This window comes from Streptomyces sp. NPDC059895 (assembly GCF_042731035.1).
In the GTDB taxonomy this organism is placed as follows: Bacteria; Actinomycetota; Actinomycetes; order Streptomycetales; family Streptomycetaceae; genus Streptomyces.
The window spans coordinates 72403-128878 of sequence record NZ_JBHWKO010000008.1 but is presented as its reverse complement, the minus strand read 5'-3'; the positions used below and the strand labels follow the sequence as shown (position 1 = coordinate 128878).

The window sequence follows — 56476 nt, the reverse complement described above, 5'->3', positions numbered from 1 at the left end:
GGGCCGCCCATCGGACCGCCCATGGGGCCGCCCATCGGACCGCCCATCTGCTGCTGCATGGGGGGCTGGCCACCCATCGGCCCCTGACCCATGGGACCCTGGCCCATCGGACCGGGGCCCTGCGGACCCTGGCCGCCGGGGCCGGCAGGCAGCTGCGGGGCACCGCTCGGCAGCTGGGGCGGGCCACCCATGGGGCCACCCATCTGCTGCTGCGGCGGGCCCGATATCCCGGCGGGCACCGGTGCGCCCGGACCTCGCATGCCCTGCTGCGGCATCCCCTGCTGCTGCGGCATGCCCTGCTGCTGCGGCATGCCCTGCTGCTGGGGCATCCCCTGCTGCGGCATGCCCTGCTGCTGCGGCATGCCCTGCTGCTGCTGCGGCATGCCGCCCTGCTGCTGGTCCTGCTGCTCCGGAGGCTTGCGCATGTTCTGCTGGTTCTGGGCAGCAGCACGCGTGGCCGCGGCCAGTTTGGCGCGCAGGTCCTCGTTCTCGCGCAGGAGACGGGTCAGCTCGGCTTCGACCTCGTCGAGGAAGGCATCGACCTCGTCCTCGTCATAGCCTTCTCGGAGACGGACGGTCGTGAACTGCTTGTTCCGCACGTCCTCGGGGGTCAACGGCATCTCTTCACCTCAACGTAGTCGTCGGCATTCGGCAAGACGGTAGGTCACATCGCTCACAGCCCGCTCACGATCGAGATCAGGATGTAGACGATGATCATCAGTACGAAGAAGGACAGGTCGAGCGCCACGCCCCCGAGACGCAGCGGCGGGATCACCCGCCGCAGAAGCTTGAGCGGTGGATCGGTGACAGTGTAGGTGGCCTCCAGAACGACCACCATCGCCTTGCCGGGCTGCCATGAGCGGGCGAACTGGAAGACGTAGTCCATGACCAACCGGAAGATGAGCACGATGAGGAAGACCATCAGCGCGATGTAGACGACATCAAGGACCACGCTCATGTTCGGTGCTTCCCTCTCCCCTGCTTGCGCGCTCTTCGTGTACTGCTGTTTTCCGGTGGTGCGTCTCAGCTCTGGTTGAAGAACCCGCCCTCTGCGATGCGGGCCTTGTCCTCCGCCGTGACATCGACGTTAGCAGGAGACAACAGGAACACCTTCTGCGTCACCCGCTCGATGCTGCCGTGGAGGCCGAACACCAGACCGGCGGCGAAGTCGACAAGTCGCTTCGCGTCCGTGTCGTCCATCTCGGTCAGATTCATGATCACCGGGGTTCCCTCACGGAAGTGTTCCCCGATGGTACGGGCCTCGTTGTAGGTCCGGGGGTGGAGCGTGGTGATCCGGTACGGCTCTCGTTCCGACACGACCTTGGGCATGATCACCGGTGCGTTCTTCTCCAGGGACTGACGTTCTTGTGTGATGGATGCCACGGGCGCGATGCGCGCCGGACGCCCGGATTCCGCGGTCGGCGAAGCGACTCGGGCGACCGGTTCGCGCGGCGCGGGCGGCTGCACGATACGCACCTCTTCGTCCCTTTGGGACTGATGTACGCCGTGTGACGGATGCGACGGCTCGTGCCGCCGGTGGTCACGCTCGGGCTCCGGATCGAGCTCGGGTTCGAAGTCGTCATCGGGGTCGAAGCCCCGGCCGTCGTACCCATCGTCCTCCACGAGGCCGAGGTAGACCGCCATCTTGCGCATCGCGCCGGCCATGCTCTGAGTCCTCCGCTCTGTGGTGGATCGACTTCCGACTGCCAAGTCCCGCGATCCACGTGGCCCTTGTGCCCGCCTTTCGGCGGTAATGACCATATTTTCTGCTGTGGTCCGACTTCTTGGCGACGTTACCCGAGCCTGGGGCGGACTCCGAGTACCGCGGTGCCGACGCGCACATGTGTCGCCCCGGCTGCCACGGCCTCCTCGAGGTCCGCACTCATCCCTGCCGAGACCATGTTCGCAGCCGGATGGGCTCGGCGCAGGTCAGTCGACAAATCCATCAACCGCTCGAACGCCGCCCGTTGCCGTCCGGCATACTCCCCGGTCAGGGGTGCGACGGTCATCAGTCCGTCGAGCCGCAGTCCGGGGGAGGCGGCGACGAGTCCGGCCAACTCCTCGATGCCGCCCGGGGCGACGCCGCCCCGCTCGCCGCGCGCGCTCTCGCCCGCGTCGAGCGCGACCTGGATGAGGCAGCCGAGCTCGCGTCCGGCCCGTACGGCCTCCTTCGACAGGGCGGTCACCAGCCGGGACCGGTCGACGGACTGCACGACAGCGGCGTAATCGACCACGGAGCGCACCTTGTTGGTCTGCAACTGGCCCACGAAGTGCCAGGAAAGAGGCAGATCCGAGCAGGCCGCGGCCTTGGGCGCCGCGTCCTGGTCACGGTTCTCGGCGACGTGGCGCACGCCGAGTTCCGACAGCATCCGCACGTCCTGCGCCGGGTAGGTCTTGGTGACCACGATCAGGGTCACCTCCTCCCGCTCACGGCCGGCGGCCGCGCACGCGGCGGCGATGCGCTCCTCCACCTGCGCCAGGTTGGCGGCGAGTTCGGTCTTACGGTCCGTCATCCCTCATCAGTCCAACCAGACATAACCCGCGAGTCGCCCCGTGGCGCGGTCGCGGCGGTACGAGAAGTGGTCCTGCGACTCCCGCGTGCACACCGGCGACCGCTCCCGGTCGTGCACACCGAGCCGCTCGAGCTGCGCGTGCACCCCGGCGGTCACGTCGACCGCCGGCGTACCCCAGCTCGTCTCGGCGTACGCCGCCGGCTCGACGGCGGCCACCTCGGCGCGCATCGCCTCCGGCACCTCGTAGCACCGGCCGCAGACGGCGGGCCCGGTGCGGGCGACGATCCGCGCCGGTTCGGCGCCGAGCTCGACCATGGCCCGTACGGCGGCGGGGACGACCCCGGCGACCATGCCGGGCCGGCCCGCGTGGGCCGCGGCGGCGACCCCGGCGACCGGGTCGGCGAGCAGGACGGGGGTGCAGTCGGCGGTCAGGACGGCGAGGGCGAGACCCCGCCGGGCCGTGACGAGCGCGTCGGCCTCGGGCACGGGGCGCTCGCCCCACGGCCCGTCGGCCTCGGCCACGTCCGTGCCGTGCACCTGGTTCATCCAGACGACGGAGGCGGGGTCAAGCCCGAGGGACTTCGCGGCCAGTTCGCGGTTGGTCCGGACGGCGCCGGGGTCGTCGCCGACCGCCCCGCCCAGGTTGAGCTGCTCATACGGAGCGGCGCTCACCCCGCCCCACCGGTCGGTGAAGGCGAAGTGCGCGCCGCTCACGTGTCCGCGCTGTCCTATCACTTCAGGAAGTCCGGCACGTCCAGTTCCTCGGCCGCGCTGTCCGAGTAGGTCCGCGACGGCGGGACCGGCGGGGAGACCGGGAGCTCGGGCACCGGCTCGGGCGCCGGCTCCGGCTCCTCCTTCGGCGTGACGCTGCCGAGCGAGCCGAAGGTGGGGCGGCTCTCCGGCTGCCGTACCGGGGCGGGCTCCTCGCGGCGGGCCGTGGAGGAGGCCGTGCCGAGGACGTTGTCCCGGCGGGCCGGGGGCTGGCCGCCGTCGAAGCCGGCCGCGATCACGGTGACGCGGACCTCGTCGCCGAGGGCGTCGTCGATGACCGCGCCGAAGATGATGTTGGCCTCGGGGTGGGCGGCCTCGCTGACCAGCTGGGCGGCCTCGTTGATCTCGAACAGGCCGAGGTCGGAGCCGCCGGAGATGGAGAGCAGCACACCGCGGGCGCCGTCGATGGAGGCCTCCAGGAGCGGCGAGGAGATCGCCATCTCGGCTGCGGCCACCGCGCGGTCGTCGCCGCGGGCCGAGCCGATGCCCATGAGCGCCGAGCCGGCCTCGGACATGACCGACTTGACGTCGGCGAAGTCGAGGTTGATCAGACCCGGGGTGGTGATCAGGTCGGTGATGCCCTGGACACCGGAGAGCAGGACCTGGTCGGCCGACTTGAAGGCGTCGAGGACCGAGACCTGGCGGTCCGAGATGGACAGCAGCCGGTCGTTCGGGATGACGATGAGGGTGTCGACCTCTTCGCGGAGCTCGGCGATGCCGTCCTCGGCCTGGTTCGCGCGGCGCCGCCCCTCGAAGGTGAACGGGCGGGTGACCACGCCGATGGTGAGGGCGCCCAGGGAGCGTGCGATGTTGGCCACGACGGGCGCGCCGCCGGTGCCGGTGCCGCCGCCTTCACCGGCCGTCACGAAGACCATGTCGGCCCCCTTGAGGACCTCCTCGATCTCCTCGCGGTGGTCCTCGGCGGCCTTGCGGCCGACGGCCGGGTTGGCTCCGGCGCCGAGTCCGCGGGTGAGTTCGCGGCCGACGTCGAGCTTGACGTCGGCGTCGCTCATCAACAGCGCCTGCGCGTCGGTGTTGATGGCGATGAACTCGACGCCCTTGAGACCGACCTCGATCATCCGGTTGATGGCATTGACACCACCGCCGCCGACACCGATGACTTTGATGACTGCGAGGTAGTTCTGCGGTGCTGCCACGTCGAAGGCCTCTCGCCTCGAGTTACGGGTCGCCGTCTCGCGGTGATCCGCGCTCCGGTGACTGATGCCGAATGGGACGGTCCGTTTCGCCGACCCGAACCCTAACCCTGAAGTTTAGGGTTACCAGTGTGTCTGTTCCATGAAGTCTTCTGAACAGGACACTAAGTCGACAAGTGGCGCCCGTTCAACGAACACGCCGAACCTCCCGTTTTTCTTTTCACCCTATGTGATCAGCCAAGTCGCTGCCCAACCAGGGTGCTGGCCTGCTCTGATGTGCGTCAACTCCCCGCTGACGCGGGGGCCGTGGGCACGCTGACGTCGAACTGCCCGGCGTCCGGGGAGGCTTTCATCAGGGCGATGAGGGTACGGGCCTTCGCGGCACCCTTCTCGGCACTGCCCCACACCACCGTGCGGTCACCGCTCAACTCCAGCGAGATGTCGTCGTAGGAACGCACCTTGACGGCCCGTGTGTCCCGCGCGACGGCGGCCGGGAGCGCGCCGGCGACCTTCACCGCCTCGCGCACCAGCCGGTCCACCCCGAAGCGGCGCAGACTCGCGGCGGCCGAACCCGACGTCGAGGTTTCCACGTCGAGCAGCGGCACATCCCGGGGGGCTTCGGAAACGGTGGCGAAGCGGACGCCTTTCTTATCCACTTCCACGAACTTCTTCCCCTTTTGAACCAGCAGGACCGGCTTGCGTTCGGTCACTTTCAGGCCGATTCCATGAGGCCAGGAGCGCTCCACCTCGACCGCGTCGATCCGCGGCAGTGCCGCGCGCAGCCGCGCCTCGATCGCGCCGGTGTCGACCGAGACCAGGGGGTCCCCGACCGGGACGTCGGCGGCCTCGCGCACCTGGTGCGGCGTCAGCACGCTCGTCCCCGAGACGGAGACGTGCTCCACGCGCAGCCACCGCGAGCCGTACAACGTCCAGACGACGCCCGCCCCGACGAGTACGACGGCCACCGCGAGGATGATGATCGTACGAAGTCGGCGCGGGCCCAGCCTGCGGGCCAGGGGCGGGCCGGACGTCTCCTGCTGGCGTGCACCGCGCTCGGCGGTGGTGGGTCCGGCCACGCTCCCTGCCCTTCGCTCCCAGAGCCTTGCCCGCCGCGCCTAACGGCGTGCGGCGATCGCCTCGTACACCATGCGGACGAGCAGGTCGTCCGCGTCCCGGCGGCCGAACTCGCCTGCGGCGCGGGACATTTCGTACAGCCGGTGCGGGTCGGCGAGCACCGGCAGGACGTTCTCCCGCACCCACTCCGGGGTCAGTTCCGCGTCGTCGACCAGCAGACCGCCGCCGGCCTTCACCACCGGCTGGGCGTTGAGCCGCTGTTCGCCGTTGCCGATGGGCAGCGGGACGTAGACGGCCGGGAGTCCGACGGCGGAGAGTTCGGCGACGGTCATCGCGCCCGCGCGGCAGAGCATCATGTCGGCCGCGGCGTACGCGAGATCCATCCGGTCCACATAACTTACCGGGATGTAGGGGGGCATTCCCGGCATCTGCTGGACCTGCGGCAGTTCGTTCTTCGGGCCGACCGCGTGCAGGATCTGGATGCCGGCCTGCTGGAGCCACGGGGCGACCTGCTGGACGACCTCGTTGAGGCGGCGGGCGCCCTGGGAGCCGCCGGAGACGAGCAGCGTCGGCAGGTTCGGGTCGAGGCCGAACATCGCGCGGGCCTCGGGGCGCACGGCGGCGCGGTCCAGGGTGGCGATGGAGCGGCGCAGCGGGATGCCGATGTACCGCGCGTTGCGGAGCTTGCTGTCCGGGGTGGAGACCGCGACCTGGGCGGCGTACCGGGAGCCGATCTTGTTGGCCAGGCCGGGGCGGGCGTTGGCCTCGTGGATGACGATCGGCACCCCCAGGCGCTTGGCGGCGAGGTAGCCGGGCAGGGCCACGTACCCGCCGAAGCCGACGACGGCGTCCGCCTTGGTGCGCTCCAGGATCTGCTCGGTCGCCTTGATCGTGCCGCGCAGCCGGCCCGGGACGGTGATCAGCTCCGGCGTGGGCTTGCGCGGCAGGGGCACCGCGGGGATCAGCGCGAGCTCGTAGCCCCGCTGGGGAACGAGCGTGGTCTCCAGGCCGCGCTCGGTGCCCAGGGCCGTGATGCCCACGGTCGGGTCCTGCCTGCGCAGGGCGTCCGCGAGGGCGAGCGCGGGCTCGATGTGGCCGGCGGTCCCCCCACCAGCGAGTACGACATGCACCGAAATTCACCGCTCTCCGGACGAACGCGCCGCCGAGGCACGCCGTCGCATCGTGTTCCATCTCCGGGGCCCCGTGAGACCCCCGGCCCCCCGCTTTCTACCAAAGCGGGGATGCCGCATCGCAAGCGCCGCCCGCGCAGCGGGCTCGTCGCGCGCGAACGCGATCAGCAGCCCGATGGCGAACATGGTCGGCAGCAGGGCGGAGCCCCCGTAGGAGAACAGCGGGAGGGGGACACCGGCGATCGGCAGCAGGCCGAGCACCGCACCGATGTTGATCACGGCCTGCGCCGTGATCCAGGTGGTCACACCTCCCGCGGCATACCTCACGAAGGGGTCCTCCGTGCGTCCGGCCACGCGGATACCCGCATAGCCTAGAGCCGCGAACAGGGCGAGTACCGACAGCGTCCCCGCGAGGCCCAGTTCCTCACCGGTGACGGCGAAGATGAAGTCGGTGTGTGCTTCGGGGAGTTGGCCCCATTTCTCCACGCTCGCACCGAGCCCGGAACCGAAGATCCCGCCGGAGGCGAGGGCGTAGATGCCGTGCACGGCCTGCCAGCAGTCGACGGGGCCGGACTGGGGTTCGGTGGCGCCGAGGCACTGCAGCCGGGCCATGCGGTTCGGGCTGGTCTTGATGAGGATCACACCGATCGCGGCGGCGATCGACAGCACGCCCACGAAGAGCCGGGTGGGGGCGCCCGCCAGCCACAGCAGGCCGAACAGGATCGCCGTCAGGATGATCGCCGTCCCCATGTCGCCGCCGAGCATGATCAGCCCCAGCAGCATGAACGCGACCGGCACGAGCGGCACCAGCATGTGCTTCCACTGCGCCAGCAGCTTCCTGTCCTGCTTGCGGGCGAGCAGGTCGGCACCCCACAGGACCAGTGCGAGCTTGCCGAACTCGCTGGGCTGGATCTGGAACGAGCCGCCGAGCGAGATCCAGTTCTGGTTGCCGTTGACCGCCCTCCCTATCCCCGGCACCTGCACCAGCACCATCAGGCAGACGGCGCCGGCGAGGATCGGGTAGGCCAGCGCCCGGTGCAGCTTGGCCGGCATCCGGGAGGCGACCAGCAGCAGCACCCCGCCGATGGCGGCCGCCAGGAACTGCTTGCGGAAGAAGAACGAGCCCGGCAGCGACATCTGCAAGGCGGTGATCTGCGAGGCCGAGTAGACCATCACCAGGCCCAGCACGGTGATCAGCAGACTGCCGCCGAGGATCAGGTAGTACGCGGTCAGCGGCCGGTCCCAGGCCTTGCGCGCCCGGGTGGCGAACCGCAGCACGGGGTTGTCGCGCGGGGGCCGGGCGGCGGGCCGCCGCGCGGCCCGCTGAACGGGCGGCCGGCCGCCGGTTCGGCTACCGGGCATCGGCGCTCACCGCCCCGCCGCCCGGCACGGCGCCGTGACCGGCGGTGCACCGCCGACGAGAACCCAGCCACATCCGAGTCACGCGTCCCTCCAAGGGTCCCGGAGCAACCGCCGCGGCCGGAACCCGCCGTCAGGCGCCCGCGCCGAGTCCGCGGACCGCTTCCGCGAACGCGTCACCGCGCTGGTTGTAGTTGGCGAACATGTCCATGGAGGCGCAGGCCGGGGCGAGCAGCACCGTGTCGCCTTCGACGGCGAGGCGCCGGGCCTCCTGGACAGCCGCGAGCATCGCCCCAGTGTCGGCCCGGTCGAGGTCGACGACGGGTACTTCCGGGGCGTGTCGCGCGAGGGCGTCGCGGATCAGCGCCCGATCGGCACCGATGAGGACGACCCCGCGCAGCCGCCCGGCGGACCGGGCGACCAGCTCGTCGAAGGCCGCGCCCTTGGCGAGTCCGCCCGCGATCCACACGATCGACCCGTACGCCGCCAACGAGGCTTCCGCCGCGTGGGTGTTGGTGGCCTTGGAGTCGTCGACGTAGGCGACGCCGTCCACGTCCGCCACGTGGGCGATGCGGTGGGCGTCCGGGGTGAAGGCCCGCAGGCCGTCCCGTACGGCCCTGGCGGGCACCCCGAAGGCGCGCGCGAGGGCCGCCGCGGCAAGGGCGTTGGCGATGTTGTGCGGGGCCGGCGGGTTCACGTCGGAGATCTCGGCGAGTTCCTGGGCGTTCTCCTGCCGGTTCTCGACGAAGGCGCGGTCGACCAGGATGCCGTCCACGACGCCGAGTTGGGACGGTCCGGGCGTGCCGAGCGTGAACCCGACGGCGCGGCAGCCCTCCTCGACGTCCGCCTCGCGCACCAGGTCCTCGGTGGCCTTGTCGGCGACGTTGTAGACGCAGGCGATCCGGTTGCCCTCGTAGACGCGGCCCTTGTCCTTGGCGTACGCCTCCATGGAGCCGTGCCAGTCGAGGTGGTCGGGGGCGAGGTTGAGGACGACGGCCGAGTGGGCGCGCAGGGAGGGCGCCCAGTGCAGCTGGTAGCTGGAGAGCTCCACGGCGAGGACGTCGTACTCCTCCTCGCCGAGGACCGCCTCCAGCAGCGAGACGCCGATGTTGCCGACGGCCGCCGTGCGCAGGCCCGCCGCCCGGAGGATGGAGGCGAGCATCTGGACGGTGGTGGTCTTGCCGTTGGTGCCGGTGACGGCGAGCCAGGGGGCCGCGTCCGGGCCGCGCAGGCGCCAGGCGAGTTCGACGTCGCCCCAGACCGGCACCCCGGCCTCGTGCGCCGCCGTGAAGAGCGGCTTGTCCGGCTTCCAGCCGGGGGCGGTGACGATCAGCTCGGTGCCCTCGGGCAGGGTCGCCCCGTCGCCGAGGCGCACGGTGACGCCGAGCGACTCCAGTTCGGCCGCCTGGGCACGCGCGCGTGCGTCGTCGCCGTCGTTGACGACGGTGACCCGCGCGCCGAGCCCGTGCAGCACCTTGGCCGCCGGGACGCCGGAGACGCCCAGCCCGGCGACGGTGACGTGCTTCCCCTGCCAGTCGGTCACTTTTCTGCTGCCCATCCCGCGTAGAAGAGACCCAGTCCGACGATGACGCAGATGCCCTGGATGATCCAGAAGCGGACCACGACGAGGACTTCGGACCAGCCCTTGAGTTCGAAGTGGTGCTGGAGCGGTGCCATGCGGAAGACGCGCTTGCCGGTCAGGCGGAACGAGCCGACCTGGATGACCACCGACATGGTGATGAGGACGAACAGGCCGCCCAGGATGGCGAGCAGCAGCTCGGTGCGGGAGCAGATCGCCAGGCCCGCGAGGACACCGCCGAGCGCCAGCGAACCGGTGTCGCCCATGAAGATCTTGGCCGGCGAGGTGTTCCACCACAGGAAGCCCAGGCAGGCGCCCATCAGCGCGGAGGAGACGACCGCGAGGTCCAGCGGGTCGCGCACCTCGAAGCACGCGTTGGGGTTGGTCAGGGTCTCGCCGTTGGCGCAGGACTCCTGGAACTGCCAGACGCCGATGAACGTGTAGGCGCCGAAGACGAGCACGGAGGCGCCGGTGGCGAGGCCGTCCAGACCGTCGGTGAGGTTCACGCCGTTGGACATGGCGAGGATCATGAACAGCGCCCAGACGACGAACAGCACCGGGCCGATCGTCCAGCCGAAGTCCGTGATGAACGACAGCTTGGTGGAGGCGGGGGTGATGTCGCGGGCGTCGGCGAACTGGAGCGAGAGCACTGCGAAGGCGATGCCGACGATCAGCTGGCCGGCCATCTTCGCCTTGGCCCGCAGACCCAGCGAGCGCCGCTTGACGATCTTGATGTAGTCGTCGAGGAAGCCGACCAGGCCCATGCCGACCATCAGGCCGAGCACCAGCAGACCCGAGTACGTGGGCGTCTGGCCGGTGATGACCTTGGACAGGAAGTACGCGGCCACGGTCGCCAGGATGAAGGCGATACCGCCCATGGTCGGCGTACCGCGCTTGCTGGCGTGCTCGCGCGGGCCGTCGTCACGGATGTACTGGCCGTATCCCTTGCGCGCGAGCAGCTTGATCAGCAGTGGCGTGCCGACCAGGGTCAGGAAGAGACCGATGACACCCGAGAACAGGATCTGCTTCATCATCGGGCAGCGACCTCACCCTCGGCACCGGTCGCGAGCAGCGCCTGCGCGACGCTCTCGAGGCCGACCGAACGGGACGCCTTCACGAGTACGACGTCTCCCGGGCGCAACTCGCTGCGCAACAGGTCGACCGCCGCCTGTGCGTCGGACACGTGCACCGACTCCTCACCCCACGAACCCTCGTTATATGCGCCCAGTTGCAGCCAGGCGGCTTCCCTGCCCCCGACCGCGACGAGCTTGCTGACGTTGAGCCGGACGGCAAGCCGTCCGACCGCGTCGTGCTCGGCGAGCGCCTCGTCCCCGAGCTCGGCCATCTTGCCGAGCACCGCCCACGTACGGCGCCCCGTGCCCATGGCCGCCAGCGCACGCAGGGCGGCCTTCATCGACTCGGGGTTCGCGTTGTAGGCGTCGTTGACGATCGTCACGCCGTCCGGGCGCTCGGTGACCTCCATCCGCCAGCGGGAGAGGGAGCCCGCCTCGGAGAGCGCGGTGGCGATCTCTTCCGCGGACATGCCCAGCTCATGGGCGACGGCGGCCGCGGCGAGCGCGTTCGACACGTGGTGCTCACCGTACAGGCGCATGGTCACATCGCTTGCACCGGAGGGTGTGTGAAGCCTGAAGCAGGGCTGTCCGCTGTCCGTGAGTCGTACGTTCTCGGCGCGTACGTCCGCTTCGTCGGACTCCCCGAACAGGATGATCCGCGCGGCCGTGCGGGAGGCCATGGCCCGGACCAGGGGGTCGTCCGCGTTGAGGACGGCGACGCCGCCGTCGCCCGCCGCGGGCAGGGACTCGACCAGTTCGCCCTTCGCCTGCGCGATCCGCTCGCGGCCGCCGAACTCGCCGATGTGGGCGCTGCCGACGTTGAGCACGAGCCCGATCCTCGGGGGCGTCAGGCCGGTGAGGTAGCGGATGTGGCCGATGCCGCGGGCGCCCATCTCCAGCACGAGGAACTTCGTCTCCTCGGTGGCGGACAGGGCGGTCAGCGGCAGCCCGATCTCGTTGTTGAGCGAGCCGGGCGTCCACACCGTCGGCGCCTTGCGCTGGAGCACCTGCGCGATGAGGTCCTTGGTGCTGGTCTTGCCGGCCGAGCCGGTGAGGGCGACGAGCGTCGTGCCGAGCGTGCGCACGACGTGCCGGGCGAGGGCGCCGAGCGCCGCCTGGACGTCGTCCACGACGATCGCGGGCACGCCGACGGGGCGCGAGGCCAGTACGGCCGCCGCGCCCGCCTCCACGACCGCGCGGGCGAAGTCGTGGCCGTCCACGCGTTCGCCGGCGAAGGCGACGAAGAGGCTGCCGGGCTCCACCTCGCGGGAGTCCCGGACGACCGGCCCGGTGACTCGCGCGGTCGGATCCGGTATGTCGTGCGTCTGCCCGCCGACGACTGCTGCGATCTCGGCGAGGGAGAGGGCGATCACAAGTTCATCCCTGGGTCTTCTGGATAGCTTCGCGAAGCACCTGGCGGTCGTCGAAGGGACGGACCACACCGGCGATGTCCTGGCCCTGCTCGTGGCCCTTGCCCGCGACCAGCACGGTGTCGCCGGGCCGCGCGCGGCCGACGGCGGCGGCGATCGCGGCGGCCCGGTCCTCGAAGAGCTGGACCTCGCCGCGCTCGTGGGCCGGCACGGAGGCGGCGCCCTGGAGCATGGTCGCGAGGATCGCGAGGGGGTCCTCGGAGCGGGGGTTGTCGGAGGTGAGTACGGCGGTGTCGGCGAGCCGGGCCGCGGCGGCGCCCATCGGCGCGCGCTTGGTGGTGTCGCGGTCGCCGCCGCAGCCGAGCACGATGTGCAGCCGGCCCTTGGTGACCTTGCGCAGCGCCCTGAGGACGGACTCGACGGCGTCCGTCTTGTGCGCGTAGTCGACGACCGCGAGGTAGGGCTGCCCGGCGTCCACCCGCTCCAGCCGGCCCGGCACGCCCGGTACGGCGGCGACGCCGTCGGCGGCGGCCTGCGGGTCGAGGCCGGCCACGGAGAGGGCGACGATCGCGGCGAGGGTGTTGGCCACGTTGAACGGGCCGGGCAGCGGCGACCTGGCGGCGACCCGCTCACCGCGCGGGCCGACGGCGGTGAACGTCGAGTCCAGCGGGCCGATCCGGACGTCCTCGGCGCGCCAGTCGGCGTCGGGGTGCCCCTCGGCGGAGAAGGTGACGACCGGGACCTCGGCCTCCCCGGCGGCGAGCCTGCGGCCGTACTCGTCGTCGAGGTTGACCACGCCGAGTCTGCTGCGTGCGCGCGTGAAGAGCTGCGCCTTGGCCCGGAAGTAGTCCTCCATGTCGGAGTGGAACTCCATGTGCTCCGGGCTGAGGTTGTTGAACACGGCGATGTCGAAGACGCAGCCGTCGACCCGGCCGAGGACCAGGGCGTGGCTGGAGACCTCCATCGCCACGGCGTCGACGCCGCGTTCGCGCATGACCGCGAAGAGGGCCTGGAGGTCGGTGGCCTCGGGGGTGGTGCGTTCGGACTTGATGCGCTCGTCGCCGATGCGCATCTCGACGGTGCCGATGAGTCCCACCCGGCGCCCGCCGCCGTCGTCCGTGGTGCGGGTGGCCTTCAGGCCGCCCTCGACGAGGTACGCGGTCGTGGTCTTGCCGGAGGTGCCGGTGATGCCGATCTGGAGCAGGTCGCGGCCGGGGTGGCCGTAGATCGCGGCCGCCAGTTCGCCCATGCGCCCGCGCGGGTCGTCGACGACCAGCACCGGCAGACCGGTCGCGGCGGCGCGCTCGGCGCCGGTCGGGTCGGTCAGGACGGCGACCGCGCCGAGGCCCGCGGCCTGGGTGACGAAGTCGGCGCCGTGCAGGCGGGCGCCCGGGAGGGCGGCGTACAGGTCGCCGGGGCGGACGGCGCGGGAGTCGTGGGTGATGCCCGTGACCTCGGCGGCGCCCTGCGGCGTGGCGGCACCCAGCTGATCGGCGAGCTCCGCGAGGGGGGTGGCGGAGACCTGAACCGGTCGCGGCGGCCCCGGATATGTCACGGAAGCGCCCTTCTGGGTGGTTTGGGACTGATCAGCGTGTGGCACGGCGGTGAGCGTACCGGGCGTACCCGCCTGCGGGCGAAGTGAGGGCCGGGGCGGGGTCCCGGTCGGGGCGTGGTTCCCGGGATCGGGGGTGATCATGGTCACGGGCTGGTTTCCTGGCTGGTTCGGCGCTGAACACGGGCGGGCGGACGGGCTGAGGGGCTCACGGGTCGGGGGCGGCCCGGGCGAGGGGCGCCCGGGAGGGCTCAGGGGGTGAAGGAGACCGGGAGGTTCGCGGCCTTCGCCCCGGTCGGGGGCACCTGGAGGGACTTCAGGGTGAACTCCATGACCTGCTTGAAGACGGGACCGCAGATCTGGCCGCCGAAGTAGCTGCCCTCGGTGGCGTTCTGGATCGCGCAGTAGACGGTGACGCGGGGGTTGTCGGCGGGCGCGAACCCGGCGAAGGACGAGGTGTAGCCGTTGTACTTGCCGGTGGCCGGATCCACGCGGTTGGCGGTGCCGGTCTTGCCCGCCACGCGGTAGCCGGGGATGCGCGCCTTGGTGCCGGTGCCCTCCTCGTCGTCCACGACCGACTCCAGCATCTGGGCGAGGGTCTTGGCCGTCTTCTGGCTGACCACCCGGGTCTTCTGCGGGGCCTCGGCCGCGGTGAAGCGTCCGTCGGGTCCCTTGGTGCCGCGCACCAGGGTCGGCTCGACACGGACCCCGCCGTTGGCGATCGTCGAGTAGACGGAGGCCGCCTGCACGGCGTTGATGGACACGCCCTGGCCGAAAGGAATCGTGTACTGCTGCGAGGTGGACCAGGCGTCGGGCGCCGCGAGGATGCCCTTGGTCTCACCGGGGAAGCCGAGCCCGGTGTAGCTGCCGATGCCGAACTTGCGCAGGTAGGAGTAGAGGACCTCGTTCGCCTCGGACTGCGTCTCGCCCAGCTGGCCGGTCGCCAGGATGGTGCCGATGTTGCTGGACTTCGCGAGCACGCCGTTGAGCGTGAGGTACCAGGTCGGGTGGTCGATGTCGTCCTGGAAGAGCCGGTCGCCGCGGTGCAGCCGGTTGGGCACGGTGACGTGGGTCAGGGGGGTGGCGGCGTTCTCCTCCAGCACCGCGGCCATCGACATGACCTTGGCGGTGGAGCCGGGCTCGTAGGCGTCCTGGAGGGCCGCGTTGCCGAGCGCCGCGGGGTCGGCGTCCGAGAGGTCGTTGGGGTCGAAGCCGGGCGAGTTGGCCATGGCGAGGATCTCGCCGGTGCGGGTGTCCTGGACGACGACGTAGCCGCGGTCCGCCTTGGACTCCTCCACCTGCTCGGTGATGGCGTTCTGCGCGGCCCACTGGATGTCCCGGTCGATCGTCAGCTCGACGTCGGAACCGGGCACGGCGGGCGTCTCGGTGGAGCCCGCGGTGGGCACCTGGCGGCCGCCGGACTGGGCGTAGCGGATCTTGCCGTCCTTGCCGGTCAGCGTCGCGTTCAGCTGCTGCTCGACGCCTCCGCCGCCCTTGCCGTCGGCGTTGACCCAGCCGAGTATCCCGGCGGCGATGTCACCGTTGGGGTACACGCGCTTGCTGCTGGGGACGGAGAAGACGCCGGCGAGGACGTTGACCGTGGAGCCGTCCGTCTCCGCCTTGGTGGCGAGCGCGGACTTCAGGTCCTTGATCTGCTTCCAGACCTGCGGGGTCTGGCGGCTGGCCAGCTTGGCGTAGCGGGCGTCCTCGTCCTCCGGCCGCAGCTTCGCGACGAGGTCGGACTGCTCCTGGCCGAGGATCGGCGCGAGGAGCGCGGCCGCCTGCTCGGGACCGTCGTCGATCTTCAGCTGCTTGCGCGCGAACATCGTCGGGTCGGCGGTGATGTCGTAGGCGTCCTCGCTGGTCGCCAGGGCCACGCCGGAGCGGTCGGTGATCTCGCCGCGCTCGGCGGCCAGCACCTGTCCGACGTACCGGTTCTGCTCCGCCGCGGCGGCGTACGTGCTCGCGTCGACGGCCTGCACCTGGAGCAGCCGCACGACGAAGGCGGCCAGCACCAGCGTCAGCGCGAGGCCCACCATCCGCCGGCGCGGCCGCGGGCTGCCGAGCCGGATGACACGGGGAGCGGCGGGCCGCGGCGCGGCCGGCCGGCGGGCCGGGCGGGCACCGGGCCCGGGGCGGCGCCGGGCCGCGGCGGGCCGCGGGGGCCGGGCGGGGCCGGGCACGCGCCGGCGCGGCGGTTGCCTGTCGGACACTTCCGTCACCTGCCGGGGGTCGGGGGAAGGACTGTGGTGGGCGCGGCCGCCGCCGGGTAGGGGTCGGCCGCGGCGGCCGGGGACGGGGCGTCGGACGCGGAGGTCACCGCGGACAGGTCGTCGGCGATCACCTCCGGGGGCCGTACGGCCATGGCGGGGTCCGCCGAGGACCGCGGGGCGGCGGAGGGGACGCCCTTCACGGTGCCGTCAGGGTCGAGGAAGGCCGGGTCTCCGCCGGGCACCATGCCCAGTTCACGGGCGCGGCGCTGGAGGGCGTCCGGGGCCGAGTAGGAGTCGATGTCCCGCTGGAGCGCCTGTTCCTCGTCGGTGAGGGCCTTGGTCTCCTTCTCCAGGTCGTCCATCCGGAACGACCCCTCGCTGAGCGCGGAGTTCAGCACCAGCAGACCGATGAGGCCGCCGCCGAGGAGCAGCACGACGAGCAGCACGAAGGGGGTGCGGGCGGCCTGGCGCGGGCCCGCCGGGAAGAGACGCGCGAGCCGGGCGGCCCTCCCCCTCAGTTCGGGTTTCCTGCTCACTCGCCCTCCCCTGGGTCGGAGTCACGAACCCACTCGGGCCGGGGTGTTCCCCGGCGTGCCCGCCTCACGCCCGTCACTCAACGGCCTCCCTGATGCGCTCGGCCCCGCGCAGCCGGGCCGGAGCCGCGCGCCGGTTCTCGGCGATCTCTTCCTCGGTGGGAAGTTCGGCACCGCGCGTGAGCAGCTTGAGCCGCGGCTGGTAGCGCTCGGGCACGACCGGCAGTCCGGGCGGCGCGGTGGAGGCGGCTCCGGCCGCGAACACCTGCTTGACCAGCCGGTCCTCCAGCGAGTGGTACGACAGCACGGCGATCCGCCCGCCGACGGCGAGGGCGCCGACCGCGGCCGGGATCGCGCGTTCCAGCACGGCGAGCTCACCGTTGACCTCGATGCGCAGGGCCTGGAAGGTGCGCTTGGCGGGGTTGCCGCCGGTCCGCTTGGCGGCCTGGGGCAGCGCGCCCCGGATCAGCTCGACGAGCCGGGCGCTGTGCGTGAACGGCTCCTTCTCCCGTTCCCGCACGATCGCCGAGACGATCCGCTTGGCCTGCTTCTCCTCGCCGTACGCCCGCAGGATGCGCACCAGTTCACCGGGCGGGTAGGTGTTGAGGACCTCGGCGGCGCTGATGCCGGTCGTCTGGTCCATGCGCATGTCGAGCGGGGCGTCCTGGGCGTAGGCGAAGCCCCGCTCGGCCTCGTCGAGTTGCATGGAGGAGACCCCGAGGTCGAACAGCACGCCCTGCACGCGCGGGCTGCCGAGGCGCTCCAGCACCTCGGGCAGTTCGTCGTACACGGCGTGCACGAGGGTGGCGCGGTCCCCGTAGGGCGCCAGCCGCTCGCCGGACAGGCGCAGCGCCTCGGTGTCGCGGTCGAGGGCGACGAGCCGGACGTCGGGGAACCGGGTGAGCAGGGCCTCGCTGTGCCCGCCGAGACCGAGGGTGCAGTCGACGACGACCGCTCCGGGCCGCTCCAGGGCGGGGGCCAGCAGATCCAGGCACCGCCGGAGCATCACCGGGACGTGCCGGGTCCGTCCCTCCGGTCGCGCGCCTTCGCCCTCGTTCGCATGCGCTTCGCGCCCCTCCACCTCTTGGGCCCTCTCAGATCCGGCGGGCCCGTCCGCACCGCCGGTTCCCCACGCTCCCCGGCGGACGCGGGGGTACCCCCGGTGACGGGAGGCCCGCCGGCGCCTCAGGCGTCAGCCGGCCGGGAGCGGGAGGAGGCCGAGCCGTACGTACGCGCCGCGCACGCGGGGAGATCTCCGGCTGCCGCGCCGGGGTCTCACGGGGAATTCACCAGCGGGAAGATCGTCGCCTCCCGCTTCGCGCCACTTTAGTCCACCCTGTCTCGCGGTCAATCAACCGGCCTGCGCGTCGCGGGCCGGCCCGGGCGCCAAGCGGTGTGCGGGCGGATTTCACCCGGTCGGCCGCGGCACGCTCCCTCCTGTGGCTTACCTCACAGGTGAGAGGTGATGACGGCTTTTTCCCTTCTCACGACAGGCCCGGGACGCCGGTGACCAGTAACGTCATGGCTATGACGACTTCTGCATCCGTACCCGTCGAGTCCGAAGCCGCCATAGGCGGCGGCACCGTCACCGACCGCCTGGTCGAGGCGAACGGGCGGTACGCCGCCGAGTTCGCCGACCCCGGCATGGACGCCCGCCCCGTGCTCCGGGTGGCGGTCGTGGCCTGCATGGACGCCCGGCTCGACCTGCACGCCGCGCTCGGCCTGGAACTCGGCGACTGTCACACCATCCGCAACGCGGGCGGCGTCGTCACCGACGACGTGATCCGCTCCCTCACCATCAGCCAGCGCAAGCTGGGCACCCGCAGCGTGGTGCTCATCCACCACACCGGCTGCGGCCTCGAGACGCTCACCGAGGATTTCCGCAACGAACTGGAGATGGAGGTCGGCCAGCGTCCCGCGTGGGCGGTGGAGTCGTTCCAGGACGTCGACCAGGACGTACGGCAGTCGATGCAGCGGGTGCGCACCTCGCCGTTCCTGGAGCACACCGACGACGTGCGCGGTTTTGTCTTCGACGTGAGGACGGGCCTGCTGCGCGAGATCGACCCGGGCCAAACGTCCTGAGACCTGACATATCGCTGTCAGTTGTCCACAGGCGAGTGACACGAATCGGTAACGGCGGCAAGAATGCGGGAGTGGTGTCACGCGGGGCTCCCCGCGTGGTGCCCGTGTTTCGGGGTGGGCCGGTCCGCGCAGCGTCGGCCCGGAGGAACGGGCCGAGGAGGGCCGGGTGACGACCTATGACGATCGAGCGAGCCTCACTGATCTGACCGCCACTGTGGAGCGTGTCCGCAGTTCGGTGGAGGGAGTGATCGAGGGCAAGCCCGAGGTCGTACGGCTTTCGCTGACCGTGTTGCTCGCCGAGGGGCATCTTCTGATCGAGGACGTCCCCGGCGTGGGCAAGACGATGCTGGCGAAGGCGCTGGCGCGTTCCATCGACTGTTCGGTGCGACGCATCCAGTTCACGCCCGACCTGCTGCCGTCGGACATCACCGGCGTGTCCATCTGGGACCAGCAGCGCCGCGACTTCGAGTTCAAGCCGGGCGCGATCTTCGCGCAGATCGTGATCGGCGACGAGATCAACCGCGCCTCGCCCAAGACGCAGTCCGCGCTGCTGGAGTCCCTGGAGGAGCGCCAGGTCACCATCGACGGGCAGTCCTACGAGCTGCCCAGCCCGTTCATGGTGGTGGCCACGCAGAACCCGATCGAGATGGAGGGCACCTACCCGCTGCCCGAGGCCCAGCGCGACCGTTTCATGGCGCGCGTCTCCATCGGCTACCCGAGCCCCGAGGCCGAGTTGCAGATGCTCGACGTGCACGGCGGGGCGAGCCCGCTGGACGACCTCCAGCCGGTGGCGCACGCGCACGAGATCGTCAAGCTGATCGACGCCGTCCGCGGGGTGCACGTCGCCGAGGCGGTCCGCAGGTACGCGGTCGACCTGGTCGCCGCCACCCGCACCCACCCCGACCTCAGACTCGGTGCCTCGCCGCGCGCGACGCTGCACCTGCTGCGGGCGGCGAAGGCGTCCGCAGCGCTCGGCGGCCGGGACTACGCGCTGCCGGACGACGTGCAGCAGCTCGCCGTGGCCGTCCTGGCCCACCGTCTGCTGCCCACCGCGCAGGCCCAGCTCAACCGCCGCACGGCCGAACAGGTCGTCGAGGAGATCCTCCAGCGCACACCGGTGCCCGCGGCCCCCGGGCAGCAGCGCGGCTACGGCCACGGGGCCGGCGCGCGGACCTTCGACCAGCAGCCGCCGCGGAGGCTGTGATGGCCTCCGGCGGGACCGGACGGGGCGAGGCCGGGCACGACGAGCGGGGCGGTGCCCGCACCGCGCTGGCCGGCCTCACCACCCGCGGCCGCTCCTTCCTGGCCGCCGGCATCGCGGCCGCCGTCTGCGCCTACGTCCTCGGGCAGCCCGACCTGCTGCGGGTGGGGCTGCTGCTGGCCGCGCTGCCCCTGGTCTGCGCGGCCGTGGTCTACCGCACCCGCTACCGGGTCTCCGGCAGCCGCCGGCTGTCCCCCGCACGGGTGCCCGCCGGCAGCGAGGCGCGGGTCCACCTGCGCATGGACAACGTCTCCCGGCTGCCCACGGGCCTGCTGATGCTCCAGGACCAGGTGCCCTACGTCCTCGGCCCGCGCCCCCGCTTCGTGCTGGACCGGGTGGAGCCGGGCGGCCGCCGCGAGGTGTCCTACCGGGTCCGCTCCGACCTGCGCGGCCGCTACCCGCTGGGCCCCCTCCAGCTGCGGCTGAACGACCCGTTCGGCATGTGCGAGCTGACCCGCTCCTTCTCGACGTACGACACCCTGACGGTGACCCCGTGTGTGGAGCCGCTGCCGCCGGTCCGGCTCGGCGGCGAGGCCAAGGGGTACGGCGACGGGCGGCAGCGCTCCCTGGCGCTGGCCGGCGAGGACGACGTGATCCCGCGCGGCTACCGCTACGGCGACGACCTGCGGCGCGTGCACTGGCGTTCCACGGCCCGCTACGGCGAGCTGATGGTGCGCCGCGAGGAGCAGCCCCAGCGCGCGCGCTGCACCGTGCTCCTCGACACCCGCGCGCTCGCCTTCCGGGGCGCGGGCCCCGACTCGGGCTTCGAGTGGGCGGTCTCGGCCGCCGCGTCCGTGCTGGTGCACATGCTGGAGCGGGGCTTCTCCGTGCGGCTGCTGACCGACACGGGCGACTCGGTGCCCGGCGAGGGCGCCGACGGGTTCGCTGGGGCGAGCCAGGGGTCGGCGGACGCCGCCGGGCTGATGATGGACACCCTCGCGGTGATCGACCACTCCGACGGCACCGGTCTGTCGCCGGCCTACGACGTGCTGCGCGGCGGCAACGAGGGGCTGCTGGTGGCGTTCCTCGGGGATCTCGACGAGGAGCAGGCCGCGGTCGCGGCCAGGATGCGCCGGCGCAGCGGGGGCGCGGTCGCCTTCCTGCTGGACGGTGAGGGCTGGGGGCGTGAACCGAATGCCGGGTCCGATCCGATGAACAGGACACAGGAGCGGCTGCGGATGCTGCGCGAGGCGGGGTGGACGGCCCTGAGCGTGCCGCGGGGCGCCTCGCTGGGCGAGCTGTGGCGCCGGGCGGACGGCGAGCGCTCCGGTGTGGTGACGGCGGGCGGCGGGACGAGCGGAAGGGGGGCGGGGGCATGAGCGGGCGGGCACGGCTCACCCTGTGTTCGGCGGCGGCCACGCTGGCGGCGTCGAGCGCCCTGCTGCCCTTGGTCGACCGTCTGGCCTGGGTCTTGCAGGCCGCGTTCCTGCTGGCCGTCCAGTCGCTGGCGGGCGCGGCGGCGCGGCGGATCCCGCTGGCCCGGCCGCTGACCGTCCTGGCCCAGGTGCTGGTCGCACTGGTGCTGCTCACGGTGGTCTTCGCCCGGGAGTACGCCCTCGCCGGGCTGGTCCCCGGCCCGGAGACGTTCCAGCACTTCGCCGACCTCCTGCGGGCGGGCGCGGACGACGTGGGGCGGTACGCGATCCCGGCACCGCTGTCCGACGGCATCCGGCTGATGCTGGTCGGCGGTGTGCTGGTGATCGGGCTGGCGGTGGACACCCTCGCGGTGACCTACCGCAACGCGGCCCCGGCCGGCCTGCCGCTGCTCGCGCTGTACTCGATCGCCGCGGGCCTGTCCGACGGAGCGGCCGACTGGGTGTGGTTCCTGGTCGCCGCCGCGGGATACCTGATGCTGCTGCTGGCCGAGGGCCGGGAGCGGCTCTCGCAGTGGGGCCGGGTCTTCGGGGGCGGCCCGCGCGCCGCGGGGGGACCGTCCGCCCCCGTGGCCCCGGTGCGCACCGGGCGGCGGATCGGCGCGGTCGCCCTGGGCGTGGCCCTGGTGGTGCCGCTGCTGCCGCTGCCCGCGATCGACGGCGGGCTGCTGGACGGCGCCGGCACCGGAGTGGGGGCGGGCAGCGGCAGCGGGGGCACGATCTCCGCGGTCAACCCGCTGGTGTCCCTGCGCGACAGTCTGAACGTGGACGAGGACCGCACGGTCCTGACCCTGCGCACCAGCTCCGCCGACGTCTCGGAGCTGTACCTGCGGATCGTCTCCCTGGACGACTTCGACGGCACCACGTGGAAGCCGTCGAAGCGGACCATCGTCGCCGTGCCGGACGAGCTGCCCACGCCCACCGGCCTGGGCTCTGACGTCAAGCACTCGCAGATCACCACCCGGGTCGCGGCCGCCGACTGGTACGCCCAGGACTGGCTGCCGATGCCGTACCCGCCGAGCGGTGTCCGGATCAACGGCAACTGGCGGTACGAACCGGTCGGCATGGCCCTCGTCGGCGACCACGGCGAGACCACGCGCGGCAAGACGTACCAGGTCGACAGCCTCGACGTGCGGCCGACGGCGCGGCAGCTGGCCTCGGCGCCGGAGGCCCCCGGGGCGATCCGCGGCGAGTACACCGAGGTGCCGGACTCGCTCCCCGCGGTGGTGGAGCGCACGGCCCGTGCGGTGACCGAGGGTGCGGCGAACGACTACGAGCGTGCGGTGGCGCTGCAGGACTGGTTCGCGGTGACGGGCGGCTTCGAGTACGACACCGAGGTCGACGTCGGCGGCGGCACGAACGCGATAGCCCGGTTCCTCCGTGACAAGCAGGGCTTCTGCGTGCACTTCTCGTTCGCGATGGCGGCGATGGCGCGCACGCTGGGCATCCCGGCCCGGGTCGCGGTGGGCTTCGCGCCCGGTACGCCGCAGGGGGACGGATCGGTGGCGGTGGGCCTGAAGGACGCGCACGCCTGGCCGGAACTGTACTTCGAGGGGGTGGGCTGGACCCGCTTCGAGCCGACCCCGACGCGGGGCACGACGCCCTCGTACACCGTCCCGGAGGTGTCGGGCGACGCCGTCCCGGAGCTGCCGCAGGCTTCCACCCCGGCGGACGCGTCTCCGTCGGCGGAGCCGTCGGAGAGCACGAGCTGCTCGGCGGTCGACCGGCAGCTCGACGGCTGCGCCGGCGCGCTGCCGCAGGACCCGGCGGAGCAGGGCGGCGCCGGCACCCCGTGGTACCGGACCGCCGGCTGGACCCTGCTGGGGGCGGCGGCCCTGATGCTTCCGCTGCTGCCGATGCTGTGGCGGCGCAGACGCCGCGCGGTGCGGCTGGCGTCGGCCCGGCACACCGGGTCCGCCGCGACCGGCGCGGGCGCCCGCGAGGCCGGCGGGGCCGGCGGCGGGCACGGTCCCGGCGCCGGGACCGGTCCTGCGGTGCTGCCGGACGTGCCGTCGCACGAGGCCGCGGAGGCGGCCGCCGGGCATGTGCTGGCGGTGTGGCGGGAGCTCACGGACACGGCCTGGGACTACGGCATCGCCCCCGACGAGGCGCTGACGCCCCGCCGGGCGGCCGAGCGGATCGTCCGGCTCGGCGAGCTGGACGAGGCGACGGCCCGCTCGGTGCACCGGGTCGCGGGCGCCGTGGAGCAGGTGCTGTACGCGCCGGAGCCGCGCGCCGAGGCGGGCCTGGCCGACGAGGTGCGCGAGGTGTGGGCGGCGCTGCGCGCGCGGGCCGGCCGGCGCACACGGCTGCGGGCGGTGCTGGCACCGCGTTCGGCCGTCCGTGCGGTCTGGGAGCTCACGGACCGGTGGACGGCCCTGCGGGCGGCCGGGGCGGCCCGGTGGGCGTCCCTGACCCGCCGCGCATCACCGTCCGGACACGAGGGCGGCTGACAGCGCCCGGCGCGCGCCGAGAGGAACGGCGGGCGGCGGGCGCTCTGAGCCCGGCGGGCCGGTGGGAGGCGGTGAGCTTCCTGAGTCCCGCGGGCCGCTACGAGCGGTTGACCGGTGGGAGCGGCGGTGGTTCCTCGGTGCGGGGCCACCGGGGAGCGCTGCGTTCGGCCCCCGTCCCGGGAGTGATCCGGGGGCGGGGGCCGAACGCTGGGGGCGTGATGCTCCCGGAGGCCGTTTGCTGCGGGGCGGGCAGGGCCGCCGGGCGGGCGGGGCCGGCTGGGCCGGGCAGTGGCGGCGGGGTGAGCGCATCGGTGAGGGGGTGACCACCCGGCCGGGTGGTCACCCCCTCACCGATGTCGTGGCACGAGCTGTGCGGCTCTGCCGGACGCCGGGGCCGAACCTCAGTGGCCGTGGCCACCCTGCTCGTCACGGCGGCGCTGCCAGCGCTGCTCGATGCGGTCCATCATGGAGCGCTTCGCCCGTCCCTGACCGCGAGCGTGCGGAGCTCCCGTCGGCTGTTCACCGGGCTTGGGGGCCTTGCGCCAGCCGGTCACGGCGAGAACCGCGCATCCCAGCATGACGAGGAATCCCACCACGCTGAGCCAGACCTGCTTGGCGACCATACCGGCCATGAGGAGCGCGATACCCACCAGGAAGCCTGCGACTGCCTGGTAGACCCGCCGCCGGGTGTACGTACGCAGCCCGCTTCCCTCGAGCGCCGACGCGAACTTGGGATCTTCGGCGTACAGCGCTCGCTCCATCTGCTCGAGCATGCGCTGCTCGTGCTCCGAGAGCGGCACGGAGTCCTCCTCATCGTGCAGTCGCCGGGGCGACCCGGGGGGTCCCTTCAGGATAGGCAGGGAATCGCCCCCGTGAAACCCGCCCCTCTACGCCAATTGGCCAACCGGAGCCCTCCATGGACGTCCCGGTCCGCTGACAACTCCATTCCCCAGCGGCCGACCCGTCATGCCGGGCGGTCTCCCTCGATCATACGGCGCACAGCGCCCGAACGGGGGGCCTGTGGCGTACTCCATGTGCGGCCAAGTCGCTGATCAGCGGCGCGTCACGGGAGCGCGCTCAGGTCCCGTCCGTCGCCCGCGTCTCACCGAGCACATGGAGCTGCGTGGCCACGGAGTGGAAGGCGGGCAGCTCGGCCGCCGCCTCCTCAAGCTTCAGCAGGGCTTCCAGTGCGCCGGGCTCGGTGTCCACGAGCACGCCGGGGACGAGGTCGGCGAAGACCCGTACGCCGTGCACGGCGGCGACCCGGAGGCCGGCGCCCTCGACCAGCCCGGTCAGCTGCTCGACGGTGAAGCGGTGGGGCACGGGGTCGCCCTCGCCCCAGCGGCCGTCCGGGTCGGCGAGGGCCTGGCGGGCCTCCTTGAAGTGGCCGGCGAGGGCCCGGGCGAGGACGGCTCCGCCGAGGCCGGCGGCGAGCAGGCTGAGGACTCCCTCGGAGCGCAGCGCGGCCACCGCGTTGCGGACGCCCTCGGCCGGGTCGTCGACGTACTCCAGGACGCCGTGGCACAGGACGGCGTCGTAGCCGCCGCGCTCGGCGACGTCGAAGAGGCCGTGGGCGTCGCCCTGCACACCGCGCACCCGGTCGGCGACGCCGGCCTCGGCGGCGCGGCGCTCCAGGGCGAACAGCGCGTTGGGGCTGGGGTCGACGACGGTGACCCGGTGCCCGAGGCGGGCGGCGGGCACGGCGAAGTTGCCGCTGCCGCCCCCCGTGTCGAGAACGTCCAGCGACTCACGTCCCGTGGCCTTGACCCGGCGGTCGAGGGCGTCCCGGAGAACTTCCCAGACCACGGCGGTACGGAGAGAGGCGCGGGGGCGCATCGGGTCCGGCACGGCAGTTGACTCCTCGGCGCGGCACCGCCTCTTGCGCGGCGGAGCGAACGGGGTGCCTCCCCGGCCCCGGCTGCGGGAGAGGGAAGGCCTCAGGCGTCTTCCACCCTATTGCCTTCCGTACCGCGCCTGGTCACCGCGGTGCGCACGGGTCGCGGGAGCGGGCGCCCCCGGCCGGCCGCGCTCCGGCGTCCCGCTCACCGGCGCCGGGAGCGGGCCGTACGCACGGCACGGGTCACGTCCTCCTCACCCCGCGTCCGGCATGCCCCGGCCCGTCTCCGGCCCGTCCGGCCCGCCCCCGGGGCCCGGCACGTCCGGGTCCTCTCCCTCCTGGCGGGGCTGGGGCAGGACCGGGTGGAGGGCCAGCAGGCGCTCCACCAGGCGGACGAACATCGCCACGTCGCGTATCAGGTCGTCGGCGTCACGGCGGCTGGCCGCGCCCCGGATGCCGGCCTCGGCCCGGGCGCGGCGCCCGGCGCCGGAGGCGAACAGGGCGCTCCATTCGGTGAGTTCGGGCGCGATCTCGGGGAGCACTTCCCAGGCGCTCCGGATGCGGGCGCGGCGCCTGGGGGTGGTCTCCGGCCGTCCGCGCGCGGCGAGCACGGCGGCGGCGGTGCGCAGGGCCGCGAGGTGGGCCGTGGCGTACCGCTCGTTGGGGGTCTCGAGGACGGTCGCCTCGTCCAGTCCGGCGCGGGCCTGGGCGAGCAGGTCGAGGGCGGCGGGCGGGGCCGTGGTCCGGCGCAGCACGGGGTGCACATCGCTCGCCGGTCCGGTCAGTGAGGGGGCAGGGCCGGTGCCGCGGTGCCGACGGGCGGCTGCTGCGGGGTGGCTGGCCATGACGAACCTCCTGTCGTCTGGGTGACGGCACACCTGCTACGGGTGCCGTATGTGCCCATCGTGCGGTATGCCACTGACAATCCGTTCTGACCTGGGCTTTTGCTTCGATCGAAGGTTCGGGCTAGTTTTTGCACTGACCAGTCAGTTTAAAAAGTGGGAACGGGAGAACCGTGAACGCGGACGCGGACGGAGGCGGAGTCGCCGTCACGGCCGAGGGCTTCGGCCTGCGGGGCCCTCGCGGGTGGGCGTTCCGGGACGTCGGTCTCGACGCGGAGCCCGGCTCGCTGATCGTGATCGAGGGCCCGTCCGGATCCGGCCGGACGAGCCTGCTGCTCGCGCTCACCGGCCGGATGAGATCGACGCACGGCACCGCGACCGTGGGCACGGCACGGCTGCCGGGGCACCTGGCGGCGGTGCGCCGGATCAGCGCCCTGGCCCACGTCGCCGGAGTCACCGACCTCGACCCGGCCCTGACCGTCGGCGAGCACCTGCGCGAACGGGCGCTGCTGGAGCGGCGGTTCGCCGGATCCGTACGGGAGCTGCTGTGGCCGCGGTCGGAGAGGGCGGCCGGGACGAAGCGGTGCGTGGACGCCGCGCTGGCCGCGGCCGGGCTCGACCCGGAGGCGCTGCCCAAGGGCTCCCGGACCGCCGTACGCGATCTGGAGCGGCTGGAGGCGCTGCGGCTCTCCGTGGCGCTGGCGCTCATCGGCCGGCCGCGGCTGCTCGGTGTCGACGACGCCGATCTGAAGCTGTCCGAGGACGAACGGGCCGACGTCCACGCGCTGTTCGCGACCCTCATCGAGGCCGGTACGACGGTGATCGCGGTCTGCGGCGAGGCCCCCGACGGCGCCGTCACGGTCGCCACCCGCGGCCCCCGCCACGAACCGGCGGACGCCGACGCCGACCGGGACGGCACACCCGACCGGGACGGCAAGGCCGACCGGGAGGCGCCCCCCGGCACAGACGGCACGGACAGCGCAGACGAAACAAACAACACAGACGGCACGAACGACACAGACGGCACGGACGACACGGACAGCACGGACGACAAGGAGGGCCCGGCGGATGCGCTCGCCGAAACTGGCCGCGCTTGAGCTGCGCCGCTTCGGCCGGGGGAAGCTCTCCCGGGCCGCGCTGGTCGCGCTCCTGCTGCTGCCCCTGCTCTACGGCGCGCTGTACCTGTGGTCCTTCTGGGACCCCTACGGCCGCCTCGACCGCATCCCCGTGGCCCTGGTGAACGACGACGAGGGCGCGACCGCCGACGGCCGCAGGATCACCGCCGGGGACGACATCACCGAAGAGCTGCGCGACAGCGAGGTCTTCGACTGGCACGAGGTGAGCGCGGCGCAGGCACGCGCGGGTGTGGAGGACGGGACGTACTACCTGTCGCTGACCATGCCCGCCGACTTCAGCCGCCGGATCGCCTCCAGCGCGGGCGACTCCCCCGAGACCGGCGCCCTGCGGGTGCGCACCAACGACGCGAACAACTACATCGTCGGGCAGATCTCGCGGACGGTCTTCAGCGAGGTGCGCTCGGCCGCGTCGACGAAGGCGTCGCGCTCCTTCCTGGACCGGATCTTCATCTCGTTCTCCGACATCCACGGCAGCACGGTGGAGGCGGCCGACGGCGCCGACCGGCTCCAGAAAGGCCTGGGGAAGGCGGAACAGGGCTCCCAGGACCTCGCCGACGGGCTGAAGGACGCCAAGACCGGCAGCGGAAAGCTGGCCAAGGGCCTGAAGAAGCTCGACAAGGGCGCCGGCGACCTCGAGGACGGCGCGCAGAAGGTCGCGGACGGCACCAAGACCCTCGCCGACAAGGTCAACGCGGCCTACGCCAAGGCCGGGCCGTTCCTCGAGGACAACGAGAAGACCATCGGGGGCACCGCCCAACTGGTCGCCGACTCCGCCCAGGTGATCCGCGGTCACCTCGCCACCCTGGTCAAGACGGCCCCCGCCGCCGCCGAGAGCGCCCACGCCGCCTCGGACACCCTCGCCGGTGTCTACCGCACGCGGTGCGAGACCGCGGTGCTGCCCGACGCCGCCTGCGCCGACCTGGAGAAGGCGAGGGACGCGGCCGCGGACGTCGCGCTGGTCGCCGACGACGTCAACACGCTCGTCGCCGACCAGGACGGCGACCTGGAGGCGCTCCGCACCGACCTCGGCACGCTCCAGAAGCAGGCCCAGGCACTGGCCGACCGCGCCCCGCACCTCTCGGAGGACATCGCCGACGCCGTGTCCCGGATCAACGCGCTCGACAAGGGGGCCGCAAAGGTCGCCGCGGGCGCCGAGAAGCTGCACACCGGCCTCGGCACCGCCGAGACCGGGGCCGAGGACCTCGACGAGGGCGTCGGCAAGCTCAAGACCGGCGCCGAGGACCTCAACGGCGGTATGTACAAGCTGGTCGACGGCTCCGTGAAGCTCGCCGGCGGGCTGCACGACGGCGCCGAGCAGATCCCCGACTACGACGAGCAGGACCGCGACGCGCGCACGGCCGTCATGGCGGACCCCGTGCAGCTCGCGACCCAGGACCTGCACAAGGCGCCCAACTACGGCACCGGATTCGCCCCGTACTTCATCCCGCTGTCGCTGTGGGTGGGCGCGATGGTGGCGTACATGCTGATCCCCCCGTTGAACCGGCGCGCGCTCGCGGCGGGCGCCTCGGCCTGGCGCATCGCGCTGGCCGGCTGGCTGCCGGTGGTGGCGATCGGGGTGCTGCAGACGGCGGCCCTGATGGCGGTGCTGCACTGGGCGATCGGCCTGGACATGGCACGGGCGGCCGGGACGGTGGGCTTCCTGTTCCTGGTGACGGCCTGCTTCGCGGCCCTGGTGCAGTGGCTCAACGCCCGCTTCGGCGCGGCGGGCCGCATCCTCGTCCTCGCCCTGCTGATGCTCCAGCTGACCTCGGCGGGCGGCACCTACCCGGTGCAGACGAGCCCCGGCTTCTTCAACGCGCTCCACCCCTTCCTGCCGATGAGCTACGTCGTCGAGGCGCTGCGCCGGCTCATCACGGGCGGCGGTCTGCAACCGGTGTGGCACGCGTGCGTGGTGCTGACCGCCTTCACCGCGGGCGCCCTCGCGCTGACCGCCCTGTCCGCGCGCCGCCGCCAGGTGTGGACGCTGGACCGGCTGCACCCGGAGCTCACGCTGTGACCACGCGGCCGGGGCTCCCGGGCGGCCGGGCACCTGTGAGAATCGGGGGCATGGACAGCACCACCACGCCGGGCGGCCGCACCCGCCGCGAGGCCACCCGGCAGAAGCTCTACGAGGCGGCCGTCACCCTCATCGCCGAGCAGGGCTTCTCCGCCACCACGGTGGACGAGATCGCCGAGCGGGCCGGCGTCGCGAAGGGCACGGTCTACTACAACTTCGCGAGCAAGTCGGTCCTCTTCGAGGAACTGCTGCGCCACGGCGTGGGTCTGCTCACCGCCTCCCTGAGGGAGGCGGCCGAACGCACGGCGCGCGAGGGCGGCAGCCGGGTCGACGCCCTGGACGCGATGATCCGCGCGGGCCTCGTCTTCATCGACCGGTATCCGGCGTTCACCCAGCTGTACGTGGCCGAGCTGTGGCGCACCAACCGGGCCTGGCAGTCCACCCTGCTGGTGGTGCGGCAGGAGGCGGTCGCCGTCGTGGAGGGAGTCCTGCGCGAGGGCATCGAGCAGGGCGAGTTCAGCGACGAGATCGACGTGCCGCTGACAGCGGCCGCGCTGGTCGGCATGGTGCTGGTGGCCGCCCTGGACTGGCAGGCCTTCCAGCCGGAGCGCTCCCTGGACGACGTCCACGCGGCGCTGTCGCGGCTGTTGCAGGGGCGCGTGAGCGGTCACCGCTGACGGCGCGGGAAGGCTCCGGGCCCCCACTCCCCACTCCCCACTCCCCACTCCCCGCTCCCCGCTCCCCGCTCCAGCTCCGGGCTCCGGGCTCCGGGCTCCGGGCTCCGGGCTCCGGGCTCCGGGCTCCGGGCTCCGGGCTCCGGGCTCCGGGCTCCGGGCTCCGGCGCATGAAAGCGCCGGTGCGTCGTGGCCGCGTCCCCTGCGGGCCACCACACACCGGCGCTCCCCGTGCTCCCCCGTTCCCCCGATTCCCCGGGCGTTCCCCCGATTCCCCGGGTTTTCCCCCGGTTTCTCCCCCGTCCGGTCGTTTCCCCGCTCCCCCGTGCCTCGCTTCCGCCGACAGGGCCGGCGGAAGGAGCGGTCGAGGGCCGGCGCCGTTCCGCCGCCCCGTGCCGGCGGTGCCGGAGCCGCGCCCCTTCCCGTGCCTCCACTCTCCCGTCCGCGCAGGTGGCGCCCCATCCGCGTCGGTACTCATCTCCGCGCCTGAGTAGCCGTACTCAGACCTGCGTCCTCACCCCTACGGCGAGGCCCGGCCGTCTGGTGACGAGAGCGCCCGTGCCGGTACCCACCCGTCGGCCCGGTGCGCACGGGCCGACGGCGTCACTGTCGGTGGTGGCCGATAAAGTCGCCGGCATGGCACGGATTGCGGTGATCGGCGCCGGGATGGGCGCCCTCGCGGCCGCCGCCCGGCTGGCCGTCGCGGGCCACCGGGTGACGGTGTACGAGCGGACGGAGACATACGGCGGTGCGGTGCGCCGCTTCGAGCGGGACGGCTTCTCCTTCGACACCGGGCCCGGCCTGCTGCCCCTGCCCGCGGTCTGGCGCGATCTGTTCGTCAAGACCGGCAGGGAGCCGCTGGAGGAGTGCGTCGAGCTGCTCCAGGTCGACCCGAGCGCACGGCACCTGTTCGCCGACGGCAGTGCGGTGTCCCTGCCGAACGCCTCACGCGCGGGGGTCGTCACCGCCCTGGAGGAGGCACTGGGGGCGGGGGCCGGGCAGCGCTGGGGCGACTTCCTGGTCCGGGCCCGCGAGGCCTGGGACCGCACCCGCCGCCCGCTCCTGGAGGAGCCGCTGTGGCCGAACTGGCCGGTGCTGGCCGGGCGTGAGCCCTATCCGTCGGTCCCGCACAAGCGCCTGCTGCGCACCCGCCGGGCCGGCACGCTCGCCGAGGTCGGCGCCTGGGAGCTGCGCGACGCCCGGCTCGCCGCGCTGCTGGAGAGCCACGCGCTCGCGTACGGCCTCGACCCCCGGGCCGCCCCGGCGAGTGCGGCCGTGCTGCCGTACATGGAGCACGCCTTCGGTCTGTGGTACGTGCGCGGGGGGATGCGGGAGCTGGCCCGCGCGGTGTACGAGCGGTGCCTGGCCCGCCGGGTCGCGTTCCGTTTCGGTGCCGAGGTCGTCCGGGTGCTGGAGAAGGACGGCCGGGCGGCGGGCGTGGAGCTGGCCGGGGGGGCGGTCGTGGAGGCGGACTTCGTGGTCGCGCCCGGCACCCTGCGCGGTGCCGGGGCGGGCGTTCCGCCGCGCGGCGACGGCGAGCCGGCACCGCAGCGGGGCCTGCCCAGCCGGCTGACCGTGCTGCTCGCGCTGCGCGGCGCGCGCCCGGCGGGGACCGCGCACCGGACGGTGGTGCACACGGACGACCGCGACGGGGAGTTGGAGAGCCTCTTCGGCGCGGCACCGGGCGTGCCGGCCCGCCCGACGGTCACCGTATTGCGGCCCGACGACCCGGCGCTCGTGCCGGACGCCGGCCATGAGGCGGTCGTGCTGCGGTGTGTGGTCCCCGCCGGGGCGGAGGTGTCCGCCGGTCGTGCGGAGGCGGTGATCACCGCCGCCGAGCGGGCGTTGCCGGGCCTGCGGGACCGTCTGCTGTGGCATGAGGTGCGCACGCCCGCCGACGTCGCGGAGGAGACGGGCGCCGAGGGCGGGGGCGTCCCGGCGCCCGCGCTGGCCGCGGCCGGGGGCCGGCTGCTGCACCCGGCGAACCCCACCGGCCTGGCGGGGCTGTTCACCGTGGGCGGCTGGTCGCATCCGGGCGGCGGTCTGCCGCACGCGGGCATGTCGGGCGCGCTGGTGTCCGGGCTGATCGTGGAGGGACCGCAGTTCCGGGGCTCGCAGTGAGCTCGCGGGGCCTTCCCCGAGCGTGAACGCCCCCTCTGCCCCTGTGCCGCACCGGGACCGGCGCTGATCGTCGGTACCGGCAGTGAGCGCCGGCATGGGCGGTGAGTGCCGGTATGGGCGGTGCCCGTCAGTACCGGTACTGCTCGTCGAGTCCGGTCCCCTGCCCCTGGTGCCCGTCGCCCTGGTAGGGGTACGGCTGCTCGGCCGGGAGTTCGCCGCCGAGGGGGTCGTCGGTGCTGCGCTGCTGCGGGACCCAGACGCCGCCGGCCGGGTTCTCCCCGTAGCCGCCGGTGCCGTACTGGTCCTGCCCGTAGCCCTGCTGCTCGTACTGCTGCTGTCCGTAGCCGGCGTCGAACGAGCCCCCGCCGTAGGTCTGGGTGCCGATGTACGGGTCGGAGTAGGCGGCGTACTGCTGCTCGCCGGAGGTGTCGTAGCCGTACTGCTGCTGCCCGTAGGAGGAGTAGCCGTCGTAGCCGTAGCCCTGGTCGGGGCTCTGGGCGGTCGCCGCGTACTGGTCCTGGGGCTGGTCGGCGGCCGCGTAGGGGGTGTCGCCGTATATGCCGTAGGAGCCGGTGTCGTCGGGCAGGGGCTGCGGCTCGTAGACGGCGGTGGTCTCGGCGGCCGAGGGGTCGGCGGTACGCGCCGCGGGCGTGAAGACGTCGTCGCGGTCGTCGTCGTAGGCGGTTCCGTCCTGGCCGTACGACAGGTCGTCGGCGCCGAACGGCGCGGCGCCGTCCGGGGTGAAGGCGTCGGAGCCGGCCGCGGGGCCGGCGTCGCCCGTCTCCAGGTCGGAGACCTCCAGCGTGGGGTCCTGGCGCTCGGCCTTGCCGCGGCGGCGCTTGGTGCCGTCGGCGCCGGGCCGGTTGACGGCCCAGCCCGCCGCGAAGCCGCGGCGGAACGACAGGGTGACGTAGGTCTGGCCGACCGCGAAGGCGATCGCGCCCAGGCCGATGACGACGACGGACGGGATCAGCACGCCCAGCACGACACCGAGGAAGCCGCCGAACGCCAGCAGCCGCCAGCGCAGTCGCGCCTTGTACTGCAGCAGCACCTCGCCGAGCAGCCACAGCGCGACGATGCCGAACGCGATGTAGAGGACCGTCCAGCCCATGTACGCCCCTCTCCCAGTGGCCGCTACGCAGTGTGTCGTACGCCGGTGCGACCGGTCTAGGCCCGCGGCGGGTGGTGCAGACCCAGGTTCTCGTAGATTTCCAGCGTCGCCGTGGAGTTGTTGAGCGTGATGAAGTGCAGTCCGGGCACCCCCTCGGCGAGCAGCCGAGCGCAGAACTCCGTGGCGAAGTCGATGCCAATGGAGCGTACAGCGGCCGGATCGTCTTTCGCTGTGAGGATCCGCTCTTTCAGGGCCGCCGGGAAATGGGCGTTGCTGAGCTTGGGCAGCCGCTCCAGCATCCGCAGGCTCGTCACCGGCAGGATCTCGGGGATGACCGGGGTCTCGCAGCCGGCCGCCGCCACCCGGTCGCGCAGCCGCAGGTAGGACTCGGGCTGGAAGAACATCTGTGTGATGGCGTAGTCGGCGCCGGCGCGGCACTTGTCGACGAAGTGCCGGACGTCCGTGTCCCAGTCCCCGGAGCGCGGGTGCATCTCGGGGAAGGCGGCGACCCCGACACAGAAGTCGCCCGACTCCTTGATGAGCCGGACGAGCTCGGCGGCGTAGGTGAGGCCCTGGGGGTGCGGCACCCACGTGCCCATGGGGTCGCCGGGCGGGTCGCCGCGGACGGCGAGCATGTTGCGGATCCCGGCGTCGGCGTACTGGCCGATGATGTTGCGCAGCTCGGCGATGGAGTGGTCGACGGCGGTGAGGTGCGCGACTGGGGTGAGGGTGGTGTCGGCGACGATCTGCTGCGTCTCCTTGACCGTGGTGGCCCGGGTGGAACCGCCGGCACCGTAGGTCACGGAGACGAAGTCCGGGGCCACCGCCTCGACCCTGCGCAGGGCGTTCCACAGGCTTCGCTCACCCTGCGGGGTCTTCGGCGCGTAGAACTCGAACGAGTACGTCGTCTTGCCGTTGGCCAGGATGTCACGCACAGTGCGCGCGCGATCTGTCCTGGTGGATGCGGTTCCGAGGGCCATACCCGCAGGTTAGCCAGGGGGCGGCGGTCACCCAACCGGATCTCGGTCATTTGCCCGATTTGTCGCTATGTTGTCCATCCCTTGGGACGGACCGGCGACACCGACGCCGGCCGGTGCGCGCCGGAGCGTGCCGCGGAAGGCTCAGGCCCCGCTCAGCCGCTTGGCGAACTCCGTCGCCGCGGCCCCGGGATCGTCCGCCTCCGTGATCGCCCGCACGACGACGACCCGGCGGGCCCCCGCCTCCAGCACCTCGTCGAGGGTGGTGAGGTCGATGCCGCCGATGGCGAACCAGGGGCGGTCGGTGCCGAGGGACGCCGTGTACCGGACCAGGCCGAGGCCCGGTGCGGGGCGGCCGGGCTTGGTGGGCGTGGGCCAGCAGGGGCCGGTGCAGAAGTAGTCCACGCCCTCCTGGACGGCCGCGGCGGCCGCCTCCGCCTCCGTGTGCGTGGAGCGGCCTATGAGGACGTCGTCGCCGAGGAGGGCGCGGGCCGCGGGGACCGGCAGGTCTCCCTGGCCGAGGTGGAGGACGTCGGAGCCGGCGGCATGGGCGACGTCCGCGCGGTCGTTGACCGCCAGCAGCTTGCCGTGCCGGGCGCAGGCGTCGGCGAACACCGCCAGGTGCTCCAGCTCCTCTGCCGCCTCCAGGCCCTTGTCGCGCAGCTGCACGATGTCGACGCCGCCCGCGAGGACGGCGTCCAGGAACTCCGGGAGGTCGCCCTGGCGCCGACGGGCGTCCGTGCAGAGGTAGAGGCGGGCGTCGGCGAGGCCGGCGCGGGCGGTGTCGGGCATGCGTGGGTCCCCCCGGGGCGGTGGTGTACGACCGCGGCGGCGTCGGTCACGGCCGCCGTCGTACACCGGGCGGTTGTTCGGTTCTGTGGTTCAGACGGCGAGCGCCTGGGCGCGGCGCTTCACCTCCGTGCCGCGATTCTCGCTCAGGGCCTGGGCCGGGGTGCCGGGCAGGCTGGCGTCGGGGGTGAAGAGCCATTCGATCATCTCTTCGTCCGTGAAGCCGTCGTCCCGCAGCAGCGTCAGGGTCCCGGACAGGCCCTTGACCACCTTGTCCCCGTCGATGAAGGCGGCGGGCACGTGCAGCGCGCGGTTCTCACCACGGCGTACGGCGATCAGCTGGCCCTCCTTGACCAGCTGCCGGACGCGCGTCACCTCGACGCCGAGCTGTTCGGCGATGTCGGGCACGGTGAGCCAGGCGGGGACGAGAGCATCGATCTTTGCGTCAATCTCGGTCACGGGAACAAGCCTGCCATCTGCCACTGACAGTCGGAAGCCGGGTCCGCCCCGGCACGGCCGGTCGGCGAGCCGTTCGCATCGGGACCGCCCGCCGCGCCCGCCCCGGACCCGCCGCCGTTCCCGCGTCGGACCCCCCGCCGCGCGGACCTCGAATTCCTCACCCTTCCCACGCCGGAACTGCCGCCGCGCGGACCGCGAACCCCTCACCGTTCCCGCGCCGAACCCGCCACCACGCGGACCGCGAACCCCTCACCATTCACGCGTCGAACCCGCCACCACGCGGACCGCGAACCCCTCACCGTTCCCGCGCCGAACCCGCCACCACGCGGACCGCGAACCCCTCACCATTCACGCGCCGAACCCGCCGCCGCGCCCGCCCCGAAGCCGCGCCGCGCGTCCGCTTCGCGCGGCCCGCCCGCCCGCGTCAGGCGGTGGCCGCCTTCAAGGGGCGCGCCGGGTCCCGGAGCAGCCGCGGGTCCATCGGTGTGCCCGCCTCGATCAGCCGGCGCCCCTGGGCCAGGTCGCGGGGGCGGCCCACCGCCAGGAGGGCGACCAGGCGGTCCTCGCGCAGCCAGCAGACCGTCCAGGCCGGCCCGGACGGGTCGCCGCGCCACAGGGTGGTGTCGGCGCCGGTGTGGTGGCCGGCGTACTGGACGAAGCGGCCGAACTGCTCGGACCAGAAGTACGGGACCGGGTCGTAGACGGCCGGCGGCTCGCCGGTGGCCTCGGCGAGGATGTTCGCCGCCACCGTGCGCGGGCCCTGGAGGGCGTTGTCCCAGTGGTGGACGAGGAGCCGCTCGCCGTACCGCGCCGACGGGAAGGAGGCGCAGTCGCCGACCGCGTACACGTCCGGCGCGGAGGTGCGCAGCCGGGTGTCGGCCGCGACCTCGCCGTCGGCGCCGAGGGCGATGCCCGAGCCGGCCAGCCAGGCCGTGGCGGGGCGGGCGCCGATGCCGACCACGACGGCGCCGGCGGGCAGCCGCGTGCCGTCGTCGAGGACGACGGCGCCGGGCTCGACGCGCTCCACGCGCGCGTGGGTGCGCAGCGCGGTGCCGCTGTCGGCGTACCAGGCGGTCATCGGGGCGGCGACCTCGGCGGGCAGGGCGCCGGCCAGCGGACGCTCGGCGGCCTCGACGACGGTGACGGCGCAGCCCGCCTCCCGGGCCGCCGTGGCGAACTCCGCGCCGATCCAGCCGGCGCCGACGACCACGACGTCGTGCTGCCGGGCGAGCACGGGCCGGAGCCGTTCGGCGTCGTCCAGGGTGCGCAGCAGGTGGACGCCGGGCACGCCCTCGGCGCCGGGGAGCCGGATCGGTTCCGCGCCGGTGGCGAGCACCAGGACGTCGTACGGGACGGGCCCGGCCTCGGTGTCCAGCTCGTGGTCGGCGACGCGCACGCCGAGGGCCTCGCTGCCCAGCCGCAGCTCGATGCCGAGGCCCTCGAAGTCGACGTCGAGCGCGGAGCCCTCCGCCTTGCCGAGCAGGACGGCCTTGGACAGCGGTGGCCGGTCGTAGGGCTGGTGGGGCTCCGCGCCGATCAGGCTCACCGTGCCGGTGAAGCCCTGTTCGCGCAGCGCGACCGCGGTCTGCACCCCGGCCATGCCCGCGCCGACGACGACCACGCGCCGCGCCGATGCCCTGTCTTGGTCCCGCGTCCGCTCGCTCACCTGATCACCATAGACAACTGACGATCTGTCAGTCAGTGGCCGTGCTCCGTGACCTGCTCCACAACGCTCGTGCCGCTGCCCGGCTGGGACTCCCACTGCCACGTCTCCTCGAGCCGGACCCGGCCGTCGGGCAGCTCCACGACCGTCGCCACGCAGTGTCCCGACGAGGTCGCGCCGTCCCGCTTGAGCTGGACGTAGCGGAAGTCGAGCCGGTCTCCCTCCCGCGTACCCACCAGATGCCCGCGCACGACGTCGCCGCCCGCGTACTCGGCCCAGATCTCGCCGTCCGTCTCGTGGTACGTGAACCGGGTGCGGGTGCCGACCTGCCCGGGGGCCTGGTCGGCGACGGGGGCGAGGACGAGACCGTCGAGGGACCGGTGGCGCGGGGCGGGGCCCTCCGTCGCGCGGGAGCGGGGGGAGACGGGCGGGCGGGTCACGGGCGGAGGCTCCCTTACTGAGTCGTCCGGCGTCGGGCTAGGGTGGCCACCGTAGAGCACTCGCGGGAGCCCGGACGCACCGGGCTGAGAGGGAGGCTGGCGGCCTCCGACCGTACGAACCTGATCCGGGTCATGCCGGCGAAGGGAGGGGCTGGACGCCCATGTCCTCACGTACGTCAGACGTCCTCGTCGTCGGGGGCGGCATCATCGGGCTGGTCACGGCGTGGCGGGCCGCGCAGCGCGGGTTCGCCACGGCGGTGGTCGACCCGGAACCCGGCGGCGGGGCCGCGCAGGTGGCGGCCGGGATGCTGGCCGCCGTCACGGAGCTGCACTACGGCGAGCAGACGCTGCTCGGCCTCAACCTCGCCTCGGCCCGCCGCTACCCCGACTTCGCGGCCGAGCTGAGCGACCTGACCGGTCACGACCTCGGCTACCGCCGCTGCGGCACGCTCGCGGTCGCCCTCGACGCCGACGACCGCGCCCACCTGCGGGAGCTGCACGCCCTGCAACGGCGGACGGGGCTGGAGTCGGAGTGGCTGACCGGGCGGGAGTGCCGGCGGCTGGAGCCGATGCTCGCGCCGGGGGTGCGCGGCGGGCTGCGGGTGGACGGCGACCACCAGATCGATCCGCGGCGGCTGGCGGGAGCGCTGGTGGCCGCGTGCGAGCGGGCCGGGGTGGTCTTCCACCGGACGTGGGCGGAGCGGCTGTCCGTGGTGGCCGGCCGGGCCGCCGGCGTCCTCACGCGCGCGGGGGACGCGCTGGGCGCGGGACAGGTGGTACTCGCGGCCGGCAGCCTCAGCGGGCGGCTCGCGGGGGTGCCGGACGAGGTGCTGCCGCCGGTGCGGCCGGTGAAGGGGGAGGTGCTGCGGCTGACCGTGCCGCGGGCGTACGCGCCGTTCCTGAGCCGGACGGTGCGGGCCGTGGTGCGCGGCAGCCAGGTGTACCTGGTGCCGCGGGAGAACGGCGAGCTGGTCGTCGGCGCGACCAGTGAGGAACTGGGCTGGGACACGACGGTGACGGCCGGGGGCGTGTACCAGCTGCTGCGGGACGCGCACGAGCTGGTCCCCGGGATCACCGAGCTGCCGCTGACGGAGACGCGCGCGGGTCTGCGCCCCGGGTCGCCGGACAACGCGCCGCTGCTCGGGCCGACCGAGCTGGACGGCCTGCTGCTGGCCACCGGGCACTACCGCAACGGCGTGCTGCTGACGCCGGTGACCGGCGACGCGATGGCGCATGCTCTGGCCACCGGGGAGCTTTCCGACGAGGCCCGTCCCTTCACCCCCCGGCGCTTCGGCGCCGCCGCACTCTCGGAGCAGCCCGCATGAACATCTCCGTCAACGGTGAGCGGCGGGAGGTCGCGGCCGGCACCGCCCTCGACGCCGTCGTACGGTCCCTGACGGCGGCGCCCTCCGGGGTGGCCGCCGCGCTCAACGAAACCGTCGTCCCGCGCGGGCGGTGGTCCGCCACCGCCCTCTCCGAGGGAGACCGCGTGGAAGTCCTCACGGCCGTCCAGGGAGGCTGAACCATGGCCGACGATCCCTTCGTCCTCGGCGGGACGGCCTTCTCGTCCCGCCTGATCATGGGCACGGGCGGGGCGCCCAGCCTGGAGGTGCTGGAGCGCGCGCTGGTCGCCTCCGGGACCGAGCTGACGACCGTCGCGATGCGGCGGGTGGACCCCTCGGTGCACGGATCCGTGCTGTCGGTGCTGGAGCGGCTCGGGATCCGGGTGCTGCCGAACACGGCCGGCTGCTTCACGGCCGGGGAGGCGGTGCTGACGGCCCGGCTGGCGCGCGAGGCGCTCGGCACCGACCTGGTCAAGCTGGAGGTCATCGCCGACGAGCGGACGCTGCTGCCGGACCCGGTCGAGCTGCTCGACGCGGCCGAGACGCTGGTCGACGACGGGTTCACGGTGCTGCCGTACACCAACGACGACCCGGTGCTGGCGCGGAAGCTGGAGGACGTGGGGTGCGCGGCGGTCATGCCGCTCGGCTCGCCGATCGGCTCGGGGCTGGGCATCCGCAACCCGCACAACTTCCAGCTGATCGTCGAGCACGCGCGCGTGCCGGTGATCCTGGACGCGGGGGCCGGCACGGCCTCGGACGCGGCGCTGGCGATGGAGCTGGGGTGCGCGGGGGTGATGCTGGCGTCGGCGGTGACGCGGGCGCAGGACCCCGAGCTGATGGCGCACGCGATGCGGGCCGGTGTCGAGGCGGGGCGGCTGGCCCGGCTGGCGGGCCGGATCCCCCGGCGCCACTTCGCCGAGGCGTCGTCCCCGGCGGAGGGCCTGGCGGTGCTGGATCCCGAGCGTCCCGCGTTCTGACCGCGGCCACGGGCTCCCCCGCGGTGGGGTGCGTCACAGCTCCGCTCCAGTCGTGCTCCGACGGCGGACGGAAAGGGGGAGGTGTCCGTGGGGGCTCGTACACTCGCGTCCGTGGACACGACCCTTCAGGACCCTCTCGTCGGGCAGCTGCTCGACGGGCGTTATCGCGTGGACGCGCGGATCGCGGTCGGCGGGATGGCCACGGTCTACCGGGCCGTGGACACCCGCCTGGACCGCGTTCTCGCGCTCAAGGTGATGCATCCGTCGCTCGCCGCCGACGCCTCCTTCGTCGAGCGCTTCATCCGGGAGGCGAAGTCCGTCGCCCGGCTGGCCCACCCGAACGTCGTTCAGGTGTTCGACCAGGGGGCCGACGGGTCGTACGTCTACCTCGCCATGGAGTACGTCGCCGGCTGCACCCTGCGGGACGTGCTGCGCGAGCGCGGGGCGCTGCCGCCGCGGGCCGCGCTGGACATCCTGGAGCCGGTGCTCGCCGCGCTCGGCGCCGCGCACCGGGCCGGGTTCGTGCACCGGGACATGAAGCCCGAGAACGTGCTGATCGGGGACGACGGACGGGTCAAGGTCGCCGACTTCGGGCTCGTCCGGTCCGTGGACTCCGTGACCAGCACCACCGGCGCCGTCCTCGGCACGGTCTCCTACCTCGCGCCCGAGCAGATCGAGCAGGGCACCACCGACGCGCGCGCGGACGTGTACGCGTGCGGGGTCGTGCTCCACGAGATGCTCACCGGCGGGAAGCCGCACGAGGGGGACTCCCCCGCGATCATCCTGTACAAGCACCTCCACGAGGACGTGCCCCCGCCCTCGGCCGCCGTGCCGGGGCTGCCGTACGAGCTGGACGAACTGGTCGCCTCGGCCACCGCCCGCACCCCGGCCGTCCGGCCGCACGACGCCGTGGCGCTGCTCGCGCAGGTGCGCCGGGCGCGCGGCGCGCTCGGCGAGGAGCAGTTGGACGCGCTGCCGCCGCAGGCCCGCTCCGCGGAGCACGACAACGCCGAGCACCGTACGAGCGTGATCCCCCGCTCGCCGACCGTGCCCCGGCCGCTGCCGGTCGACGAGGACGCGCGGGCCCTCGAGGACGACGTCCACCGGACCTCCCGGTTCGCGGCGGAGCCTCCCCCGCCGCCGCGGCGCCGCTCCGGACCGCCCCGCCGCGGGCTGGTCGCGATCCTCACCGGCGTCCTGCTGGTGCTCGGCGTCGGCGCGGGCGTCTGGTACATCAACTCGGGGCAGTTCACCAAGGTCCCGGCGGTGCTGACGCAGACGCAGGCGCGCGCCGAGGAGCGGCTGGAGGCGGCCGGGCTGGAGGTCGGCACGATCGAGCACCGCTACAGCGACACGGTCGAGCGCGGCGCGGTCATCACCACCGACCCGGAGCCGGGCTCCCGCATCCGCAAGAACGACGCCGTGGCCCTCGTCGTCTCCGACGGCCCCGAGACCGTGAAGGTGCCGTATCTCAAGGGCACCCGGCTGGCCAAGGCCAAGGCGCAGCTGAAGGAGGACGGCCTGGAGCCGGGCCTGGTCACGCAGGCGTTCAGCGAGGACGTCGCCAAGGGGGCCGTGATCAGCAGCGACCCCGAGGCGGGCACGGAGCGGCGGGCGGGCACCGCGGTCTCCCTCGTCGTCAGCAAGGGCAGCCCGGTCGACGTGCCGGACGTCACCGGCGACGACCTGGCCGACGCCAGGGCCGAGCTGGAGGAGGCCGGTCTGAAGGTGAAGGTCTCCACCGGGAGGATCAACTCGGAGTACGACAAGGGCCGGGTCGCCGCCCAGTCGCCGGGTGCCGACCGGCAGCTCGCCGAGGGCGACACCGTGACGCTGACCCTGTCCAAGGGCCCGGAGACGGTCGAGGTCCCGGACGTGGTGGGCGCGAGCGTCGACGACGCGACGAAGCTGCTGGAGGAGTCCGGCTTCGAGGTCGAGGAGGACCGCGGGCTGCTCGGACTGTTCGGCGACACCGTCAAGAGCCAGTCCGTGGAGGCCGGCGACATGGCGCCCAAGGGGTCGACGATCACGATCACCATCCGGTGACCGGGCGGTCCCCGGGGCATGACACCCTGAACGGGTGACAAGTCAGCAGTGCCGCGCCGCCGCCCCCGCCTCCCCCTTCCCGTCCCGCAACCCCGTCGGCGGCCATGTCCCGGTGGCCGGCGGACTGCACTCCGTGGGGCTGTCGTACGCCCGGGAGCTCAAGGCGGAGACGGTCCAGGTCTTCGTGGCGAACCCGCGCGGCTGGGCCACCCCGGCCGGCAACCCCCGGCAGGACGAGGCGTTCCGGGAAGCGTGCGCGGCGGACTCGATCCCGGCGTACGTGCACGCGCCGTATCTGATCAACTTCGGTTCGCACACCGAGGCCACGGTCGAGAAGTCGGTGGAGTCGCTGCGGCACTCGTTGCGCCGCGGCCGGGAGATCGGCGCGCTGGGCGTGGTCGTGCACACCGGGAGCGCGACGGGCGGGCGGGAGCGGTCCGTGGCGCTGCGGCAGGTCCGTGAGCGCCTGCTGCCGCTGCTGGACGAGCTGACCCACGACGACGACCCGTTCCTGCTGCTGGAGTCGACCGCCGGCCAGGGCGCCTCGCTCTGCTCGCGGACCTGGGACTTCGGGCCGTACTTCGAGGCGCTGGACGCCCATCCGAAGCTGGGCGTGTGCCTGGACACCTGCCATGTCTTCGCGGCCGGTCACGACCTGACCGGGCCGTCCGGGATGCACGGGACCCTCGACCTGCTGGTGGACACCGTGGGCGAGGGCCGGCTGAAGCTGATCCACGCCAACGACTCCAAGGACGTCGTCGGCGCCCACAAGGACCGGCACGCGAACATCGGCGCCGGGCACATCGGCGAGGACCCGTTCCGCGCCCTGATGACCCACCCGGCGACCGCCGGCGTCCCGCTGGTCATCGAGACCCCCGGCGGGCAGGAGGGACACGCGGCGGACGTGGAACGGCTGAAGAAGCTGCGGGACGGCTGAGGCGGGGAGTCAGTCCTCGTTCTCGAACAGCACGTGGGACGTGTCCACGAGGTGCACCACGAGCACGATCAGCAGCCCGTCGCTGATGACGTACTCGATGGCCAGGCTGTGGGTCAGCGCCAGGGACCGGGTGTTCTCGTCACCGGAGATGGGTGACGAGATCTTGGTGCGGGGGTCCGTCGACAGTATGGCCAGACCACGCTGGAGCAGCTCACGGCGTTCGACCGGAAGGCCGTCACGGACGCGCGCCGCGGCCTCCGAGAAGATCACGTTGAAGACTGCCACCGAGGCTCCCTGCGCGGTTGTCGGAGTGACCGGCAACCGAGCTTGGCGGCACACAGGACCCGCAGGTCAGAGTTCCGGACCGTCCCCCGGCTCCTCCTGGTACGAGTAGCGCTGCTCCCGCCAGGGGTCGCCGATGTTGTGGTAGCCGCGCTCCTCCCAGAAGCCACGGCGGTCGGCCGTCATGTACTCGACACCGCGGACCCACTTCGGCCCTTTCCAGGCGTACAGGTGGGGGACGATCAGGCGGAGCGGGAAGCCGTGCTCGGCGGTGAGCAGTTCGCCGTCCTTGTGGGTGGCGAAGAGGGTGCGGTCGGAGGCGAAGTCCGACAGGCGCAGGTTGGAGCTGAACCCGTACTCCGCCCACACCATCACATGGGTGACGTCGTCCGCGGGGGGCGCGATGTCCAGGACCGTCCGGGCGGGGATCCCGCCCCACTCGGCGCCGAGCATGCTGAACTTCGTCACGCAGTGCAGATCGGCCACGACCGTGGTGTGCGGCAGGGCCGTGAACTCCTCGTGGGTCCAGCAGCGCTTGTCGCCGTCGGCGGTGGCGCCGAAGACCCTGAACTCCCAGCGTTCGGGCCGGAATCTGGGTACCGGTCCGTAGTGTGTGACGGGCCAGCCCCGCTGGAGTCGCTGTCCCGGCGGAAGCTCGGACGCTGCTGCTTCTCCTGGTTCTCGCTCCACCGGATGACCCATGACTCCATCCTGACAGACCGGGAGCGATGGGGAGGACCGACCCTGGCCTGGAACGGGCAACTCCTACTAAGCATGCACTTACTTACTAAGTGCGCACTTACTGGACGATCTTGCGCACCGGTGAAATCATGCGGCGGCAACCTCCCGAATCCCCACGTGGAAGGAGCCTCTGCGATGCAGGGCGACCCCGAGGTCATCGAGTTCCTCAACGAGCAGCTCACCGGCGAGCTCACCGCGATCAACCAGTACTTCCTCCACGCCAAGATGCAGGAGAACTTCGGCTGGACGAAGCTCGCGAAGTACACGCGGCACGAGTCGTTCGACGAGATGAAGCACGCGGAGGTGCTCACCGACCGGATCCTCTTCCTGGAGGGTCTGCCGAACTACCAGCGTCTGTTCCACGTCCGTGTGGGCCAGACCGTCAAGGAGATGTTCGAGGCCGACCGGCAGGTCGAGGTCGAGGCCATCGACCGCCTCCGGCGCGGGATCAAGGTGATGCGCGAGAAGGGCGACATCACGTCCGCCAACATCTTCGAGTCGATCCTCGCGGACGAGGAGCACCACATCGACTACCTCGACACCCAGCTGGACCTGCTGGAGAAGCTCGGCGAGGCGCTGTACATCGCGCAGCTGATCGAGCAGCCGGAGAGCTGAGTCAGGCTGCTTCGTCGAGTTCGGTCAGGACCGGCTTGCCCTGGTCCGCGAGCTCACGGCGCGGGCACGCGCCGCGGCCGAGTATGGCCTGAATCCGACGTACACAGGACCCGCAGTCCGTGCCTGCCTTGCAGGCGGAGGCGATCTGCCGGGGCGTGCAGGCGCCCTTCTCCGCGTGCTGCTTGACCTGCGCTTCGGTCACACCGAAGCAGCTACAGACGTACACGCGGTTCACCTCCCGCCGGGAACATGACTGGTGCCGAACCGATGTGGCGAGAACCCGTTGATCGGTGAGGCTAACCTAACCTTACCCGGGCCTCAGGTGGCGTAAAAGTGCTGTGGGGCGCGGATCGTATGTGATCCGCGCCCCAGTGCACGCTCCTGTAACAGGCGAACCGCTACTGGTCCCTGTACATCTCCGCGACGAGGAACGCCAGGTCGAGCGACTGGCTGCGGTTCAGCCGGGGGTCGCACGCCGTCTCGTAGCGCTGGTGCAGGTCGTCGACGAAGATCTCGTCGCCGCCGCCCACGCACTCGGTGACGTCGTCACCGGTCAGCTCGACGTGGATACCGCCCGGGTGGGTGCCGAGGGCCTTGTGGACCTCGAAGAAGCCCTTGACCTCGTCCAGCACGTCGTCGAAGCGGCGGGTCTTGTGCCCGGAGGCCGCCTCGAAGGTGTTGCCGTGCATCGGGTCGGTCACCCAGGCGACGGTCGCGCCCGACGCCGTGACCTTCTCCACCAGCTCGGGCAGCTTGTCGCGGACCTTGTCGGCGCCCATGCGCACGATGAAGGTCAGCCGGCCCGGCTCGCGGTCCGGGTCGAGGCGCTCGATGTACTGCAGCGCCTCCTCGGCCGCGGTCGTCGGGCCGAGCTTGATGCCGATCGGGTTGCGGATCTTCGAGGCGAACTCGATGTGCGCGTGGTCCAGCTGACGTGTGCGCTCACCGATCCACACCATGTGCGCGGAGACGTCGTACAGCTGTCCCGTGCGCGAGTCGACGCGGGTGAGCGCCGACTCGTAGTCGAGCAGCAGCGCCTCGTGCGAGGAGTAGAACTCGACCGTCTTGAACTCCTCCGGGTCAGTCCCGCAGGCGTGCATGAAGTTCAGCGCGTTGTCGATCTCGCGGGCGAGCTGCTCGTAGCGCTGGCCGGAGGGGGACGACTTCACGAAGTCCTGGTTCCACGCGTGGACCTGGCGCAGGTCGGCGTAGCCGCCGGTGGTGAAGGCGCGCACCAGGTTCAGCGTGGACGCTGACGTGTGGTACATCCGCTTCAGCCGCTCGGGGTCCGGGACGCGGGCCGCTTCGGTGAAGTCGAAGCCGTTGACGGAGTCGCCCCGGTAGGTCGGCAGCGTCACGCCGTCGCGGGTCTCGGTCGGCTTGGAGCGCGGCTTGGAGTACTGGCCGGCGATCCGGCCGACCTTCACCACCGGCACGGACGCGGCGTACGTGAGCACGGCGCCCATCTGGAGCAGCGTCTTGAGCTTGTTGCGGATGTGGTCGGCGGACACCGCGTCGAAGGCCTCGGCGCAGTCGCCGCCCTGGAGGAGGAACGCCTCGCCCTTGGCGACGGCCGCCATCCGGGCGCGCAGCTGGTCGCACTCGCCCGCGAAGACGAGCGGCGGATACGACTCGAGGTCCGCGATCACTGCGCGCAGAGCCTCGGCGTCGGGGTACTCGGGCTGCTGCGCCGCGGGCAGGTTTCGCCAGGTGTTGCCAGCGCTCGCGCTGGTCTTAGCGTTCACGGTCACGTCCTCAACATTACGGGGTCGTGTCCAGTGGTTTAGGCCCGGCTCGACAGGTGAGACGGGCCCGCGCTCACCTGTGGCCGCGGGGCGCGTGGGGTAGGGTGCGTCGCATGTTCGCGCTTTCGACCCAGAACTGGTGGTGGACCGCTCATCCGGCGGCCCACTGACTGCGCGTACGCACGACTTCGCGAAGGCCGCCCGAGGGGCGGCCTTCGGTGTTTCCGGGCACGGGCCGTTCCTCCCAGCGAGAAGGACACGGAACCCATGCACCTGCTCGACCTGCTGGACGATCCCCGCCCGTTCGCCCTGCTGCGCCGGCGCACGCCGGGCCACGACGAGAACACCGTCGACCTGCTCATCGGCCCGGTCGCCGACCACGACCGCCTCGCCGACCTGCCCGGCGAGGGCCTCGCCCTGGTCCCCTTCCGGCAGATCCGCGAGCGCGGCTTCGACGTCCGGGACGACGGCACCCCGCTCACCGTCCTGGTCCCCGAGGAGCGGTACGGGATCCCGCTCGCCGAGGCCCTGACGCAGCTCCCCGCACACGAGGTCCGGGTCGCGGGCGGCGGCTTCGACGTCGGCGACGAGGAGTACGCCGAGATCGTCGGCCGGGTGCTGCGGGACGAGATCGGGCGGGGCGAGGGGGCCAACTTCGTCATCCGGCGGACGTACGAGGGGGAGATCGCCGGCTTCTCCCGGGCGGACGCGCTCGCGCTGTTCCGGCGGCTGCTGGAGGGCGAGCGGGGGGCGTACTGGACGTTCGTGGTGCACACCGGGGAACGCACCCTGGTCGGCGCGAGCCCCGAGGTGCATGTGCGCCTGACCGGCGGGACGGTCGTGATGAACCCGATCAGCGGAACGTACCGCTACCCGGACGAGGGCCCGACCCCCGGGCACCTCCTGCGGTTCCTCGCCGACGGCAAGGAGATCGAGGAGCTGTCGATGGTCGTCGACGAGGAGCTCAAGATGATGTGCACGGTCGGCGACATGGGCGGGGTGGTGGTCGGGCCGCGGCTGAAGGAGATGGCGCATCTCGCGCACACCGAGTACGAGCTGCGCGGAAAGTCCTCGCTGGACGTGCGGGACGTGCTGCGCGAGACCATGTTCGCGGCGACCGTCACCGGCTCGCCCGTGCAGAACGCCTGCCGGGTGATCGAGCGGTACGAGACCGGCGGGCGCGGCTACTACGCGGGTGCGCTGGCGCTGATCGGCCGGGACTCGGGCGGCGCCCAGACACTGGACTCGCCCATCCTCATCCGGACCGCCGACATCGACGCGGCCGGGCGGCTGCGGGTGCCGGTCGGGGCCACGCTGGTGCGCGGCTCGGACCCGGCGGGCGAGGTCGCCGAGACGCACGCCAAGGCGGCGGGGGTGCTGGCCGCGCTGGGGGTGCGGCCGCGGCGGCCGCGCACGGAGGCCGCGCGGCAGCGGCTCGCCGACGACCCGCGGGTGCGGGCCGCGCTGGACGGGCGGCGGGCCGCGCTGGCGCCGTTCTGGCTGCGGATGCAGGAGCGGACCGCCGAATTGGACGGGCACGCCCTCGTGGTCGACGGCGAGGACACCTTCACCGCGATGCTGGCGCACGTGCTGCGGTCGGGCGGGCTGGAGGTGTCGGTACGGCGGTACGACGAGCCGGGGCTGCGGGAGGCGGTGCTCGCGCACGAGGGGCCGCTCGTCCTGGGCCCCGGTCCTGGTGACCCCTCCGACCTGGGCGACCCCAAGATGGCCTTCCTGCGGGACCTGACCGCGCAGGTGGTCCGGGAGCACCGGCACGGCGTGCTCGGCGTGTGCCTCGGGCACGAGCTGATCGCGGCGGAGCTGGGGCTGGACATCGTCCGCAAGGAGGTGCCGTACCAGGGGGCGCAGACGGAGATCGACCTGTTCGGGCGGCCGGAGACGGTCGGCTTCTACAACAGCTTCGTGGCGCGGTGCGACGACGACGCCGTGGCGGAGCTGGCGGCGCACCGGGTGGAGGTGAGCCGGGCCGCGAACGGGGAGGTGCACGCCCTGCGCGGGCCGGGCTTCGCCGGTGTGCAGTTCCATCCGGAGTCGGTGCTCACGCTGAACGGGGCGGCCGTCGTCCGGGAGCTGGTGGGTCAGTTCCGCGGTACCAGCACGTTCTCCGAGCGGCGGCCCGCGCTGTAGTCCAGGACGTTGCGCACCGTGGCGTCGACGATCTCGCCGACGGCGTCCGCGGTGTAGTACGCCTGGTGGGAGGTGACCAGGACGTTCGGGAAGGTGACCAGGCGGGCCAGGGTGTCGTCCGAGATGGCCTCCAGGGACTTGTCGAGGAAGAACAGGCCCGCCTCCGCCTCGTAGACGTCCAGGCCGACGCCGGTGAAGCGGCCCTCGCGCAGCTCCGCGACGAGGGCCGCGGTGTCGATCAGCCCGCCGCGGCTGGAGTTGACCAGGATGGCGTCGGCCTTCATCGCCTTCAGGGCGGCGGCGTCGATGAGGTGCCAGGTCTCCGCCATCAGAGGGACGTGCAGGCTGACCACGTCGGACTCGGCGAGGAGCCGCTCCTTGGTGACGTACCGCATGCCGAGCTCCATGCAGGCGGGGTTCTCCGCGACGTCCCAGCCCAGCAGGCGCATGCCGAAGCCGTGGGCGATCCGGGTGAAGGCCTCGCCGATCTTGCCCGTGCCGAGCACGCCGGCCGTGCGGCCGTGCAGGTCGCGGCCCATCAGGCCGTCGAGGCGGAAGTCGAAGTCGCGGGTGCGGGTGGAGGCCCGTACGACGCGGCGGTTGACCGCCATGGCCAGGGTCCACGCGAACTCGGCGACGGAGTACGGCGAGTAGGACGAGACCCGGGCGACGGTCATGCCGAGCCGTTCGGCGACGTCGAGGTCGATGTTGTTGAAGCCGGTGGAGCGCTGGGCGATCATCCGGGTGCCGCCGGCCGCGAGGGCTCGGAGGACGGGCGCGCCGAGGTCGGCGTTGACGCTGGTGGAGATCACCTCGTGGCCGGCGGCGATGGGGGCGGTGTCCTCGGTGAGGAACACGTCCAGGCAGCGGATCTCGTGGGGGGCGATGAAGGCCTGCTCGATGAGGGGCTTCTCGTCCGCCTGGACGCCGAAGGCGAGGATCTCCATGGCCGCTCCCGTTCCGTAGGCCTGCGTTCCGTTGGCTGACGGGCCGAATATAGGACCCGCGCCCGGGGCTTCAGCCGAAGAACACCCCCACCTCCGCGTACAGCTTCGGGTCCACCGTCTTCAGCCGGGCCGTCGCCTGCGCGAGCGGCACGCGGACGATGTCCGTGCCGCGCAGGACCACCATCGTGCCGAAGTCGCGCTCGTGGACGGCGTCGACGGCGCGTGCAGGCCGATGGGGTGCCCCCACGTCGTTCGGGCAGTGGGGGAGGGTGGCGAGCCAGCGGTCGAAGGCGCTCGGCGTCCCGCCGCGCCGTACGTGGCCCAGCACCGTCGTGCGGGCCTCCTTGCCCGCACCCCCTTGCGGACGACGGCTCTGATGACGGCGTTGAGGCCGGGGCAGTCGCCGCCTCCGGTCAGTACTCCGACGCGCATGGACGTGTCCCTTCGCCGCGGTTGCCTGACGAGGAATCACGGTAGTAGTGATCCAGCTCACACCGATATGCCCGGGGCGGCACAATTCCGGTGACGGAACGGGGTGTCGGCGCACGGCGCCGACGGGGTCAGTCGTCGTCGAGGCCGCGCTCTATCGCGTACCGGACCAGTTCGACGCGGTTGTGCAGCTGGAGCTTGCCGAGGGTGTTCTGCACGTGGTTCTGCACCGTGCGGTGGGAGATGACGAGGCGTTCGGCGATCTGCTTGTAGCTCAGTCCCTTGGCGACCAGGCGCAGCACCTCCGTCTCGCGGTCGGTCAGCCGGGGCGCGTTCGGCTCGTCGGCGCCGGTGGCGGGGGCGGGCTCGGAGGCGAGGCGGCGGTACTCGCCGAGGACCAGGCCCGCGAGGCCGGGGGTGAACACCGGGTCGCCGACGGCCGTACGGCGCACCGCGTCCAGCAGGTCCTCCGTGGACGCCGACTTCAGCAGGTAGCCGGTCGCGCCGGACTTCACCGCCTCCAGCACGTCGGCGTGCTCGCCGCTGGCGGAGAGGACGAGGACGCGCAGGGCGGGGTTCGCGCCGATGACCTCCTTGCAGACCTGCACACCCGGTTTCACCGGCAGGTTCAGGTCCAGCACGAGCACGTCCGGCGTGGTGGCGCGGGCGCGGCGCACGGCCTGCTCGCCGTCGCCGGCGGTGGCCACCACCTCGAACCCGGACTCGGCGAGGTCCCGGGCGACGGCGTCGCGCCACATGGGGTGGTCGTCGACCACCATGACCTTGACCTGGCCGTGCGCTCCCGCGCCGCCGCCCTGTTCCGCGCTCATCGTGTGCCCGCCTTCCCCCGTGCGTCCTGCAAGTCCTTCTTCGGCACGGTCAGTTCGACCTCCGTGCCCTGTCCCGGTGTCGAGACCAGCTCGGCGCTGCCGCCGAGGTCCCGCAGCCGGCCCCGGATCGACTGGGCGACCCCGAGCCGTCCCTCGCCCTCGGCCTGCGCGAGCCGCCCCTCCGGAATGCCCGGCCCGTCGTCCCGTACGGTGACGATCACCGCGTCGGGCTCGTCCTCGACCAGGATCCAGGCCCGGGCGTCCTCCCCCGCGTGCCGGCGCACGTTGTCCAGCGCGGCCCCGACGGCCGCGGCCAGCTCCCGGGCGGCGGCGGGCGGCAGCGGCACCGGGGCGCCCGGCTCGGCGAGGTTGACCCGGGCGGCGGCGAAGGGGGCGAGCAGCGCCCGCAGGTCCACGGGCCCGTCGCCGTCCCCGGCGTCCTGGGGGACCTCCACCGTGCGTACGACGCTCTCCTCGGCCCCGGCCGCGTCCTCCGGCGCCCGGGACAGGGGCACGAGCCCGCCGGAGACCAGGGTGCGCAGCGCGACCTCCTGCTCGCCGGCCATCCTGCCCAGTTCGGCCGCCTCACCGCCGATGACCGCGCCCCGCCGCTGCACCATGGCCAGCACCTGAAGGACGCTGTCGTGGATGTCGCGGGCGAGCCGCTCCCGTTCCCGGGTCGCGGCCTCGATCTCCAGGGCGCGGGCGAGGGTGCGCTCGGAGGCGCGGGCCACCTCGACGACGTAGCCGATGGCGATGGCGGCGACCCAGACGAGGATCACGTTGTGGACGGTGTCGCGGGCGGGGGCGCCGCGCTCCAGGAGGTTGGCGACGGCGACGGCGGTGGAGGCGAACGCCGCCCAGCGCCAGCCGCCCTTGACGGCGAACGCGAGGACCGAGCCGGCGGTCCATATCGACGGCAGGGTCGGTCCGCCCGCGACGATCCGCTCGTGGGTGTCGGCGAGCGGGGTCAGCAGGATGCCGGTGAGCGCGACGGTGAGGTCGACGGCGAGGAACCGCTTGGTGCAGGCGGCCGCGTTCTGCACGCGGGGCAGGGTGGCGAGGGTCCAGCCGCACAGGACGACGTAGTAGCCGATGGCGAGGCCGGGGCGGACGAACCGGTCGTAGGCGGTGACGAAGAGGCCGACCGCGTACAGCATCGTCAGGACCCGGTAGGCGGTGAGCGCACGCCACAGCGGCAGCTCGACCGACATCCTCATGACTCTCTCGCGCTTCGGCACGTCCCCCACCCCCCTGTCCCCAGACTGCCGTGTCTAGGGCTCGGACCTCTCGGACTTCTCCTTCTTCGCCTGGTCCTTCTCCGCCTGGGCGAGCGCGGCCCTGGCGGCCTTCTCGGCTTCCCGGCCGGCCTTCCCGGCCTCCTTCTCGGCCTTCGCCGCCTCCGCGATCTGCCGCTTGGCGGCGGTCGCGTACATGTCGACGTACTCCTGGCCGGAGAGCTTCATGATCTCGTACATGACCTCGTCGGTCAGCGCGCGGAGCACGAAGCGGTCGTGGTCCATGCCGTGGTAGCGGCTGAAGTCCAGCGGCCTGCCGATACGGATGCCGGGCCGCATCACCTTCGGCATCACCTGGCCGGGCGGCTGGATCTTCTCGGTGTCGATCATGGCGACGGGGATCACCGGCGCGCCGGTGGCCAGCGCCACGCGCGCGAGGCCGCCGGGCTTGCCCCGGTAGAGGCGGCCGTCGGGCGAGCGGGTGCCCTCCGGGTAGATCCCGAACAGCTCACCGCTCTCCAGGACCTCTATGCCGCTCCTGATCGCCGCCTCGCCCGCGCCGCGCGCACCGGAGCGGTCCACCGGGAGCTGACCGACGCCCTTGAAGAAGGCCGCCGTCAGCCGGCCCTTCACACCGGGCGTGGTGAAGTACTCGGCCTTGGCGATGAACGTGACCTTGCGGTCCAGGACCGCGGGCAGGAAGAACGAGTCCGAGAAGGACAGGTGGTTGCTCGCCAGGATCGCGGGGCCCTCGGCGGGAACGTTCTCCAGGCCTTCCACCCAGGGCCTGAAGATCATCTTCAGTGGCCCCCCGATGGAAACCTTCATCGCGCCGTACAACAACCGAGTGCCTCCTGTATGTGTCGAACAGACCTTAACCCGGCGTGGCGTCAATGGTCCCGACGACCCTGGTCGGTGTCAGTGCGGTCGCGTACGGTGAAGCACACGCCCTTGCCGCGCGGACCACCCGACCACCCGACCACCTGACGAGACGGGAGACCGAAGGTGCCGGTCCTTCCTGGAGCCGAGCCGTACCGCCATGAAGGCGGAGAGGTCGGAGTCCTCCTCTGCCACGGCTTCACCGGTTCCCCCCAGTCGCTGCGCCCCTGGGCGCGGCACCTCGCCGGGCACGGTCTGACCGTCGCCCTGCCCCTGCTGCCGGGGCACGGCACCCGCTGGGAGGACATGGCCGTCACCGGCTGGCCCGACTGGTACGCGGAACTGGACCGCGAGCTGCGCGTCCTGCGCGACCGCTGCGCCCGGGTGTTCGTGGCCGGCCTGTCGATGGGCGGCGCCCTGGCCCTGCGGCTCGCCGCGCAGCACGGCGACGGAGTCGCCGGAGTCGTCCTCGTCAACCCGGCGAACAAGGTGCACGGCCTGTCCGCGTACGCCCTCCCCGTCGCCCGCCACCTGGTGCGGACGACGAAGGGGATCACGAGCGACATCGCGAAGGAGGGCGTCGAGGAGATCGGCTACGACCGGGTGCCGCTGCACGCGGCGCACTCCCTGCGGATCTTCCTGCGGCTGGTCGACAAGGAGCTGCCGCAGGTCACCCAGCCGCTGCTGCTCCTGCGCAGTGCGCGCGACCATGTCGTACCGGCCGCCGACCCGGCGCGGATCCTGAGCCGGGTGTCGTCGACGGACGTGACCGAGGTGCTGCTGGAACAGAGCTACCACGTGGCGACGTTGGACCACGACGCGGACCGGATCGCCGAGGAGAGTCTCGCGTTCATCGGCCGGCTCGCACCCAGTGTCGGCAAGGAAGGGACGACGGCAGGTGGCTGAGCACGACTCCGAGCGCGAGGACCGCGAGGACCGCGAGGACCGCGAGAGGCGGGAGGACCGCGAGAGGCGGGAGGACCGCGACGGCCGCGGGCACCGCGACGATCGCGCGGGCGGCCGCGGCCGCGAGCCGGAGGAGCAGAGCGTGCCCTTCGACGAGGAGGCCGCGTGGGCGGCGATCGTCGCGGGGTACGGCGAGGAGCCCGCGGATCCGCCGGGCGCCAAGCCGTTCAAGTCGGTCGAGGACCTGGCGCTGCTGGAGGCGGAGCCGAACGGCGACGGCTCCGGTCCCGCCGTCGCCGGCACCGCCGACGGTCCGGTTTCCGGCGCCGGTCCGGACGCCGGTCCGGACGCCGGTTCGGGCTCCGACTCCGGCACCGGGTCAGGTTCAGGGCCCGGCACCGGTTCCCACGCCGCTTCCGGTTCTGGTTCCGCTTCCGGTTCTGGTTCCGCTTCCGGTTCTGGTTCCGCCCCCGGTCCCGGGGACGAGTCCGGTTCCGGTGACGAGACCGGTGACGAGACCAAGCCCGCGAAACCGCTGGGCAGTTCGGTCGCCTTCGCGCCCGGCGTCGGCCCTCGCGACTACACGCCGGGCAAGCCGTCCGGGGCCGACTTCGACGAGGACGACGAGGGTCACTTCGTCCCGCCCGAGCCGCCGCCGCTGCCCGTCGCCGACACGACCGCCCGGTTCGCCTGGCTCGGGGTGATCGGCGGCCCGCTCCTGCTCCTGCTGTCGGTGCTGCTCGGCTGGGAGATGACCTGGTGGCTGGCGACGGTCGGCATCGGCGGCTTCCTCGGCGGCTTCGCCACGCTGGTGGCGCGGATGCGGACGGACGACGAGGACGACGGCGATCCGGGACGCGGAGCGGTGGTCTGACCGGCCGCCCGGCGTCCCGGACGACGCACCTGCCTAGACGCTCGGCACCCTGAGGGCGGCCAGCACCGGAAGGTGGTCCGTGGCCGCCCTCAGGTCGGCGTCCGTGACCCCCGGGTGTCCGGTGGGCACCCCGCAGCCCCGTACCTCCACCCCCTTGGTCGCGAAGATCGCGTCGATACGGCGGTCGGGGCCGGTGGACGGGAAGGTGGGGTCACCGCCCCAGGGGACCACGGCCCGGCAGTCCTGGAGGCCGGCGGTGAGGCGGGCGAAGGCACGGCCGTCCGGGCCCTCGTTGAGATCGCCGCCCGCGACCGCGTGCTCCACGCCCATCCCGGCGAGCCGGTCGAGCACCGTCCCGGCCTGCTCGTACCGCTCGGCCCGGTGCAGGCCGAGATGACAGCTGAGGACGCCCAGCCGGGCGTCCCCGAAGCGGACGACGGCGGTGGCCAGACCGCGCCGGTGCTGTCCGGGGGTCAGGGGCAGGAGCACGTCCTCGGCGCGCTCGACGGTCGCCCGCAGCGAGCACAGGACGGCCGGTCCGGCGGCCGTGCCACCGCCGGTGAGGATCACCTGCCCGGACGCGGCCGCCAGCCGGGCGAGCTTCTTGCGCCAGCGGAAGAAGCGCGGGGCTTCCTGGAGGAGGACCAGGTCGGGGGCGCAGGCGGCGATCACGCGGGCGAGGGCGGCGGTGTCGTCGCGCATCGAGCGGATGTTGTAGCTGAGGACGCGGAGGACGGCGGAGCCGTCGGCTTCGGTGCGGGAGCTGTCGAGCGGGGGCGTCACCATACCGTCACGATAAGTGGTGTGCCGTGAAGGCCGGCAGCCCCGCACCCCTCGCGGGGTACGGGGCCGCCGGTGCCTCGAGTGGTGACCGTTACATGATCGGGTCGGGTTCGCGGGCCAGGTCGGCCGCGCCCACCAGGCCCGCCTTGTTGCCGAGCTGGGCGGCGATCACGTCGGCGACCGGGCGCCAGTTGCCCCCGACCAGCCAGCGCTTGTAGGACTTGCGGATCGGGTCGAGCACCAGGTCGCCCTCGTCGGAGAGGCCGCCGCCGACGATGAAGGCGGACGGGTCGAAGAGGGAGGCGAGGTCGGCGAGGCCGGCGCCGGCCCAGCGGGCCAGCTCGCGGTAGGAGTCGACCGCGACCGGGTCGCCCTGGCGGGCGGCCATGGAGATGTGCTTGCCCTCGATGCCGTCGGGGGTGCCGTCACCGAGGCCGAGGAGCACCTCGGCGCGCTCGGGGGTGGCGTTGGCACGCTGCTTGGCGTAGCGCACGAGGGCGCGGCCGGAGGCGTACTGCTCCCAGCAGCCCTGCGAGCCGCAGCCGCACAGCAGGCCGTCCGGGACCATGCGGATGTGGCCGAACTCGGCGGCCACGCCGAAGTGTCCGCGGCGCAGCTTGTTGCCGATGATGATGCCGCCGCCGAGGCCGGTGCCGAGCGTGATGCAGATGACGTTGCGGTGGCCCTTGCCGGCGCCGAACTTGTACTCGCCCCAGGCCGCGGCGTTGGCGTCGTTCTCCACGACGACCGGCAGGCCGACGCGGGCCTCGACCTTCTCCTTGAGCGGCTCGTTGCGCCAGTCGATGTTCGGCGCGAAGTAGACCGTCGAGCGCTGCCGGTTGACGTATCCGGCGGCACCGATGCCCACGCCGACGATGTCGTGCCCGGCACGCGCCCCCTCCACCGCCGAGGCGATGGCGTCCACGATGGCCTCGGGCGTGGTGGGGGTCGGCACCTTGAAGGTCGAGAGGATGTTGCCTTCCTCGTCGACCACGCCGGCCGCGATCTTCGTGCCGCCGATGTCGACGCCGATGGTGAGTCCCATGAATCCCTCAGTTCCGGTCGAGCCCCGCTACGGCCAACCGTACCCGAGGCCCTGCCGTCGGGGTCCCGCCGTCCCCCCCCGCCGGCCCGGCCGGCGGGCAGCCCACCCGGGGGGGGGCCCAGCCAGTGGGAGCGCCGGCCCGGGGCCCCGCGGCC

Annotated in this window: 53 protein-coding genes, 2 pseudogenes and 1 riboswitch (1 of these 56 cut by a window edge); of the genes and pseudogenes, 18 read left to right on the top strand and 37 right to left on the bottom strand. The window is 72.9% G+C overall.

Annotated elements, in window-relative coordinates; genetic code table 11:
• The 16 genes from ACFV9M_RS12400 to rsmH all read right to left on the bottom strand — a co-directional run.
• Window positions 1-620, bottom strand: the 5' portion of a protein-coding gene (locus ACFV9M_RS12400; protein ID WP_385078404.1) for a DivIVA domain-containing protein. Its footprint begins 607 nt before the window's first position; only the first 620 of its 1227 coding nucleotides appear in the window; it begins with the start codon at window positions 618-620; the stop codon falls past the left edge of the window.
• A gap of 53 nt (window positions 621-673) precedes the next feature.
• On the bottom strand, window positions 674-958 hold the full coding sequence (locus tag ACFV9M_RS12395; RefSeq protein ID WP_130437221.1) for a YggT family protein: 285 nt from the start codon (window positions 956-958) through the stop codon (window positions 674-676).
• A gap of 65 nt (window positions 959-1023) precedes the next feature.
• Window positions 1024-1665, bottom strand: coding sequence for a cell division protein SepF (locus ACFV9M_RS12390; RefSeq protein ID WP_385078408.1), 642 nt, complete (start codon window positions 1663-1665; stop codon window positions 1024-1026).
• Window positions 1666-1793: 128 nt separating this feature from the next.
• The gene (locus ACFV9M_RS12385) at window positions 1794-2513 is read right to left on the bottom strand and encodes a YggS family pyridoxal phosphate-dependent enzyme (RefSeq protein WP_385078411.1); all 720 of its coding nucleotides are present in this window, start codon (window positions 2511-2513) and stop codon (window positions 1794-1796) included.
• Window positions 2514-2519: 6 nt separating this feature from the next.
• Window positions 2520-3248 carry a peptidoglycan editing factor PgeF gene (pgeF, locus tag ACFV9M_RS12380; RefSeq protein WP_385078414.1) on the bottom strand — a complete coding sequence of 243 codons (729 nt, stop codon included), beginning with the start codon at window positions 3246-3248 and terminating at the stop codon, window positions 2520-2522.
• Window positions 3245-4441, bottom strand: coding sequence for a cell division protein FtsZ (gene ftsZ, locus ACFV9M_RS12375; protein ID WP_385078417.1), 1197 nt, complete (start codon window positions 4439-4441; stop codon window positions 3245-3247). The genes pgeF and ftsZ overlap by 4 nt, the downstream gene beginning before the upstream one ends.
• Before the next feature lie 278 nt (window positions 4442-4719).
• The gene (locus ACFV9M_RS12370; protein ID WP_385078419.1) at window positions 4720-5514 is read right to left on the bottom strand and encodes a cell division protein FtsQ/DivIB; all 795 of its coding nucleotides are present in this window, start codon (window positions 5512-5514) and stop codon (window positions 4720-4722) included.
• 39 nt (window positions 5515-5553) lie between these two features.
• On the bottom strand, window positions 5554-6642 hold the full coding sequence (gene murG, locus ACFV9M_RS12365) for an undecaprenyldiphospho-muramoylpentapeptide beta-N-acetylglucosaminyltransferase (protein ID WP_385078420.1): 1089 nt from the start codon (window positions 6640-6642) through the stop codon (window positions 5554-5556).
• Between the two features lie 6 nt (window positions 6643-6648).
• Window positions 6649-8004 (bottom strand): putative lipid II flippase FtsW, encoded by a 1356-nt coding sequence (ftsW, locus tag ACFV9M_RS12360; RefSeq protein WP_385078421.1) that lies wholly within the window; start codon window positions 8002-8004, stop codon window positions 6649-6651.
• 130 nt (window positions 8005-8134) lie between these two features.
• Window positions 8135-9559 (bottom strand): UDP-N-acetylmuramoyl-L-alanine--D-glutamate ligase, encoded by a 1425-nt coding sequence (gene murD / locus ACFV9M_RS12355; protein WP_385078424.1) that lies wholly within the window; start codon window positions 9557-9559, stop codon window positions 8135-8137.
• Window positions 9541-10614 (bottom strand): phospho-N-acetylmuramoyl-pentapeptide-transferase, encoded by a 1074-nt coding sequence (gene mraY, locus ACFV9M_RS12350; protein WP_385078426.1) that lies wholly within the window; start codon window positions 10612-10614, stop codon window positions 9541-9543. The genes murD and mraY overlap by 19 nt, the downstream gene beginning before the upstream one ends.
• Window positions 10611-12026, bottom strand: a complete 1416-nt coding sequence (gene murF, locus ACFV9M_RS12345) for a UDP-N-acetylmuramoyl-tripeptide--D-alanyl-D-alanine ligase (protein ID WP_385078429.1) — start codon at window positions 12024-12026, stop codon at window positions 10611-10613. Before murF ends, mraY begins: the two co-directional genes overlap by 4 nt.
• 4 nt (window positions 12027-12030) lie before the next feature.
• Window positions 12031-13725: a UDP-N-acetylmuramoyl-L-alanyl-D-glutamate--2,6-diaminopimelate ligase gene (locus ACFV9M_RS12340; protein WP_385078431.1), complete on the bottom strand. Its 1695-nt coding sequence runs from the start codon at window positions 13723-13725 to the stop codon at window positions 12031-12033.
• 101 nt (window positions 13726-13826) lie between these two features.
• Complete coding sequence (locus ACFV9M_RS12335; RefSeq protein WP_385102409.1) at window positions 13827-15788, bottom strand: peptidoglycan D,D-transpeptidase FtsI family protein; 1962 nt, start codon at window positions 15786-15788, stop codon at window positions 13827-13829.
• Window positions 15789-15793: 5 nt separating this feature from the next.
• Window positions 15794-16324, bottom strand: coding sequence for a septum formation initiator family protein (locus ACFV9M_RS12330; protein WP_385079431.1), 531 nt, complete (start codon window positions 16322-16324; stop codon window positions 15794-15796).
• 73 nt (window positions 16325-16397) lie between these two features.
• The gene (gene rsmH / locus ACFV9M_RS12325; protein ID WP_385079434.1) at window positions 16398-17402 is read right to left on the bottom strand and encodes a 16S rRNA (cytosine(1402)-N(4))-methyltransferase RsmH; all 1005 of its coding nucleotides are present in this window, start codon (window positions 17400-17402) and stop codon (window positions 16398-16400) included.
• A 446-nt stretch (window positions 17403-17848) separates the two neighbouring features.
• Between rsmH and ACFV9M_RS12320 the strand changes: the two genes are divergently transcribed.
• The 4 genes from ACFV9M_RS12320 (at window position 17849) to ACFV9M_RS12305 (ending at window position 23490) form a co-directional block, all read left to right on the top strand.
• Window positions 17849-18403 (top strand): beta-class carbonic anhydrase, encoded by a 555-nt coding sequence (locus ACFV9M_RS12320; protein ID WP_385079437.1) that lies wholly within the window; start codon window positions 17849-17851, stop codon window positions 18401-18403.
• A gap of 166 nt (window positions 18404-18569) precedes the next feature.
• Complete coding sequence (locus ACFV9M_RS12315) at window positions 18570-19607, top strand: AAA family ATPase (RefSeq protein WP_385079439.1); 1038 nt, start codon at window positions 18570-18572, stop codon at window positions 19605-19607.
• Window positions 19607-20983, top strand: coding sequence for a DUF58 domain-containing protein (locus ACFV9M_RS12310; protein ID WP_385079442.1), 1377 nt, complete (start codon window positions 19607-19609; stop codon window positions 20981-20983). The genes ACFV9M_RS12315 and ACFV9M_RS12310 overlap by 1 nt, the downstream gene beginning before the upstream one ends.
• Window positions 20980-23490, top strand: coding sequence for a DUF3488 and DUF4129 domain-containing transglutaminase family protein (locus ACFV9M_RS12305; RefSeq protein ID WP_385079445.1), 2511 nt, complete (start codon window positions 20980-20982; stop codon window positions 23488-23490). The genes ACFV9M_RS12310 and ACFV9M_RS12305 overlap by 4 nt, the downstream gene beginning before the upstream one ends.
• Window positions 23491-23891: 401 nt before the next feature.
• Here the strand turns inward: ACFV9M_RS12305 and ACFV9M_RS12300 are convergent, their stop codons facing one another.
• The 3 genes from ACFV9M_RS12300 to ACFV9M_RS12290 form a co-directional block, all read right to left on the bottom strand.
• Window positions 23892-24290 (bottom strand): DUF3040 domain-containing protein, encoded by a 399-nt coding sequence (locus ACFV9M_RS12300; protein ID WP_385076169.1) that lies wholly within the window; start codon window positions 24288-24290, stop codon window positions 23892-23894.
• Between the two features lie 277 nt (window positions 24291-24567).
• Window positions 24568-25338: a methyltransferase gene (locus tag ACFV9M_RS12295; RefSeq protein ID WP_385076167.1), complete on the bottom strand. Its 771-nt coding sequence runs from the start codon at window positions 25336-25338 to the stop codon at window positions 24568-24570.
• Window positions 25339-25581: 243 nt separating this feature from the next.
• Window positions 25582-26172: an SAV_6107 family HEPN domain-containing protein gene (locus tag ACFV9M_RS12290; protein WP_385076164.1), complete on the bottom strand. Its 591-nt coding sequence runs from the start codon at window positions 26170-26172 to the stop codon at window positions 25582-25584.
• 170 nt (window positions 26173-26342) lie between these two features.
• Between ACFV9M_RS12290 and ACFV9M_RS12285 the strand changes: the two genes are divergently transcribed.
• The 4 genes from ACFV9M_RS12285 to ACFV9M_RS12270 all read left to right on the top strand — a co-directional run bounded on the left by ACFV9M_RS12285 (window position 26343) and on the right by ACFV9M_RS12270 (window position 32117).
• Window positions 26343-27266 (top strand): ATP-binding cassette domain-containing protein, encoded by a 924-nt coding sequence (locus ACFV9M_RS12285; protein ID WP_385076161.1) that lies wholly within the window; start codon window positions 26343-26345, stop codon window positions 27264-27266.
• On the top strand, window positions 27238-29322 hold the full coding sequence (locus tag ACFV9M_RS12280; protein WP_385076158.1) for a YhgE/Pip family protein: 2085 nt from the start codon (window positions 27238-27240) through the stop codon (window positions 29320-29322). Before ACFV9M_RS12285 ends, ACFV9M_RS12280 begins: the two co-directional genes overlap by 29 nt.
• Window positions 29323-29372: 50 nt before the next feature.
• A complete protein-coding gene (locus ACFV9M_RS12275; RefSeq protein ID WP_385076155.1) occupies window positions 29373-29999 on the top strand; it encodes a TetR/AcrR family transcriptional regulator in 627 nt (208 codons plus the stop codon).
• 633 nt (window positions 30000-30632) lie between these two features.
• On the top strand, window positions 30633-32117 hold the full coding sequence (locus tag ACFV9M_RS12270) for a phytoene desaturase family protein (RefSeq protein ID WP_385076152.1): 1485 nt from the start codon (window positions 30633-30635) through the stop codon (window positions 32115-32117).
• A gap of 127 nt (window positions 32118-32244) precedes the next feature.
• On the opposite strand, the gene ACFV9M_RS12265 is transcribed toward ACFV9M_RS12270, so the two are convergent.
• The 6 genes from ACFV9M_RS12265 to ACFV9M_RS12240 all read right to left on the bottom strand — a co-directional run bounded on the left by ACFV9M_RS12265 (window position 32245) and on the right by ACFV9M_RS12240 (window position 37556).
• The gene (locus ACFV9M_RS12265) at window positions 32245-33228 is read right to left on the bottom strand and encodes a hypothetical protein (RefSeq protein WP_385076150.1); all 984 of its coding nucleotides are present in this window, start codon (window positions 33226-33228) and stop codon (window positions 32245-32247) included.
• A 56-nt stretch (window positions 33229-33284) separates the two neighbouring features.
• Window positions 33285-34208, bottom strand: coding sequence for a methylenetetrahydrofolate reductase [NAD(P)H] (gene metF / locus ACFV9M_RS12260; protein ID WP_385076147.1), 924 nt, complete (start codon window positions 34206-34208; stop codon window positions 33285-33287).
• A gap of 141 nt (window positions 34209-34349) precedes the next feature.
• A complete protein-coding gene (gene thiE / locus ACFV9M_RS12255) occupies window positions 34350-34997 on the bottom strand; it encodes a thiamine phosphate synthase (RefSeq protein WP_385076144.1) in 648 nt (215 codons plus the stop codon).
• Between the two features lie 90 nt (window positions 34998-35087).
• On the bottom strand, window positions 35088-35453 hold the full coding sequence (locus tag ACFV9M_RS12250) for an Rv2175c family DNA-binding protein (protein WP_385076141.1): 366 nt from the start codon (window positions 35451-35453) through the stop codon (window positions 35088-35090).
• Window positions 35454-35877: 424 nt separating this feature from the next.
• On the bottom strand, window positions 35878-37119 hold the full coding sequence (locus tag ACFV9M_RS12245) for an NAD(P)/FAD-dependent oxidoreductase (protein ID WP_385076138.1): 1242 nt from the start codon (window positions 37117-37119) through the stop codon (window positions 35878-35880).
• Window positions 37120-37151: 32 nt separating this feature from the next.
• Window positions 37152-37556, bottom strand: coding sequence for a hypothetical protein (locus tag ACFV9M_RS12240; protein WP_385076136.1), 405 nt, complete (start codon window positions 37554-37556; stop codon window positions 37152-37154).
• Between the two features lie 52 nt (window positions 37557-37608).
• Window positions 37609-37720: riboswitch (TPP riboswitch) on the top strand.
• Between ACFV9M_RS12240 and thiO the strand changes: the two genes are divergently transcribed.
• The 5 genes from thiO to ACFV9M_RS12215 all read left to right on the top strand — a co-directional run bounded on the left by thiO (window position 37718) and on the right by ACFV9M_RS12215 (window position 42859).
• A complete protein-coding gene (thiO, locus tag ACFV9M_RS12235) occupies window positions 37718-38881 on the top strand; it encodes a glycine oxidase ThiO (protein WP_385076133.1) in 1164 nt (387 codons plus the stop codon). (Overlaps the previous riboswitch by 3 nt.)
• On the top strand, window positions 38878-39078 hold the full coding sequence (thiS, locus tag ACFV9M_RS12230) for a sulfur carrier protein ThiS (RefSeq protein WP_385076130.1): 201 nt from the start codon (window positions 38878-38880) through the stop codon (window positions 39076-39078). Before thiO ends, thiS begins: the two co-directional genes overlap by 4 nt.
• A gap of 3 nt (window positions 39079-39081) precedes the next feature.
• Complete coding sequence (locus ACFV9M_RS12225) at window positions 39082-39876, top strand: thiazole synthase (protein ID WP_385076127.1); 795 nt, start codon at window positions 39082-39084, stop codon at window positions 39874-39876.
• Between the two features lie 111 nt (window positions 39877-39987).
• On the top strand, window positions 39988-41922 hold the full coding sequence (gene pknB, locus ACFV9M_RS12220) for a Stk1 family PASTA domain-containing Ser/Thr kinase (protein ID WP_385076124.1): 1935 nt from the start codon (window positions 39988-39990) through the stop codon (window positions 41920-41922).
• A 34-nt stretch (window positions 41923-41956) separates the two neighbouring features.
• Entirely contained in the window at window positions 41957-42859 is a 903-nt protein-coding gene (locus ACFV9M_RS12215; protein WP_385076121.1) for a deoxyribonuclease IV, read from the top strand.
• A 9-nt stretch (window positions 42860-42868) separates the two neighbouring features.
• Here ACFV9M_RS12215 and ACFV9M_RS12210 read toward each other — a convergent pair whose 3' ends face one another.
• The gene (locus ACFV9M_RS12210) at window positions 42869-43144 is read right to left on the bottom strand and encodes a hypothetical protein (protein WP_385076119.1); all 276 of its coding nucleotides are present in this window, start codon (window positions 43142-43144) and stop codon (window positions 42869-42871) included.
• Window positions 43145-43210: 66 nt separating this feature from the next.
• Window positions 43211-43843, bottom strand: a complete 633-nt coding sequence (locus ACFV9M_RS12205; RefSeq protein WP_385076116.1) for a sulfite oxidase-like oxidoreductase — start codon at window positions 43841-43843, stop codon at window positions 43211-43213.
• Window positions 43844-44017: 174 nt separating this feature from the next.
• Here ACFV9M_RS12205 and bfr point away from each other — a divergent pair, with 174 nt between their 5' ends.
• Complete coding sequence (gene bfr / locus ACFV9M_RS12200; RefSeq protein WP_385076113.1) at window positions 44018-44497, top strand: bacterioferritin; 480 nt, start codon at window positions 44018-44020, stop codon at window positions 44495-44497.
• A gap of 1 nt (window position 44498) precedes the next feature.
• On the opposite strand, the gene ACFV9M_RS12195 is transcribed toward bfr, so the two are convergent.
• The gene (locus ACFV9M_RS12195) at window positions 44499-44723 is read right to left on the bottom strand and encodes a bacterioferritin-associated ferredoxin (RefSeq protein WP_385076111.1); all 225 of its coding nucleotides are present in this window, start codon (window positions 44721-44723) and stop codon (window positions 44499-44501) included.
• A 172-nt stretch (window positions 44724-44895) separates the two neighbouring features.
• Window positions 44896-46248: a class II 3-deoxy-7-phosphoheptulonate synthase gene (locus ACFV9M_RS12190; protein WP_385076109.1), complete on the bottom strand. Its 1353-nt coding sequence runs from the start codon at window positions 46246-46248 to the stop codon at window positions 44896-44898.
• 107 nt (window positions 46249-46355) lie between these two features.
• Here ACFV9M_RS12190 and ACFV9M_RS12185 point away from each other — a divergent pair, with 107 nt between their 5' ends.
• A complete protein-coding gene (locus ACFV9M_RS12185; protein ID WP_078912442.1) occupies window positions 46356-46412 on the top strand; it encodes a trp operon leader peptide in 57 nt (18 codons plus the stop codon).
• Window positions 46413-46509: 97 nt separating this feature from the next.
• A complete protein-coding gene (locus ACFV9M_RS12180; RefSeq protein WP_385076106.1) occupies window positions 46510-48390 on the top strand; it encodes an anthranilate synthase family protein in 1881 nt (626 codons plus the stop codon).
• Here the strand turns inward: ACFV9M_RS12180 and ACFV9M_RS12175 are convergent.
• The 6 genes and pseudogenes from ACFV9M_RS12175 to ACFV9M_RS12150 form a co-directional block, all read right to left on the bottom strand.
• A complete protein-coding gene (locus ACFV9M_RS12175; RefSeq protein WP_385076103.1) occupies window positions 48342-49337 on the bottom strand; it encodes a 2-hydroxyacid dehydrogenase in 996 nt (331 codons plus the stop codon). The genes ACFV9M_RS12180 and ACFV9M_RS12175 overlap by 49 nt on opposite strands.
• Before the next feature lie 70 nt (window positions 49338-49407).
• A pseudogene (locus ACFV9M_RS12170) lies at window positions 49408-49686 on the bottom strand (hypothetical protein); the annotation flags it as partial.
• A 2-nt stretch (window positions 49687-49688) separates the two neighbouring features.
• Window positions 49689-49769 (bottom strand): annotated as a pseudogene (locus ACFV9M_RS12165) (6-phosphofructokinase); the annotation flags it as partial.
• A 128-nt stretch (window positions 49770-49897) separates the two neighbouring features.
• On the bottom strand, window positions 49898-50596 hold the full coding sequence (locus ACFV9M_RS12160; protein ID WP_385076101.1) for a response regulator: 699 nt from the start codon (window positions 50594-50596) through the stop codon (window positions 49898-49900).
• The gene (gene macS, locus ACFV9M_RS12155; RefSeq protein ID WP_385076098.1) at window positions 50593-51837 is read right to left on the bottom strand and encodes a MacS family sensor histidine kinase; all 1245 of its coding nucleotides are present in this window, start codon (window positions 51835-51837) and stop codon (window positions 50593-50595) included. Before macS ends, ACFV9M_RS12160 begins: the two co-directional genes overlap by 4 nt.
• Before the next feature lie 33 nt (window positions 51838-51870).
• Window positions 51871-52662, bottom strand: coding sequence for a lysophospholipid acyltransferase family protein (locus tag ACFV9M_RS12150; RefSeq protein ID WP_385076096.1), 792 nt, complete (start codon window positions 52660-52662; stop codon window positions 51871-51873).
• A 177-nt stretch (window positions 52663-52839) separates the two neighbouring features.
• Here ACFV9M_RS12150 and ACFV9M_RS12145 point away from each other — a divergent pair, with 177 nt between their 5' ends.
• Together ACFV9M_RS12145 and ACFV9M_RS12140 are read left to right on the top strand one after the other, a co-directional pair.
• Window positions 52840-53619: an alpha/beta hydrolase gene (locus ACFV9M_RS12145; RefSeq protein WP_385076093.1), complete on the top strand. Its 780-nt coding sequence runs from the start codon at window positions 52840-52842 to the stop codon at window positions 53617-53619.
• A gap of 142 nt (window positions 53620-53761) precedes the next feature.
• Window positions 53762-54493, top strand: a complete 732-nt coding sequence (locus ACFV9M_RS12140; RefSeq protein WP_385076172.1) for a hypothetical protein — start codon at window positions 53762-53764, stop codon at window positions 54491-54493.
• Window positions 54494-54526: 33 nt separating this feature from the next.
• Here the strand turns inward: ACFV9M_RS12140 and ACFV9M_RS12135 are convergent, their stop codons facing one another.
• Both ACFV9M_RS12135 and ACFV9M_RS12130 read right to left on the bottom strand, forming a co-directional pair.
• Entirely contained in the window at window positions 54527-55279 is a 753-nt protein-coding gene (locus tag ACFV9M_RS12135; RefSeq protein ID WP_385076090.1) for an endonuclease/exonuclease/phosphatase family protein, read from the bottom strand.
• A gap of 88 nt (window positions 55280-55367) precedes the next feature.
• Window positions 55368-56321, bottom strand: a complete 954-nt coding sequence (locus ACFV9M_RS12130; RefSeq protein ID WP_385076088.1) for an ROK family glucokinase — start codon at window positions 56319-56321, stop codon at window positions 55368-55370.
• Between the last annotated feature and the right edge of the window lie 155 nt (window positions 56322-56476).

Coding starts and splice junctions, on each gene's coding strand:
- murD (WP_385078424.1), bottom strand. CDS start 9,559: ATGGGCAGCAGAAAAGTGACCGACTGGCAGGGGAAGCACGTCACCGTC.
- ACFV9M_RS12390 (WP_385078408.1), bottom strand. CDS start 1,665: ATGGCCGGCGCGATGCGCAAGATGGCGGTCTACCTCGGCCTCGTGGAG.
- mraY (WP_385078426.1), bottom strand. CDS start 10,614: ATGATGAAGCAGATCCTGTTCTCGGGTGTCATCGGTCTCTTCCTGACC.
- ACFV9M_RS12180 (WP_385076106.1), top strand. CDS start 46,510: ATGCACCTGCTCGACCTGCTGGACGATCCCCGCCCGTTCGCCCTGCTG.
- ACFV9M_RS12160 (WP_385076101.1), bottom strand. CDS start 50,596: ATGAGCGCGGAACAGGGCGGCGGCGCGGGAGCGCACGGCCAGGTCAAG.
- thiO (WP_385076133.1), top strand. CDS start 37,718: ATGTCCTCACGTACGTCAGACGTCCTCGTCGTCGGGGGCGGCATCATC.
- ACFV9M_RS12225 (WP_385076127.1), top strand. CDS start 39,082: ATGGCCGACGATCCCTTCGTCCTCGGCGGGACGGCCTTCTCGTCCCGC.
- ACFV9M_RS12290 (WP_385076164.1), bottom strand. CDS start 26,172: ATGGCCAGCCACCCCGCAGCAGCCGCCCGTCGGCACCGCGGCACCGGC.
- ACFV9M_RS12305 (WP_385079445.1), top strand. CDS start 20,980: ATGAGCGGGCGGGCACGGCTCACCCTGTGTTCGGCGGCGGCCACGCTG.
- metF (WP_385076147.1), bottom strand. CDS start 34,208: ATGGCCCTCGGAACCGCATCCACCAGGACAGATCGCGCGCGCACTGTG.
- ACFV9M_RS12395 (WP_130437221.1), bottom strand. CDS start 958: ATGAGCGTGGTCCTTGATGTCGTCTACATCGCGCTGATGGTCTTCCTC.
- ACFV9M_RS12280 (WP_385076158.1), top strand. CDS start 27,238: ATGCGCTCGCCGAAACTGGCCGCGCTTGAGCTGCGCCGCTTCGGCCGG.
- ACFV9M_RS12175 (WP_385076103.1), bottom strand. CDS start 49,337: ATGGAGATCCTCGCCTTCGGCGTCCAGGCGGACGAGAAGCCCCTCATC.
- ACFV9M_RS12320 (WP_385079437.1), top strand. CDS start 17,849: ATGACGACTTCTGCATCCGTACCCGTCGAGTCCGAAGCCGCCATAGGC.
- ACFV9M_RS12135 (WP_385076090.1), bottom strand. CDS start 55,279: ATGGTGACGCCCCCGCTCGACAGCTCCCGCACCGAAGCCGACGGCTCC.
- ACFV9M_RS12265 (WP_385076150.1), bottom strand. CDS start 33,228: ATGGGCTGGACGGTCCTCTACATCGCGTTCGGCATCGTCGCGCTGTGG.
- ACFV9M_RS12275 (WP_385076155.1), top strand. CDS start 29,373: ATGGACAGCACCACCACGCCGGGCGGCCGCACCCGCCGCGAGGCCACC.
- ACFV9M_RS12150 (WP_385076096.1), bottom strand. CDS start 52,662: ATGAAGGTTTCCATCGGGGGGCCACTGAAGATGATCTTCAGGCCCTGG.
- ACFV9M_RS12270 (WP_385076152.1), top strand. CDS start 30,633: ATGGCACGGATTGCGGTGATCGGCGCCGGGATGGGCGCCCTCGCGGCC.
- ACFV9M_RS12310 (WP_385079442.1), top strand. CDS start 19,607: ATGGCCTCCGGCGGGACCGGACGGGGCGAGGCCGGGCACGACGAGCGG.
- bfr (WP_385076113.1), top strand. CDS start 44,018: ATGCAGGGCGACCCCGAGGTCATCGAGTTCCTCAACGAGCAGCTCACC.
- ACFV9M_RS12385 (WP_385078411.1), bottom strand. CDS start 2,513: ATGACGGACCGTAAGACCGAACTCGCCGCCAACCTGGCGCAGGTGGAG.
- ACFV9M_RS12130 (WP_385076088.1), bottom strand. CDS start 56,321: ATGGGACTCACCATCGGCGTCGACATCGGCGGCACGAAGATCGCGGCC.
- ACFV9M_RS12205 (WP_385076116.1), bottom strand. CDS start 43,843: ATGGGTCATCCGGTGGAGCGAGAACCAGGAGAAGCAGCAGCGTCCGAG.
- thiS (WP_385076130.1), top strand. CDS start 38,878: ATGAACATCTCCGTCAACGGTGAGCGGCGGGAGGTCGCGGCCGGCACC.
- ftsW (WP_385078421.1), bottom strand. CDS start 8,004: ATGCCCGGTAGCCGAACCGGCGGCCGGCCGCCCGTTCAGCGGGCCGCG.
- thiE (WP_385076144.1), bottom strand. CDS start 34,997: ATGCCCGACACCGCCCGCGCCGGCCTCGCCGACGCCCGCCTCTACCTC.